General features: G+C 72.3%; 53 protein-coding genes (1 of these 53 cut by a window edge). 21 read left to right on the top strand and 32 right to left on the bottom strand.

All coding sequences use genetic code 11. The features are described 5' to 3' along the window. Positions 1–79: 79 nt before the first annotated feature. A complete protein-coding gene (locus AB0G56_RS15940) occupies positions 80–340 on the bottom strand; it encodes a UBP-type zinc finger domain-containing protein (RefSeq protein WP_360969444.1) in 261 nt (86 codons plus the stop codon). Positions 341–419: 79 nt separating this feature from the next. Here AB0G56_RS15940 and AB0G56_RS15935 point away from each other — a divergent pair, with 79 nt between their 5' ends. Further along, positions 420–2,015 (top strand): Na+/H+ antiporter, encoded by a 1,596-nt coding sequence (locus AB0G56_RS15935; protein WP_360969443.1) that lies wholly within the window; start codon positions 420–422, stop codon positions 2,013–2,015. A gap of 91 nt (positions 2,016–2,106) precedes the next feature. Here the strand turns inward: AB0G56_RS15935 and AB0G56_RS15930 are convergent, their stop codons facing one another. Beyond that, positions 2,107–3,018, bottom strand: coding sequence for a pyridoxal-phosphate dependent enzyme (locus AB0G56_RS15930; RefSeq protein WP_360969441.1), 912 nt, complete (start codon positions 3,016–3,018; stop codon positions 2,107–2,109). 255 nt (positions 3,019–3,273) lie between these two features. Between AB0G56_RS15930 and AB0G56_RS15925 the strand changes: the two genes are divergently transcribed. The 3 genes from AB0G56_RS15925 to AB0G56_RS15915 all read left to right on the top strand — a co-directional run bounded on the left by AB0G56_RS15925 (position 3,274) and on the right by AB0G56_RS15915 (position 6,979). Then, on the top strand, positions 3,274–4,680 hold the full coding sequence (locus tag AB0G56_RS15925) for a family 2B encapsulin nanocompartment shell protein (protein ID WP_360969439.1): 1,407 nt from the start codon (positions 3,274–3,276) through the stop codon (positions 4,678–4,680). A gap of 118 nt (positions 4,681–4,798) precedes the next feature. After that, a complete protein-coding gene (locus AB0G56_RS15920; protein ID WP_360969438.1) occupies positions 4,799–5,989 on the top strand; it encodes a family 2 encapsulin nanocompartment cargo protein polyprenyl transferase in 1,191 nt (396 codons plus the stop codon). A gap of 408 nt (positions 5,990–6,397) precedes the next feature. Beyond that, complete coding sequence (locus AB0G56_RS15915; RefSeq protein ID WP_360969436.1) at positions 6,398–6,979, top strand: dihydrofolate reductase family protein; 582 nt, start codon at positions 6,398–6,400, stop codon at positions 6,977–6,979. Here the strand turns inward: AB0G56_RS15915 and AB0G56_RS15910 are convergent. From AB0G56_RS15910 to AB0G56_RS15895, 4 genes are all read right to left on the bottom strand, one after another. Beyond that, positions 6,939–7,760, bottom strand: coding sequence for a VOC family protein (locus AB0G56_RS15910; RefSeq protein ID WP_360969434.1), 822 nt, complete (start codon positions 7,758–7,760; stop codon positions 6,939–6,941). The genes AB0G56_RS15915 and AB0G56_RS15910 overlap by 41 nt on opposite strands. A gap of 59 nt (positions 7,761–7,819) precedes the next feature. Beyond that, positions 7,820–8,236, bottom strand: a complete 417-nt coding sequence (locus tag AB0G56_RS15905) for a VOC family protein (protein ID WP_360969432.1) — start codon at positions 8,234–8,236, stop codon at positions 7,820–7,822. A gap of 24 nt (positions 8,237–8,260) precedes the next feature. Beyond that, entirely contained in the window at positions 8,261–8,671 is a 411-nt protein-coding gene (locus tag AB0G56_RS15900; RefSeq protein ID WP_360969431.1) for a helix-turn-helix transcriptional regulator, read from the bottom strand. Between the two features lie 62 nt (positions 8,672–8,733). Then, positions 8,734–9,027: a helix-turn-helix transcriptional regulator gene (locus AB0G56_RS15895; RefSeq protein ID WP_360969429.1), complete on the bottom strand. Its 294-nt coding sequence runs from the start codon at positions 9,025–9,027 to the stop codon at positions 8,734–8,736. A gap of 66 nt (positions 9,028–9,093) precedes the next feature. On the opposite strand from AB0G56_RS15895, the gene map reads away from it, so the two are divergent. Next, positions 9,094–9,876: a type I methionyl aminopeptidase gene (gene map, locus AB0G56_RS15890; RefSeq protein WP_360969427.1), complete on the top strand. Its 783-nt coding sequence runs from the start codon at positions 9,094–9,096 to the stop codon at positions 9,874–9,876. 129 nt (positions 9,877–10,005) lie between these two features. Here map and sodN read toward each other — a convergent pair whose 3' ends face one another. Further along, positions 10,006–10,401 (bottom strand): superoxide dismutase, Ni, encoded by a 396-nt coding sequence (gene sodN, locus AB0G56_RS15885; protein WP_055688839.1) that lies wholly within the window; start codon positions 10,399–10,401, stop codon positions 10,006–10,008. Between the two features lie 145 nt (positions 10,402–10,546). Here sodN and sodX point away from each other — a divergent pair, with 145 nt between their 5' ends. After that, positions 10,547–10,981 carry a nickel-type superoxide dismutase maturation protease gene (sodX, locus tag AB0G56_RS15880; RefSeq protein ID WP_360969620.1) on the top strand — a complete coding sequence of 145 codons (435 nt, stop codon included), beginning with the start codon at positions 10,547–10,549 and terminating at the stop codon, positions 10,979–10,981. On the opposite strand, the gene AB0G56_RS15875 is transcribed toward sodX, so the two are convergent. After that, positions 10,885–11,514: a CGNR zinc finger domain-containing protein gene (locus AB0G56_RS15875; RefSeq protein ID WP_360969425.1), complete on the bottom strand. Its 630-nt coding sequence runs from the start codon at positions 11,512–11,514 to the stop codon at positions 10,885–10,887. The genes sodX and AB0G56_RS15875 overlap by 97 nt on opposite strands. Before the next feature lie 101 nt (positions 11,515–11,615). On the opposite strand from AB0G56_RS15875, the gene AB0G56_RS15870 reads away from it, so the two are divergent. Then, the gene (locus AB0G56_RS15870; protein WP_360969423.1) at positions 11,616–12,392 is read left to right on the top strand and encodes a class I SAM-dependent methyltransferase; all 777 of its coding nucleotides are present in this window, start codon (positions 11,616–11,618) and stop codon (positions 12,390–12,392) included. A 104-nt stretch (positions 12,393–12,496) separates the two neighbouring features. On the opposite strand, the gene AB0G56_RS15865 is transcribed toward AB0G56_RS15870, so the two are convergent. The 4 genes from AB0G56_RS15865 to AB0G56_RS15850 all read right to left on the bottom strand — a co-directional run bounded on the left by AB0G56_RS15865 (position 12,497) and on the right by AB0G56_RS15850 (position 16,554). Further along, on the bottom strand, positions 12,497–13,522 hold the full coding sequence (locus AB0G56_RS15865; protein WP_360969618.1) for an IS30 family transposase: 1,026 nt from the start codon (positions 13,520–13,522) through the stop codon (positions 12,497–12,499). A 297-nt stretch (positions 13,523–13,819) separates the two neighbouring features. Further along, complete coding sequence (locus AB0G56_RS15860) at positions 13,820–14,572, bottom strand: amino acid ABC transporter ATP-binding protein (protein ID WP_360969616.1); 753 nt, start codon at positions 14,570–14,572, stop codon at positions 13,820–13,822. Positions 14,573–14,622: 50 nt separating this feature from the next. Next, positions 14,623–15,558 carry an amino acid ABC transporter permease gene (locus tag AB0G56_RS15855; RefSeq protein WP_360969421.1) on the bottom strand — a complete coding sequence of 312 codons (936 nt, stop codon included), beginning with the start codon at positions 15,556–15,558 and terminating at the stop codon, positions 14,623–14,625. A 33-nt stretch (positions 15,559–15,591) separates the two neighbouring features. After that, positions 15,592–16,554 carry an ABC transporter substrate-binding protein gene (locus AB0G56_RS15850; RefSeq protein WP_360969419.1) on the bottom strand — a complete coding sequence of 321 codons (963 nt, stop codon included), beginning with the start codon at positions 16,552–16,554 and terminating at the stop codon, positions 15,592–15,594. A gap of 547 nt (positions 16,555–17,101) precedes the next feature. On the opposite strand from AB0G56_RS15850, the gene AB0G56_RS15845 reads away from it, so the two are divergent. The 4 genes from AB0G56_RS15845 (at position 17,102) to AB0G56_RS15830 (ending at position 20,327) form a co-directional block, all read left to right on the top strand. Next, positions 17,102–18,325 (top strand): NADP-dependent malic enzyme, encoded by a 1,224-nt coding sequence (locus AB0G56_RS15845; protein ID WP_360969418.1) that lies wholly within the window; start codon positions 17,102–17,104, stop codon positions 18,323–18,325. 177 nt (positions 18,326–18,502) lie between these two features. Continuing rightward, positions 18,503–19,468 (top strand): zinc-binding dehydrogenase, encoded by a 966-nt coding sequence (locus AB0G56_RS15840; protein ID WP_360969416.1) that lies wholly within the window; start codon positions 18,503–18,505, stop codon positions 19,466–19,468. A gap of 80 nt (positions 19,469–19,548) precedes the next feature. Beyond that, positions 19,549–19,758 (top strand): HTH domain-containing protein, encoded by a 210-nt coding sequence (locus AB0G56_RS15835; protein WP_018571396.1) that lies wholly within the window; start codon positions 19,549–19,551, stop codon positions 19,756–19,758. Continuing rightward, positions 19,758–20,327, top strand: a complete 570-nt coding sequence (locus AB0G56_RS15830; RefSeq protein WP_360969415.1) for a Clp protease N-terminal domain-containing protein — start codon at positions 19,758–19,760, stop codon at positions 20,325–20,327. The genes AB0G56_RS15835 and AB0G56_RS15830 overlap by 1 nt, the downstream gene beginning before the upstream one ends. A gap of 62 nt (positions 20,328–20,389) precedes the next feature. Here AB0G56_RS15830 and AB0G56_RS15825 read toward each other — a convergent pair whose 3' ends face one another. The 7 genes from AB0G56_RS15825 to AB0G56_RS15795 all read right to left on the bottom strand — a co-directional run bounded on the left by AB0G56_RS15825 (position 20,390) and on the right by AB0G56_RS15795 (position 29,735). Beyond that, positions 20,390–21,472: a helix-turn-helix transcriptional regulator gene (locus AB0G56_RS15825; protein WP_360969413.1), complete on the bottom strand. Its 1,083-nt coding sequence runs from the start codon at positions 21,470–21,472 to the stop codon at positions 20,390–20,392. A gap of 1 nt (position 21,473) precedes the next feature. Then, complete coding sequence (locus AB0G56_RS15820) at positions 21,474–22,391, bottom strand: DUF4097 family beta strand repeat-containing protein (RefSeq protein WP_360969411.1); 918 nt, start codon at positions 22,389–22,391, stop codon at positions 21,474–21,476. A 247-nt stretch (positions 22,392–22,638) separates the two neighbouring features. Beyond that, positions 22,639–22,821: a DUF6104 family protein gene (locus AB0G56_RS15815; protein ID WP_019075209.1), complete on the bottom strand. Its 183-nt coding sequence runs from the start codon at positions 22,819–22,821 to the stop codon at positions 22,639–22,641. A 115-nt stretch (positions 22,822–22,936) separates the two neighbouring features. Next, a complete protein-coding gene (locus AB0G56_RS15810) occupies positions 22,937–26,800 on the bottom strand; it encodes a multifunctional oxoglutarate decarboxylase/oxoglutarate dehydrogenase thiamine pyrophosphate-binding subunit/dihydrolipoyllysine-residue succinyltransferase subunit (RefSeq protein WP_360969409.1) in 3,864 nt (1,287 codons plus the stop codon). Positions 26,801–27,081: 281 nt separating this feature from the next. Beyond that, a complete protein-coding gene (locus tag AB0G56_RS15805; RefSeq protein ID WP_360969408.1) occupies positions 27,082–28,200 on the bottom strand; it encodes a HAMP domain-containing sensor histidine kinase in 1,119 nt (372 codons plus the stop codon). Then, positions 28,197–28,934, bottom strand: coding sequence for a response regulator transcription factor (locus tag AB0G56_RS15800; protein WP_360969406.1), 738 nt, complete (start codon positions 28,932–28,934; stop codon positions 28,197–28,199). The genes AB0G56_RS15805 and AB0G56_RS15800 overlap by 4 nt, the downstream gene beginning before the upstream one ends. A gap of 123 nt (positions 28,935–29,057) precedes the next feature. Then, entirely contained in the window at positions 29,058–29,735 is a 678-nt protein-coding gene (locus tag AB0G56_RS15795; protein ID WP_360969404.1) for a spermidine synthase, read from the bottom strand. A gap of 238 nt (positions 29,736–29,973) precedes the next feature. Between AB0G56_RS15795 and AB0G56_RS15790 the strand changes: the two genes are divergently transcribed. Further along, entirely contained in the window at positions 29,974–30,825 is an 852-nt protein-coding gene (locus AB0G56_RS15790) for a rhomboid-like protein (protein WP_360969403.1), read from the top strand. A 278-nt stretch (positions 30,826–31,103) separates the two neighbouring features. Continuing rightward, positions 31,104–33,527, top strand: a complete 2,424-nt coding sequence (lon, locus tag AB0G56_RS15785) for an endopeptidase La (RefSeq protein ID WP_360969401.1) — start codon at positions 31,104–31,106, stop codon at positions 33,525–33,527. 106 nt (positions 33,528–33,633) lie between these two features. On the opposite strand, the gene AB0G56_RS15780 is transcribed toward lon, so the two are convergent. Next, positions 33,634–34,464: a lysozyme gene (locus AB0G56_RS15780; protein ID WP_360969400.1), complete on the bottom strand. Its 831-nt coding sequence runs from the start codon at positions 34,462–34,464 to the stop codon at positions 33,634–33,636. 280 nt (positions 34,465–34,744) lie between these two features. On the opposite strand from AB0G56_RS15780, the gene AB0G56_RS15775 reads away from it, so the two are divergent. Further along, positions 34,745–35,248 carry a MarR family transcriptional regulator gene (locus AB0G56_RS15775; RefSeq protein WP_360969398.1) on the top strand — a complete coding sequence of 168 codons (504 nt, stop codon included), beginning with the start codon at positions 34,745–34,747 and terminating at the stop codon, positions 35,246–35,248. A 72-nt stretch (positions 35,249–35,320) separates the two neighbouring features. Here AB0G56_RS15775 and AB0G56_RS15770 read toward each other — a convergent pair whose 3' ends face one another. Next, on the bottom strand, positions 35,321–36,106 hold the full coding sequence (locus AB0G56_RS15770; RefSeq protein WP_360969397.1) for a hypothetical protein: 786 nt from the start codon (positions 36,104–36,106) through the stop codon (positions 35,321–35,323). Positions 36,107–36,527: 421 nt separating this feature from the next. Here AB0G56_RS15770 and AB0G56_RS15765 point away from each other — a divergent pair, with 421 nt between their 5' ends. The 5 genes from AB0G56_RS15765 to AB0G56_RS15745 are packed head-to-tail and all read left to right on the top strand — an operon-like array spanning position 36,528 to position 42,575. Beyond that, on the top strand, positions 36,528–39,716 hold the full coding sequence (locus AB0G56_RS15765; RefSeq protein ID WP_360969395.1) for a nitrate- and nitrite sensing domain-containing protein: 3,189 nt from the start codon (positions 36,528–36,530) through the stop codon (positions 39,714–39,716). Further along, the gene (locus AB0G56_RS15760) at positions 39,713–40,216 is read left to right on the top strand and encodes a roadblock/LC7 domain-containing protein (protein WP_360969393.1); all 504 of its coding nucleotides are present in this window, start codon (positions 39,713–39,715) and stop codon (positions 40,214–40,216) included. The genes AB0G56_RS15765 and AB0G56_RS15760 overlap by 4 nt, the downstream gene beginning before the upstream one ends. Next, positions 40,213–40,635, top strand: coding sequence for a DUF742 domain-containing protein (locus AB0G56_RS15755; RefSeq protein WP_360969391.1), 423 nt, complete (start codon positions 40,213–40,215; stop codon positions 40,633–40,635). The genes AB0G56_RS15760 and AB0G56_RS15755 overlap by 4 nt, the downstream gene beginning before the upstream one ends. After that, a complete protein-coding gene (locus AB0G56_RS15750) occupies positions 40,616–41,269 on the top strand; it encodes an ATP/GTP-binding protein (protein ID WP_360969389.1) in 654 nt (217 codons plus the stop codon). The genes AB0G56_RS15755 and AB0G56_RS15750 overlap by 20 nt, the downstream gene beginning before the upstream one ends. Positions 41,270–41,309: 40 nt before the next feature. Beyond that, positions 41,310–42,575 (top strand): styrene monooxygenase/indole monooxygenase family protein, encoded by a 1,266-nt coding sequence (locus AB0G56_RS15745; protein ID WP_360969387.1) that lies wholly within the window; start codon positions 41,310–41,312, stop codon positions 42,573–42,575. An 83-nt stretch (positions 42,576–42,658) separates the two neighbouring features. On the opposite strand, the gene AB0G56_RS15740 is transcribed toward AB0G56_RS15745, so the two are convergent. The 10 genes from AB0G56_RS15740 to AB0G56_RS15695 all read right to left on the bottom strand — a co-directional run bounded on the left by AB0G56_RS15740 (position 42,659) and on the right by AB0G56_RS15695 (position 52,878). Then, entirely contained in the window at positions 42,659–43,951 is a 1,293-nt protein-coding gene (locus AB0G56_RS15740) for an NlpC/P60 family protein (protein ID WP_360969386.1), read from the bottom strand. Positions 43,952–44,053: 102 nt separating this feature from the next. Further along, positions 44,054–44,362 (bottom strand): hypothetical protein, encoded by a 309-nt coding sequence (locus AB0G56_RS15735; protein WP_360969384.1) that lies wholly within the window; start codon positions 44,360–44,362, stop codon positions 44,054–44,056. A 10-nt stretch (positions 44,363–44,372) separates the two neighbouring features. Further along, positions 44,373–45,029 (bottom strand): helix-turn-helix domain-containing protein, encoded by a 657-nt coding sequence (locus tag AB0G56_RS15730; protein ID WP_360969383.1) that lies wholly within the window; start codon positions 45,027–45,029, stop codon positions 44,373–44,375. A gap of 80 nt (positions 45,030–45,109) precedes the next feature. Then, the gene (locus AB0G56_RS15725) at positions 45,110–46,048 is read right to left on the bottom strand and encodes a diiron oxygenase (RefSeq protein ID WP_360969381.1); all 939 of its coding nucleotides are present in this window, start codon (positions 46,046–46,048) and stop codon (positions 45,110–45,112) included. A gap of 131 nt (positions 46,049–46,179) precedes the next feature. After that, on the bottom strand, positions 46,180–47,655 hold the full coding sequence (locus AB0G56_RS15720; RefSeq protein ID WP_360969379.1) for a penicillin-binding transpeptidase domain-containing protein: 1,476 nt from the start codon (positions 47,653–47,655) through the stop codon (positions 46,180–46,182). A gap of 103 nt (positions 47,656–47,758) precedes the next feature. Further along, positions 47,759–49,141, bottom strand: coding sequence for an FtsW/RodA/SpoVE family cell cycle protein (locus AB0G56_RS15715; RefSeq protein ID WP_360969377.1), 1,383 nt, complete (start codon positions 49,139–49,141; stop codon positions 47,759–47,761). A 43-nt stretch (positions 49,142–49,184) separates the two neighbouring features. Next, positions 49,185–49,712: an SH3 domain-containing protein gene (locus tag AB0G56_RS15710; RefSeq protein ID WP_360969376.1), complete on the bottom strand. Its 528-nt coding sequence runs from the start codon at positions 49,710–49,712 to the stop codon at positions 49,185–49,187. Between the two features lie 146 nt (positions 49,713–49,858). Further along, entirely contained in the window at positions 49,859–51,277 is a 1,419-nt protein-coding gene (locus AB0G56_RS15705; RefSeq protein WP_360969375.1) for an ATP-binding protein, read from the bottom strand. Next, positions 51,274–52,119, bottom strand: coding sequence for a hypothetical protein (locus AB0G56_RS15700; RefSeq protein WP_360969373.1), 846 nt, complete (start codon positions 52,117–52,119; stop codon positions 51,274–51,276). Before AB0G56_RS15700 ends, AB0G56_RS15705 begins: the two co-directional genes overlap by 4 nt. 243 nt (positions 52,120–52,362) lie before the next feature. Next, positions 52,363–52,878: a protein phosphatase gene (locus tag AB0G56_RS15695; RefSeq protein ID WP_360969371.1), complete on the bottom strand. Its 516-nt coding sequence runs from the start codon at positions 52,876–52,878 to the stop codon at positions 52,363–52,365. 103 nt (positions 52,879–52,981) lie between these two features. Here AB0G56_RS15695 and AB0G56_RS15690 point away from each other — a divergent pair, with 103 nt between their 5' ends. Then, entirely contained in the window at positions 52,982–53,821 is an 840-nt protein-coding gene (locus AB0G56_RS15690) for a nuclease-related domain-containing protein (RefSeq protein ID WP_360969369.1), read from the top strand. Between the two features lie 187 nt (positions 53,822–54,008). On the opposite strand, the gene ligD is transcribed toward AB0G56_RS15690, so the two are convergent. Further along, a complete protein-coding gene (ligD, locus tag AB0G56_RS15685) occupies positions 54,009–54,896 on the bottom strand; it encodes a non-homologous end-joining DNA ligase (protein WP_360969368.1) in 888 nt (295 codons plus the stop codon). A gap of 84 nt (positions 54,897–54,980) precedes the next feature. Between ligD and AB0G56_RS15680 the strand changes: the two genes are divergently transcribed. Continuing rightward, positions 54,981–55,422: the 5' portion of a Ku protein gene (locus AB0G56_RS15680; protein ID WP_360969367.1), read on the top strand. The gene runs 650 nt beyond the window's last position; only the first 442 of its 1,092 coding nucleotides appear in the window; it begins with the start codon at positions 54,981–54,983; its stop codon lies off the right edge, out of view.

Genomic DNA, 55,422 nt, shown 5'->3' with positions numbered 1-55,422 from the left:
TTGGCGGATCCAAATGGGAGCAACGCGCGCCGGGTTGACGTACCCACACGTCAGACGGTCGAACCGTCCGAAGACCCGGTCACACCAGGACGTGGTCCAGGAAGCACCAACGCCAGTCTTCCCCGGGCTCGAAGGTCCGCATCACCGGGTGCCCGGTCTCCTTGTGGTGGTTCGTGGCGTGCTGCCCCGGCGACGAGTCGCAGCATCCCACGTGCCCACAGGTCAGGCACAGCCGCAGCTGCACCGGGTGAGTGCCGTCCCGCAGGCACTCCGGGCACGTCTCGCTGCGGGGATCGGGCTCCGGACGCGGCAGCGCGTCGGAGTGCGTGCACTGTTTCATGATTGCCAGATTACGACGTCCGCGCGGATGACCGCGCGGGACGAAGCGGGTGGGACGAGACGATGGGTGGGCGAGGACGATGGACGTGATGCCGCTGCTGTTGCTGGTGGCGGGCAGCGCCGTGGTGGCCGGGGCCGCCCGGCGCACCCCGGTGCCCGCACCGCTGCTGCTGGTCGCCGCGGGGCTGGCGGTCTCCTACGTCCCCGGGGTGCCGGCCTACACCCTCGACCCCGAGGTGGTCCTGCCGCTGCTGCTGCCCCCGCTGCTGTACACGTCCGCCGCCGACAGCTCCTACCTCGACCTGCGTGCGCAACTGCGGCCCGTGGCGCTGCTCTCGGTGGGGTACGCGCTCTTCGCGACCTTCGTGGTCGGCTGGGCCGCCTACCTGATCGTGCCGGGTCTGCCGCTGACGGCGGCGCTGGTGCTGGGCGCCGTGGTGGCCCCGCCGGACGCGGTCGCGGCGACGGCGGTGGCCCGCCGCGTCGGCCTGCCCTCGCGCATCACCACGATCCTTCAGGGCGAGTCCCTGCTCAACGACGCCACCGCGATCACCGCCTACAAGGTGGCCCTCGCGGCGGCCGTCGGCGAGGGCGCGACCTGGTCCGGGGGGGTCGAGGAGTTCCTCGTCGCGGCGGTCGGCGGGGTCGGCGTCGGAGTGGTGCTGATGGCGCCGCTGCACTGGCTGCGCACCCATCTGAAGGAAGCGCTGCTGCAGAACACGCTCTCCCTGCTGATCCCGTTCGTCGCCTACGGCATCGCCGAGCAGGTGCACGCCTCCGGCGTCCTCGCGGTCGTCACGGTCGCCCTCTACCTCGGTCACCGCGCGTGGGAGGTCGACTTCGCCACCCGGCTCCAGGAGGAGGCGGTGTGGAAGATGGTCGCCTTCGTCCTGGAGTCGGCGGTGTTCGCCCTCATCGGACTGCAACTGCCGATTGTCCTCAGCGGGCTGGAGGAGTACGCCGGCGCCGCGGCCGCCTGGTACGCCGTCGCCGTCTTCCTCGTGGTCGTGGTCACCCGGTTCGTGTGGGTGTACCCGGCGACGTTCCTGCCCAGGCTGCTGCTGCGGCGGGTGCGCGAACGGGAGGAGAACCCCACCTGGAGAGGCGCGATGGTCACCGGGTGGGCCGGGATGCGGGGCGTGGTGTCCTTGGCCATCGCCTTCTCCATCCCGCTCACGGTGCACGGCGGAGGTCCCTTCCCGCAGCGGAACCTGATCCTCTTCCTCACCTTCACGACGGTCATCGGGACGCTGGTGGTGCAGGGCCTGACCCTGCCGCCGCTGATCCGCCTGCTGAAGCTCCCCGGCCACGACGCGCAGGCCGCCACGCTCGCCGAGGCGAACGCCCAGGCACAGGCCTCCCGGGCCGCCGAACAGTGCCTGGAGGAACTGCTCACCGACGAGCGCAACGCCCTCCCGCCCCCGCTGGCGGACCGGCTCCGCTCGGTCCTGGAACGCCGCCGCAACGCCGTGTGGGAACGCCTCGGCCAGACCAACCCGGTCACCGGCGAATCGGTCGACGACACCTACCGCAGGCTCTCCCGGGACATGATCAGCGCCGAGCGCGCCGTCTTCGTACGCCTGCGGGACGGCCGCTACATCGACGACGAGATGCTGCGCACGCTGCTGCGCAGGCTGGACCTGGAGGAGGCGGCCGCGTACCGGGAAGCCGCGTAGCTTCCCGGTACCCGGCTCGGGGCTCGGGGATCCCGGCGGCTTCCGGTTCCCCGCTTCCGGTTCGAGGCACCTGCCGCCCGAGAGGACGCGGCTACGACGGGAAGGGCCGGCCCGTCACGACGGCGGCGATCGTCGTCCCGCGCGCGAAGGCGCCCTCCTCGGCCAGGGTGAGCAGGCCGTACAGCAGCTTGGCGACGTACAGCCGCTCGACGGGGACGCCGTGCCGGGCGGCGAAGTCCTCGGCGAAAGCGTCGAGTTCGGGGGCGGGACGGGCGTAACCGCCGAAGTGGAAGCGGTCGTCGAGGGACCACGTGCCGCGCCGGGCGCCGAAGGCCTCTTCCTGCAGGGCCTGCACCGCGGTGCCCAGGAAGCCGCCCTTGAGGACCGGTATGCCCAGGGCACGCCTGCCTTCCGGCAGTCCGGCGGCGAGTCCGGCGAGGGTGCCGCCGGTGCCGCAGGCGACGGCGACGACGTCGGCCCGGTCGCCCAGCTCCGCGCCGAGCGCCGTACAGCCGCGCACCGCGAGCGCGTTGCTGCCGCCCTCGGGCACCACGTACGAGCCGGGGACCCCGACCGCGCGCAGGACGGCCGCCGACGTCGCCGGATCGGCCTTGCGTCGGTACGTCGACCGGTCGACGAAGTGCAGACGCATCCCGTCGGCCGCGCACCGGGCCAGAGAGGGGTTGAGGGGACGGTCGGCCAGCTCCTGGCCGCGGACCACGCCGACCGTGGGCACGCCGAGGAGACGGCCCGCCGCCGCGGTCGCCCGCAGATGGTTGGAGTAGGCACCGCCGAAGGTCACGACGGTCCGCCCGGCGGCGGCCCGCAGGTTCGGGGCGAGTTTGCGCCACTTGTTCCCGGTCAGCTCCGGGTGGATCAGATCGTCCCGCTTGAGCAGCAGGCGCAGTCCACGCCGGGCGAACCGGTCGTCGCTCAGTTCCTGCAACGGCGAGGGGAGCCTCGGGGAGAGCGCGGCGGGATCGGGGACGGCGGGGCTGGTCATCCGCCCATTGTCCCCGGCGCCGCCGCGCCCCGCGGGGGCGCGGGCGCAGAGGTCTCGAGTGCGGGGGCGCAGCCCGCCTCCGGCTGAAAACCCATGCCCGAACCGAGCGGGATCCCCATGTGTGCCCGGGCCGCCACCCTTCCATTCCCGCTCTTTCGTGTAATAGCACGGACACGTTACGTGATGGAAGGCTGGTCCTCGCGAATCGATGCCCGGCTCCGATCGGGCCGGGCATGAGCGGGAGGGCAATTCTCTATGTCGGTAGGCGATGAGGTCCGCACGGAACAGGACCGGCCGCAGCAGAGCCTCGGCACCGCGGCCGCGCGGAACCTGGCCACCACCACCAAGTCCGTACCCCAGATGCAGGAGATCAGCTCGCGCTGGCTGCTGCGCATGCTGCCGTGGACCGACGTGCAGGGCGGCACGTACCGGGTCAACCGGCGCCTCACGTACGCGGTCGGCGACGGCCGGGTCACCTTCGTGAAGACCGGTGACCGCGTCGAGGTGATCCCCGCCGAACTCGGTGAACTGCCGGCGCTGCGCGGGTACGAGGACGACGACGTGCTCTCCGAACTGGCCCAGCGCTGCACGCAGCGGGAGATCGAAGCAGGCCAGGTGATCGCCTCCTTCGGCAACCAGTCCGAGGAGGTCTACCTGCTCGCGCACGGCCGGGCGGAGAAGGTCGGCACCGGCCCGTACGGCGACGACCAGGTCCTCGGTGTCCTCGCCGACGGCGCCTACTTCGGCGAGCAGGCGCTGCTGGACCCGGACGCCATCTGGGACCACACGGTCCGCGCCGCCACCACCTGCACCGTGCTCGTCCTGTCCCGCGACGACTTCCAGCAGGTCGCCGAGCGCGCCGACTCGCTGGGCGCCCACCTGAGGCAACTGCGCTCGATCCCCGGGCAGCGCACCAACAAGTACGGCGAGAAGGAGGTCGCCCTCGCGGCCGGGCACAGCGGTGAGCCGGACATCCCGCACACCTTCGTGGACTACGAGGCCAGGCCCCGTGAGTACGAGCTGAGCATCGCCCAGACCGTCCTGCGGATCCACAGCCGCGTGGCCGACCTCTACAACCAGCCGATGAACCAGACGGAGCAGCAGCTCCGGCTCACCGTCGAGGCGTTGAAGGAGCGCCAGGAGCACGAACTGATCAACAACCGCGACTTCGGCCTGCTCCACAACTGCGAGTACGACCAGCGGATCCAGCCGCACGACGGCGTGCCGGGCCCCGACGACATGGACGAGCTGCTCAGCCGGCGCCGCAGCACCAAGCTGTTCCTCGCCCACCCACGCGCCATCGCCGCGTTCGGCCGTGAGCTGAACAAGCGGGGGCTGGTTCCCGAGACCATCGACATGGGCGGCAACCGCATCCCCACCTGGCGCGGGGTGCCGATCTTCCCGTGCAACAAGATCCCGGTCACCGACGCCCGGACCAGCTCGATCATCGCGCTGCGCACCGGCGAGGAGGACCAGGGCGTCATCGGGCTGCGGGCCAAGGGCATCCCGGACGAGATCGAGCCGAGCCTGTCCGTGCGCTTCATGGGCATCAACGAGCAGGCCATCATCAAGTACCTGGTGACGGCCTACTACTCGGCGGCCGTGCTGGTGCCGGACGCGCTGGGCGTGCTGGAGAACGTCGAGGTCGGTCGTTGGCGCTGAGGTCCGTCGCCGGCTCGCGGTGTCCCCGCCCCGGGACCCGGGTAGTACACCCCGGCGGTGCGCGCCCGGAGCCGCGGGCGCGGACGCCACTGATCGCCAACTGTCCGAGGGGGAGCGGATGGCCGAGTTCATGACGGGGACGACACCGCGCCCGCCCGGTGCGCGGCGCACCGCGGCGACGGCGCGGCAGGGAGGGGCGGTACCCGTGGAGTCGCTGCCCCGGCCCGTCGGCACGGACCGCCTCGACGGACCGGAGAGCGCCGTCACGGACGTCGAGGGAGTGTCCGACGGGCAGGACGCGGCGGGGATCCTCGAACAGGCGCGGCGGTCGTTCGACCCGGAACTGCGCTCGGCGGTGGCCTCGTTGCCCGCCTCCATGCGCCGGGTCGCGCGCTACCACTTCGGCTGGGAGGACGCGGACGGCACACCCGCCGCGGGACACGCGGGCAAGGCGATCCGCCCGGCACTGGTCCTCACCGCGGCCGCCGCGCTGGGCGGGCCGCGGGCGAGAGCGGCCGCCGCCCGGGCCGCGGCGGCGGTGGAGCTGGTCCACAACTTCACGCTGCTGCACGACGACGTGATGGACCGGGACGCCACCCGCCGCCACCGGCCCACGGTCTGGTCGGTGTTCGGTGATGCCGACGCCATCCTCGCCGGGGACGCCCTGCAGGCGCTGGCACTGCGGATGCTCGCCGAGGATCCGCATCCGGCGGCCCGGGCGGTCGCCGTCCGGCTCGCGTCCTGTGTCGTCGAGCTGTGCGCGGGCCAGCACGCGGACACCGCCCTGGAGCGCCGACCGCCCGATCAGGTCGCCCTCTCCGAGGTGCTCGCCATGGCCGAGGCCAAGACCGGGGCGCTGATCGGCTGCGCCTGCGCCGCCGGGGCGCTGTACGCGGGGGCGGGCGAGGACGAGGTGGAGGCGCTTGACGCGTTCGGCCGGCAGGCGGGACTGGCGTTCCAGCTCATCGACGACGTGATCGGCATATGGGGCGACCCCCGGCGCACCGGCAAGCCGGCCGGCGCAGATCTCGCCGCACGCAAGAAGTCCCTGCCCGTGGTCGCCGCGCTCACCTCCGGCACCCCGGCCGCCGAGGAACTCGCCGAGCTGTACGCCAGGCCCCACCAGGAAGGAGAGGAGGAGCGCGCCGCACTGGCGGTGGAGCGGGCCGGTGGCCGGGACTGGGCGCAGTCCCAGGCGGCCGACCGGATGGCCCAGGCCGTTCACGAACTCTCCCGCGCCGTCCCGGACCCCGCCGCCGCCGGAGGCCTGCTGGCGCTGGCCGAGTTCGTGACCCGGCGCAGCAGCTGAGGCGTGTACCCAGGTTCCGGCGCCTCCGGGTCCGTACGGCTCCTGACCCCGTACGGACCCGGGGCTCCGGCTCGGCGGGTCCCGCACTGCCCCACGGTGTGCGGGGCCCGCGCCGTGCACCGCCGCGCGCTCGACCTCCCGGACGGGCGCCTGGCTCACCGCAGAACGCGCAACGCAGAACCCAGAAGGCAGAACGGGGAACCCAGAACGGAGAGCCTGAAGCTCTCCGCAGTCCTCCTGGGTTTCCGCAGCCTGCCTCGGTTCTACTCGGCCATGCGGAACCCCTTCTCCCACTTTGTCCGGTGCCCGGGTTCCCGTCGCCGCACCCTTGCGATCACTACGCTTGAAGTACTACAACTGAAGCACTATAAGCAAAGTGGTTCACACGGCCTACGGAAAGGGTGCGGATTGCGAAAGCTCACCTACTTCATCGCCTGCTCCATAGACGGGTTCATCGGGGACCCGAGCGGAGACGCGGCGATGTTCCACCGCTTCGCCGACGAGGAGTTCCTGGCCTACCTGACGGCGGAGTACCCGGAGACCCTGGCGACCCACGGGCGCCGGGCACTCGGCGTCGACCACCTGGAGAACCGGCGCTTCGACACCGTCGTGCAGGGGCGCGCCAGCTACGACCTCGCCTTCAAGGAGGGCATCGCCAGCCCCTACGCCCACCTGCGCCAGTACGTCGCCTCCCGCACCCTGGTGCAGTCGCCCGACCCGCACGTGGAGGTCATCTCCACGGACCTGCTCGCGAGGGTCCGCGCCCTGAAGTCGGAGGGCGGGGAGGCCGGCATCTACCTGTGCGGCGGCTCGCGGCTCGCCGGTGAACTCGCCGACGAGATCGACGAGATCGTCGTGAAGACCTACCCGGTCGTGCTCCACACCGGCATGCCGATGTTCGGCTCGGACTTCCGCATCACGGAGTTCGCCCTCGACGAGCTGCGCGCGTTCAGCAACGGTGTGCTGGTGCGGACGTACCGGAGGAAGTGAGGGGCGGGGCGGAGGGGGTGACGGGGCGGTCGCAGGACGCGGCCCGGGGGAGACCGCCCGTCTCCGGGTCCCGTCCGGTCAGGCAGTACAGGCCGCCGGCCGGGTCGCGCAGCACCGCCCAGTGCGGGTGATCGGCCACCGGGGCCGCGCCCAGATGCTCGTGCCGGGCGCGAGTGGCGCCGATGTCCGCGCAGGCCAGGTCGAGGTGGGCGGAGGCGGGTCGTTCCTCGTCCAGCCGTTGCAGCAGGACGCGGACCGGCAGACCGGCCGGCGGCTCGAGCACGTGGAACTCGGGCCGGGAGCCGGGCCGCGCCCGCCAGCCCTCCAGGAGCCCGCTCCAGAAGGCGACTTCGGCCTCGTGGGCGCAGGGCGGGACGTCGAGGCAGACCTGGTCGAGGCGGCTGCCGTGGACGACGGGCGGGCGCACCGACTCCCCGTGCCAGGGCACCACGCAGAACGGCTGCCCGGCCGGTGACCGCAGTACGGCCCACCCCTCGTGCTCGGCGACCGTCGCGGCGCCGAGCCGCAGGGCAGCCGCCACCAGGCCAGGGACGTCGTCGGCGGCGAGATCCAGATGCGCGCCGCCCTCCCCGCCGGTGACGGCCTGCACCTTGGCACAGGCGTCGGCTCCGGCGCCGGTCGGCAGCAGGGTGGCGAACTCGCCCCGGTCACCGCGGCGTCCGGACGTCCGCGTGTCCGTGACGGCCGCCCAGAACTGCAGGGCGCGCACGAAGTGCTCGGCGGGCCGGTCGACGAAGGCGTACGTCCAGCGGATGCTCATGGCGTGATCGTAGGGCGGGGGCGCGCGGCAGGGGAGCCCTCGGCAGGCCCGTCCGCACGTCAGCCCTGCGCGCGCTCCATGAACCGCAGCATGTTGCCCGCCGGGTCGCGGAACGCGCAGTCCCGTACGCCGTAGGGCTGGTCCATCGGCTCCTGGACGACGTCGGCGCCGTACTCCTGGACTCGGGCGAAGAGGGCGTCGCAGTCGGTGGTGGTGAAGTTGACCCCCCGCAGCACGCCCTTGGCCAGCAGCCGGGCCATGATCTCCTTGTCGGCGGGGGAGATGTCCGGATGGGCCGCGGGCGGCTCCAGGACGATCTCGACATCGGGCTGCGACGGCGACCCCACGGTCACCCACCGCATCCCCTCGAACCCGACATCGTTACGGACTTCCAGTCCCAGCACGTCGCGGTAGAAGGCGAGCGCCTTGTCGTGGTCGTCCACGGCGATGAAACACTGGCGCAGTTTGAGGTCCATGCCTTCACGCTAGCCACTTTCCGGCTACGGCGCGGGCGGTGGACCCGTGCGCCTGGGGCGGGTGAAGGCGCGGGTCACGCAGGTCGGGATCACCGCGCTCGCGTCGTGCGGGCGGGCCCGGTAGGCGCTCGGGGTCTCGCCGACGAGTTCGGTGAAGCGTGAACTGAACGAACCCAGCGAGGTGCACCCGACCGCCAGGCACACCTCCGTCACGCTCATGTCGCCCCGCCTGAGCAGGGCCTTGGCCCGCTCGATACGACGGGTCATGAGGTAGGAGTACGGGGTCTCCCCGTAGGCCTCGCGGAAACTGCGCTGGAAGTGCCCCGGGGACATCAGCGCGGTGCGCGCGAGCGCCGCCACGTCCAGGGGATCGGCGTACTCCCGGTCCATACGGTCGCGGGCCCGCCGCAGCCGGACCAGATCCTCTCGGGACATCACCCGGACAGCATCGCATGACCACCGCCGGGCAGAGCCCGGCCGGCGGAAGGCCTACGAGGTCAGCCGCTCGCGTGCGTGGCGAGCGGAGCCGTCAGGTCCACGCCGTGCTCCGGCCGGTTGATCTCGGCCCACACCGTATCGAGGGAGAGGCCGAGGACATCGGCGATCGCCGCGATGGTCGGGAAGGCGGGGGTGGCCACGCGGCCCGACTCGATCTTGCGGAGGGTCTCCGGCGAGACGCGTGCGTCGAGGGCGACATCGAGCATCGAGCGCCCTCCTCGGGCCCGGCGGAGGAGGGCGCCGAGGCGCTGTCCGCGTGCGACCTCTGCGGGGGTGAGCGGCAACCTGACCATGAATCCGATTCTAGTACCGGTATAGTATGGCCGGTATAGTTATTGGTCCCATGAGAAGGTCGCCGCATGATCGAGATCCTGAACCCCACCCTGCTGACCCGCGCGAAGGACACGGGCGCCCTGGTCGCCGACATCCTCGAGGAGATGAGGAGCCGCAGCACGGTCGGCACGAACCTTCTGGACATCGACCGGTGGACCAAGGAGATGATCGCGGAGGCGGGAGCGCAGTCCTGCTACGTCGACTACGCGCCGTCCTTCGGGCGCGGCCCGTTCGGCCACTACATCTGCACGGCCGTCAACGACGCGGTACTCCACGGACGGCCGTACGACTACACGCTGGCCGACGGTGACCTGCTCACCCTCGACCTCGCCGTCTCCCGGCACGGAGTCGCGGCGGACGCGGCCATCAGCTTCCTCGTCGGCGACGCGCGGCCCGCGCAGAGCGTCGCGATGATCGAGGCGACCGAACGCGCGCTGGCCGCGGGGATCGCCGCCGCCCGTCCCGGGGCGCGCGTCGGCGACATCGCCCATGCCATCGGCACGGTTCTCGGCAAGGCGGGGTATCCGATCAACACCGAGTTCGGAGGTCACGGCATCGGGTCGACCATGCACCAGGACCCGCACGTGCCGAACACCGGACGGCCCGGCCGCGGCTACAAGCTGCGTCCGGGGCTGCTGCTGGCGCTGGAGCCGTGGGTCATGGCGGACACCGCCACCCTCGTCACCGACGCCGACGGATGGACGCTCCGCAGCGCGACCGGTTGCCGTACGGCACACAGCGAGCACACGATCGCCATCACCGACGACGGGGCCGAGATCCTCACCCTGCCGAAGCACGCGCGGCCGTGAGGACGTGACGCCCTCGAAACGGCCGCACCCGGGCCGCCGTGGACGCCGTGTTCGGCGCTCTGCGGTCCGGGTGCGGACAGGAAGACCAGGCGATCAAGGAAATCGCAGGTCAGAAGGTATGACGGAAGGTCAGGCCTTCTTCGTCTCCCAGAAGATCTTGTCGATCTGCGCGATGTGGTCCAGGGCCTTCTGGCCCGTGGCCGGGTCGGTCGACGCCTTGGCGGCGGAGAGCGCCTTCAGGGTGTCGTTGACCAGCTGGTGCAGCTCGGGGTACTTCTCGAAGTGCGGGGGCTTGAAGTAGTCGCTCCACAGCACGGAGACGTGGTGCTTGGCCAGCTCGGCGCGCTGCTCCTTGATGACGGTGGCGCGGGCCTGGAAGTGCGGGTCGTCGTTGCCGGCCATCTTCTCCTGGACGGCCTTCACCGACTCCGCCTCAATGCGGGCCTGGGCGGGGTCGTACACACCGCAGGGCAGGTCGCAGTGTGCGCTGACCTTGACCTTGGGGGCAAACAGGCGGGAAAGCATGGAGCGTTCCTTCCTCGTGATCGTCTTCTCAGGTGGGACATTACTCCCTGCAAAGCCTGTTTTCGCGGGTGCCCCCTGGGGCTTAGGACAAAAGTCCAGGGTCAGACTGAGACTGGTGGAGGAACGGACCGGGGAGGTGCCGGGGATGCCGGAGCTGTTGCAGGAGAGCGAGCGCGGGGGTGCCGTACTGCCCTTCGGGCTGGCCGAGGTGACCGGGCCTTCCATGGTGCCCACGCTGTACCACGGGGACCGGCTCGTGGTGCAGTACGGCGCGCGAGTCCGTCCGGGCGACGTGATCGTGCTGCGTCATCCGTTCCAGCAGGACCTGCTCGTCGTCAAGCGTGCGGTGGAACGGCGCGAGGGCGGCTGGTGGGTGCTCGGCGACAACGCGTACGCCGGAGGGGACAGCACCGACTACGGCACCGTGCCCCAGGAGCTGGTGCTGGGCAAGGCGTGGCTGCGCTACCGGCCGCGCAGGACTGCTCAGCGTTCGCCGCTGGCGGTGGCGCGCTGGGCGCTGTCGGCCGTCAGGCCCGTCTTTCCCGACCGGTCGGCCTCCAGGCGTTTGCGGGCCCGGTAGGCGGCCACGTTGGCGCGCGTGGCGCAGCGGTCGGAGCAGTAGCGGCGCGAGCGGTTCGTCGAGGTGTCCAGGTAGGCGTTGCGGCAGGGCGCCGCCTCGCACAGGCCCAGGCGGTCCACGCCGTACTCGGTCAGGTGGAAGGCGAGTCCCATCGCCGCGATCGCCGCGTAGCCGGCCGTCGCGTTGGACGGGTGGTCGGCCAGGTGCATGTGCCACAGCGGACGGCCGTCGTCGTCGCGGTGGTCGTGCCCGGAGATCTGCGGGCTCACCGGGAACTCCAGCAGCAGGGAGTTGAGCAGGGCCACCGCGAGCGTCTCGTCGCCCTGGTCGGCCGCTTCGAAGACCGCGCGCAGCCGGGCCCGTACCGAACGAAAGCGGGTGACGTCGGCCTCCGTGGCGCGGCGGGCCGCCGAGCCGTTGGCGCCGAACAGGTCCCGGACCGCCTCGACCGTGGTCAGGGCGTCCTTGCCCCGGGCCGGTTCCTCGCTGTTGACGAGACGTACGGCGTAATCCGAGTAATAGGCCAGTTCCACTTGTAGTCCTTACGAGGGCGCTCTATGGTCATGGATGCGGTCGGTAACAGCCGGTCGTGCTTCCAGGGTATTACGCGGGCTACGGGTGAGGGAGGGCGGCGATGACCGGCACGGGCACGGACATCACGGCGGCGGGAACGGACTGGCGGGCCTGGCAGGAGAGCTGGGACCGGCAGCAGGAGTGGTACATGCCCGACCGGGAGGACCGCTTCCGCATCATGCTCGACATGGTCGAGGCCATGGTCGGCGCCGCGCCGCGGGTCCTGGACCTGGCCTGCGGCACCGGCACCATCACGGCCCGCCTGCTCGCCCGCTTCCCCGAGGCCACCAGCACCGGCGTCGACCTCGACCCGGCGCTGCTCGCGATCGCCGAGGGCACCTTCGAGGGCGACGGACGCGTCTCCTTCGTCACCGCCGACCTGAAGGACCCCGACTGGACGGCGAAGCTGCCGTACGACTCCTACGACGCCGTCCTGACCGCCACGGCCCTGCACTGGCTGCACAGCGAACCCCTCGCCGCCCTCTACGGTCAGGTCGCGGAACTCGTCCGCGACGGTGGTGTCTTCATGAACGCGGACCACATGATCGACGATGCGACCCCGCGGATCAACGCGGCCGAACGCGCCCAGCGGCACGCGCGCATGGACGCGGCCAGGGGGCAGGGGGCCCTGGACTGGGCCGAGTGGTGGCAGGTGGCCGCCGAGGACCCGGTCCTGGCCGCGCCGACCGCCCGCCGCTTCGAGATCTACGGGGAGCACGCCGACGGGGACATGCCGTCCGCCGCCTGGCACGCCCGCGTCCTGCGCGAGAAGGGCTTCGCGGAGGCCCGCCCGGTGTGGTGCTCGCCCTCGGACACGCTGCTGCTCGCGCTGAAGTGAGCACGCGCGAGCCTCCGGTCGCACGAAGGTGCGGTACGAAACCGGAAGGGGCGGTACGGAGATTGGCGGTTTCTAGGGGTCGTCGCAACACGTGGTCGTGTTGATCAGGCCGTGAGCAGTTTATGCAGGCGCTCGGCTGGGGTTTCCCAGCCGAGCGTTTTGCTTGGGCGGCCGTTCAGCTCTGCGGCAACGGCGTCGAGGTGCTCGCGGGTGTGGACGGCGAGGTCGGTGCCCTTGGGAAAGTACTGCCGCAGCAGGCCGTTGGTGTTTTCGTTGGAGCCGCGCTGCCAGGGGCTGGCCGGATCGCGGAAGTAGACCGGGACGTCGGTGGTGACGGTGAAGGAGCCGTGGGCGGCCATCTCTGATCCCTGGTCCCAGGTCAGGGACCGTCTGAGGTGGGACGGCAGTGTCTGGACCGTGGTGACCAGTGCGTCCCGGACGCTCTCGGCGCCGTGGTCGCCGGGCAGATGCAGGAGCATGACGTAGCGGGTGGCGCGCTCGACCAGGGTGCCGATGGCCGACTTCCCGTCCTTGCCGGTGATCAGGTCGCCTTCCCAGTGGCCGGGCACGGCCCGGTCCGACGCCTCGGCGGGCCGTTCGCTGATCACGACCACGGGAGTGGCGTATCGCGGCTGGCGCTGCTGGGCCTGGCGGCGGGGCTTGCGCCGGGCCCGTCCGGTGCGCAGCGCTCGGGCCAGCTCGCGGCGCAGTTCACCGCGGCCCTGGATGTAGAGGGCCTGGTAGACCGTTTCGTGGACCACGTGCATCTCCGGCCGCTGGGGGAACTGTGCCCGCAGAGCCTGGCAGATCTGCTCGGGGCTCCACCGTATGTCCAGGTGGTCCTGTATGAAGTCCCGCAGCTGCGGGTTCTGGCCGATCTTCCCGGGCTTCGGACGGGGCCGGCGGGCATCGGCGCGGGCCTGAGCCGCGTGCGGGCGGTACTGGCCGCCCACCGGGTGACGGTTGCGGCGGATCTCCCGGCTGACCGTGGAGGTGCTGCGGCCCAGTTCCGCGGCGATTGCCCGCACGGTCGCCTTCTCCCGCAGCCGGTCGGCGATGTGGATGCGGTCTTCCTCGCGCAGGTACCGGGACGGACCGGAAGGCGCTGCCACCGCGTTGATCGGTGGCAGCGCCTTCCGGTTTCCGTATGCATGACGCCCGTTGCGCCACTTCTGGCCGGTCCGCTCGTCGATCCCGACGATCCGGCACGCTTCCCGGTTGCTCACGCCCTGCTGCATGAGCCGGGAGTATGCCTCCCGCTCCCGGGTGAGCTTCTTCCGCCCTTGAGGCTTCGTCCGGTCCTTACGGATCTCGAAGTCCATCGCACCCCTTGAACTGGGGTGTTGCAACGACTCCTAGAACCCAAGGATTCCGTACCGCCCCTTCGGGTGCGTGCCGCGGCGCTGCTCAGAGCACCTCAGAGCACCTCAGAGCACCTTCGACAGGAACGACTGGGTGCGCTCGTGCCGCGGGTTGGTCAGGACCTCCCGCGGGTGGCCGGACTCGACCACCACACCCTCGTCCATGAAGACCAGGCTGTCGCCCACCTCCCGGGCGAAGCCCATCTCGTGGGTGACGACGACCATCGTCATGCCGGACTCGGCGAGGTCGCGCATGACGTCCAGGACGTCACCGACCAGTTCCGGGTCGAGCGCCGAGGTCGGCTCGTCGAACAGCATCAGTTTCGGGTCCATGGCCAGCGCGCGGGCGATCGCCACGCGCTGCTGCTGGCCGCCGGAGAGCTGCGAGGGGTAGTGCCCCGCCCGGTCGGCCAGGCCCACCCGCTCCAGCAGGCTCATCGCACGCTGCTGGGCTTCGGCCCGCTTGGCGCCCTTGACCTGGACCGGTGCCTCCATGACGTTCTCGACGGCCGTCATGTGCGGGAACAGGTTGAAGCGCTGGAAGACCATGCCGATGTCCCGGCGCTTCATCGCGACCTCGCGGTCGCGCAGTTCGTACAGCCTGTCGCCGTGCTGGCGGTAGCCGACCAGCTCGCCGTCGACGTACAGCCGGCCGGCGTTGATCTTCTCCAGGTGGTTGATGCAGCGCAGGAACGTCGACTTGCCGGAGCCGGAGGGGCCGATGAGGCAGAACACCTCGCCAGGCCTGACCTCCAGGTCGATGCCCTTGAGCACCTCGACCTGGCCGAAGGACTTGTGCACGCCCTCGGCCTTCACCATCGCCACGCCCGTGTCACGCGCGGCGGAGTCCTGCTCGGTGAGCTTGTCGGTCATGCCGTGACCTTCCTGCTGGAGAAGGACGTCAGGTGCGCCCTGACCTTCTGCCACGGCGTCGCCGGAAGGCTGCGGCTGGAGCCGCGGGCGTAGTACCGCTCGATGTAGAACTGGCCCACGCTCAGCACGGAGGTCATGATCAGGTACCAGGCGGCGGCGAGGAAGTACATCTCCACCGGGGCGCCGGAGACCTGGCCGATGTCCTGGGCGTAGCGGAACAGCTCCGGATACTGGACGGCCGCCACCAGGGAGGTCGTCTTCAGCATGTTGATGACCTCGTTGCCGGTCGGCGGCACGATCACCCGCATCGCCTGCGGGATGACGATGCGGCGCAGGGTCCTGCCCTGGCTCATGCCCAGCGCGTGGGCGGCCTCGGTCTGGCCCTCGTCGACGGCGAGCAGGCCGGCGCGGCAGATCTCCGCCATGTACGCCGCCTCGTTCAGACCCAGGCCGAGCAACGCCGTCAGCAGCGGCGTCATGAAGTTCGACCAGTAGTCCTTGTAGAACGGCATCAGGTTGACGTACTCGAAGACCAGGCCCAGGTTGAACCAGAGGAAGAGCTGGACCAGGACCGGGGTGCCGCGGAAGAACCAGATGTAGAACCACGCGATGGCCGAGGTCACCGGGTTCTTCGACAGGCGCATCACCGCGAGGACGATGCCGCCGACGATGCCGATCAGCATCGACAGGACCGTCAGCAGGAGGGTCTTGCCGACGCCGGTCGTGATCCGGTCGTCGAAGAAGTAGTCGGGAACGGCATGCCAGTTGATCTTGCCCTGGCCGAACGCGTAGATGATCGCCACGAGGAGGGCGATCGCGACGAGCGCGGTGATGTAGCGCCCGTAGTGCCGGACGGGGATGGCCCTGATCGGCTGGGGGCCGGTCGCGGGTGCGTCCCCGGGCCCCGCCGTCTTGTCGATGTCAGCAGTCACGGATGTCGCCTCTCAGCGGCCGCTCGGGCGCGGTCACTTGCCGCCGTTGACGACGGACTCCTTGACGGCGCCGTCCTGGGCACCCCACTTCTCAAGGATCTTCTGGTACTCGCCGTTCTTGATGATCGCGTTCACCGCGGCCTGCAGCGCGTCCCGCAGCTGGGTGTTGCTCTTGCCGACGGCGATGCCGTACGGGGCCGCCTCGACCTGCTGGCCGACGACCTGGAAGTCCTTGCCGCCGCCGGAGGTCTTCACCGCGTACGCGGCGACCGGGAAGTCGGAGGAGGCCGCGTCCACGCCGCCCGAGCGCAGGCGGGTCTGGGCCTGCTGGTCGTCGTCGAAGGGCTCGATGGTGAGCGTCTTGCCGCTCGGACACTTCTTCGCCTCGGCCTTGGCAAGGTCCTGCGAGACGGTGCCGCGCTCCAGGGCGATCTTCTTGCCGCACAGGTCGGACCAGGACTTGATGCCACCGGTGTCGCCCTTGCGGGTGTAGATGGAGACGCCGGCCTGCAGGTAGTCGACGAAGTCGACGCCCTCGCCGACCTTCTTGCCGGTGGTCGGGTCGACACCCTGCTGGCGGCTCTTGTTGTCCGTCATCGCCGACATGGCGATGTCGTAGCGGCTGGAGCGGATGCCGGTGAGCAGGGCGTCGAAGGTGCCGTTCTCGAACTCGAAGGTCACCCCGAGCTGCTTGCCCAGGGCGGCGGCCACATCCGGGTCGAGTCCGGCGACCTTGCCGGACTTGTCCTTGAACTCGACCGGCGCGTAGGCGATGTCGGAACCGACCTTGATGACACCCTTGTCACGGATCTGCGCCGGGAGCTTGTCGGCGAGCGGGGCGGAGCCGGTGGCGGACGAACTTCCGGAGGACTTGTCCTTGTCCTTGGTCTGGTCACCGCAGCCGGTGAGAATCAGGGCGCCTGCGACCGCGATCGCACCGACCGCTGCCAGACGGGAGTGCGCGGCGGTCGTACGACGGGTGGAGCGTGCGGTCATGGTGGGTTCCTCCGGCGGATGGGTGGAGATGCCGATGGGTCGACGAGAACACACACCTTCGGGTGTTGCGACCTCGTGTGATTGACGCATCTTGCCATTCGGGCTGCGCCGTTCAGGGCAATCACCATGTCAAAATCGGATAACGGGTGACCCCTGAAGCCCGGGTGACCGGCCCCCGGGACCGGATCATCCACGGGAATGTCTCCTTCCGGCCGGAAGATCTTCGGCCCGTCTCGGGATACGGGCGGCCGGGGAACGGCTTATGGGCGAATTCGAGGCCTTGTCAAGGCTTCGGCGAGGACTTGTCCCCATATTGGGCCACGTGTCGTGTGGTCGTCATGTGACCTTGGCGTTATGGACTCGTCGTCGGCGGCATCCGTCCGGTAAGAAGGTTCTTTACACCCCTCATCCGGGGCTCAGGGCGCGTGTGCGGCGCGCCCGTCGCGTACGGCACGAACGCATCACTCACCGGGCCGTGCGCGGTCCCGCCCACCCCTCACCAGGAGTGGCCACCCTCAAACCATGAACAATTAAGGGGTAAAACCAAGTGGCAGCGGAGATCGTCAATCCTCGCAGCGACAGGAGTACGGATCAGGACAGCGGGGCAGAGCCGCTCGATTCCTTCGATCCGGCTTTCGCGCTGCACCGTGGCGGGAAGATGGCCGTGCAGGCCACCGTTCCCGTCCGTGACAAGGACGACCTGTCCCTGGCGTACACGCCCGGCGTCGCGCGGGTGTGCACCGCCATCGCCGAGCAGCCGGAACTGGTCCACGACTACACGTGGAAATCGTCCGTGGTCGCCGTCGTGACCGACGGAACGGCCGTCCTCGGCCTCGGGGACATCGGCCCTGAAGCCTCCCTTCCCGTGATGGAAGGGAAAGCGATCCTCTTCAAGCAGTTCGGCGGCGTGGACGCCGTGCCGATCGCACTCGACTGCACCGACGCCGACGAGATCGTCGAGACCGTGGTGCGCCTCGCGCCGTCCTTCGGCGGCGTGAACCTGGAGGACATCTCGGCGCCGCGGTGCTTCGAGATCGAGCGCAAGCTCCAGGAGCGCCTGGACATCCCGGTCTTCCACGACGACCAGCACGGCACGGCGGTCGTCACCCTCGCCGCGCTGCGCAACGCGGCGCGGCTGAGCGGCCGGGGCATCGGCGAGCTGCGGGCGGTCATCTCGGGCGCGGGCGCGGCCGGTGTGGCGATCGCCAGGATGCTGGTCGAGGCCGGCATCGGCGACGTCGCGGTGGCCGACCGCAAGGGCGTCGTCTCGGTGGACCGGGCCGACCTCACCCCGGTCAAGCGGGAACTGGCCGAGTTCACCAACAAGGCGGGCCTCACCGGCTCCCTGGAGGACGCGCTGGCCGGCGCCGACGTCTTCATCGGCGTCTCCGGCGGTACGGTGCCGGAGACCGCCGTGGCCTCGATGGCGAAGGGCGCCTTCGTCTTCGCCATGGCCAACCCGGACCCGGAGGTCCACCCCGACGTCGCGCACAAGTACGCGGCGGTCGTGGCGACCGGCCGGTCGGACTTCCCCAACCAGATCAACAACGTCCTGGCGTTCCCCGGCATCTTCGCCGGCGCGCTCCAGGTGCGGGCCTCCCGGATCACCGAGGGCATGAAGATCGCGGCGGCCGAGGCGCTGGCCGGGGTCGTCGGCGACGACCTCGCCGCGGACTACGTGATCCCCTCGCCGTTCGACGAGCGGGTCGCCCCGGCCGTGACGGCGGCCGTCGCGGCGGCGGCGCGCGCGGAGGGCGTGGCCCGGCGCTGACGCGGGCCCCGCACAGGGGACGCACCCGCACCTCGCCCAGGTGACCCGAACGGCCCCGTCCCCCGGACGGGGCCGTTCGGCTGTCCGGCGCCCGCCGGGCGGAGTGCTTGGCAAGAGGGCGTGTGTCACAGCGCCGTGTGGTTCCGCAGGCGTCGGCCCGCCCCTATCGTCAAGGTCATGTTCGCTGTCTACGCCGCCCGAATCGACCGCGACCAGCCGCTGAACGGTCTGGGGACGGGGGAGCGCCCGGCCCCCGAGGCCCGCCCCGGCTGGAGCACCGTCGACGTCAGGGCCGCCTCCCTGAACCACCACGACCTCTGGTCCCTCAAGGGCGTGGGCCTGTCCGAGGACAAGCTGCCCATGATCCTCGGCTGCGACGCCGCCGGGGTCGACGCGGACGGCAACGAGGTCGTCCTGCACTCCGTCATCGGCCAGAGCGGGCACGGGGTCGGACCCCGGGAGCCCCGCTCCATCCTCACCGAGCGCTACCAGGGCACCTTCGCCGAGCAGGTCGCCGTGCCGACCTGGAACCTGCTGCCCAAACCCAAGGGGCTCTCCTTCGAGGAGGCCGCCTGCCTGCCCACGGCCTGGCTCACCGCGTACCGGATGCTCTTCACCAACGCCGGCGTCCGGCCGGGCGACTCCGTGCTGGTGCAGGGCGCCGGCGGCGGGGTGGCCACCGCCGCGATCGTGCTCGGCAAGGCGGCCGGACTCAAGGTCTTCGCCACCAGCCGTGACGAGGCCAAGCGCAAGCGGGCGCTGGAACTCGGCGCGGTGGAGGCGGTGGAGTCGGGTGCGCGGCTGCCGCAGCGGGTGGACGCCGTGATCGAGACCGTCGGCGCGGCCACCTGGTCCCACTCGGTGAAGTCGCTGCGCCCCGGCGGCACGATCGTCATCTCCGGTGCCACCAGCGGCGACCGTCCCTCGCACGCCGAACTGACGCGGATCTTCTTCCTGGAGCTGAAGGTGGTCGGCTCCACCATGGGCACCAAGGACGAGCTGGAGGACCTGCTCTCCTTCTGCGCCGCCACCGGGGTCCGTCCCGTCATCGACGAGGTGCTTCCGCTGGACCGGGCCCGTGAGGGCTTCGAGCGGATGGAGTCCGGCGGCCAGTTCGGCAAGATCGTGCTCACCACTTCCTGACCTTCCCGATCGCTCCCTCCCACCCCCTCGCATGTCAACCATGGTTGACATGCGAGGGGGTGTCAACGTACGTTGACGGCATGACCGAAGCAACGGATCTCGCCGAACGCGCGGGCGACCGCGATCCGCGGGTCGGGCTGCGGGCCGTCGCCGCGCTGCGCCGGCTGCTGGAGCAGCTGGAGGCGGTGCAGGTGCGCAGTGCCCGCAACCAGGGCTGGTCGTGGCAGGAGATCGCCGCCGAACTCGGTGTCAGCAGGCAGGCCGTGCACAAGAAGTACGGGAGGCAGTGATGTTCGAACGGTTCACGAAGGACGCCCGCGCCGTGGTGCGGACGGCGGTGGCGCACGCCGAGAGCCGCGGAGCGCAGACCGTGGATGCTGGGCAGTTGCTGCTGGCCCTCCTCGACCGGGAGGCGAGCCGTGCCTCCTTCGCCCTGGCGGCGCTGGGCCTGGACGCGGCGCGCAAGGACTCCGTACGGCAGGCGCTGGACGAGGCGCGGCGGCGTGCGGGGCTGTCCCGGGCCGACACCGACGCCCTGGCCGGGCTCGGCATCGACGTCCTGGAGATCATCTCCCGGGTGGAGGAGACGCACGGCGTCGGGGCGATGTCCGGTGACCGCAAGGATCGCGCCTGGTGGTCGGGGCGCCGCGCCTTCGGCCGGGATGCCAAGGACACGCTCGAAAAGGCACTGCGCATGGCCGTGGCCCGCCACGACCAGCACATCGGGGACGAGCACCTCCTGCTCGCCCTGACCGCCCGGCCGGGCGTCGCCTCGGAGGTCCTCGCCGACCACGGCGTGACCTACGAGGCGCTGAACCGCGTGCTGTACGGCGACGGAGAGGCACGGGCGACCGGCTGACGCCGCCCCGCCCGCCCCGACCGCCCCGCCCTCCCGCCGCCTCCGGCCCCTGGCCCCCCGCGTCAGACCTTCGGGCCGCGCAGGACCGCCCCGATGTGAGCCGCCGCCGTCGACAGATGGCGGCGGGTGGCACGGAGCTGCTCGGCGCTCACCCCGTGGTCGCGGGCCGCGTCACGGATGTCGTCGCGGAAACGGTCCAGGAGCCGGTCCAGATCGCGGGCAGGGTCGCCCGTGGACTCGTCGTGCGCCCAGGGCGGCTCGTACGCGGCGGGGAAGTCCTTCGGGGTATCGGAGTACTCGGCGTATTCGGCGTACTCCGCCCGCTCCGCCCGCTCGGCGCGCTCCTGCGGGCCGCCGGCCGCCGGGCCGAAGCCGAAGTCCTTGGCCAAGCCCTTGCCGAACTCCTTGCCGAAGTCGCCGAACTCCTTGGTCAGCTCGGTCAGGCCCTCGCGCACCCCGGTCGGCCAGTCGCCCCGGGTGAAGTGGTCCTGCACCTGGTCCTGGATGTGCCGGGCGATGCGCTGGAACTCCTCCTGTGCCTGGGTCCGCGCCCGCTCCTGCGCCTCCTTGGCCTGGCGCCGGGCCCGCTGGGCCTCCTCGCGGGCCCGGCGGCTCTCGTCCTTCGCCCGCCGGGCCTGCTCCTTCCACTCCTGCTTGACCCGGCGCATCTCCTCCTTGGCGGCGCGCCAGGCCTCCTTGTCGTCGGCCCCGGCGGCACCGGCGTACTCCTGGGCGCCGTTGCCGCCAGGGGAGCCCTGCCGGGCCTGGGAGGCCGCCGCGCGCATCTCGCGCCGCAGATCGCCCGCCGCGCCGCGCACATCGGCCCGGATCTCGGCGGCGAGCTCGGCGACCGACTCGCGGATCTCCAGTTCGAGATCGGCCAGTTCACCGCTGCGGTCGGCCAGTTCGGCGCGGCCCGCGTCCGTGATGGCGTACACCTTCCGGCCGCCCTCCGTGGTGTGGGTGACCAGGCCTTCGGCCTCCAGCTTCGCAAGGCGGGGGTAGACGGTGCCCGCCGAGGGGGCGTACAGGCCCTGGAAGCGCTCCTCCAAGAGGCGGATCACCTCGTAGCCGTGGCGCGGGGCCTCGTCGAGCAGCTTGAGCAGGTACAGGCGGAGGCGGCCGTGGGCGAAGACGGGGGGCATGTCAGAGCACCTTCTTGTCGGTCGTGCCGGCGGACGTGCCGTCAGGCGTGCCGCCGGCCGGGGCGTCGGCGGGGCCCTCGCCGCCCGGGCCAGGCTCCCAGGAGCCGTCCTCGGCCGGCGGGCGGCGCAGCAGGGCGATGGAGCCGGAGACGGTCGTCGCCTTCAGCCTGCCCCGGCCCGCGCCCAGCCGGCCCGTGATCCGCTTGGCACCCCACTGGCCGCTGACCCTGAGGTCCTCGAAGGCGTTGGAGACCGCACCGCTCGCCGTGTTCGCCTCCACCTCCGCGTCGGCCGGGTGGGGCAGGCGGATCGCGATCTCACCGGAGACGTTCGTCAGGCTGATGTCGGTCGGGGAGGCCACCCGGTCGAGGTCGACGATCATCGACCCGCTCACCGAGTCGGCCCGGACCGAGGAGCCGGAGCCCTCGACCAGGGTGAGGTCGCCGGAGACCGAGTGGAACCGGAGGTCGCCGGAGAGGGCCTGCGCCTCCACGTTCCCCGAGACGGTGTCCGCGCGGACCGGGCCGGTGACGCCGACCAGCGTGGTGTCGCCGGTGACGCCCTTCACCTCCGTAGGCCCGTCGATGCCCGAGACCATGGCGGCGGCGCCGACGACCCCGACCTCGACCCGGGTGCTCGCCGGGACGGCCAGGGAGATGACGGCGCTGCGCTGCCAGCCCTTGCGGTCGAGCCACTTCAGGAAGCCCTTCCAGGGCAGGTCGTCGTAGGCCACGGTCAGGGTGGAGCCGCGCTGGGTGACGACCAGGGGTGGTCCCTCGATGCGGGAGACCTCCAGTCGTGCGGAACCGTCGTCCGTGCCCACGACGTTGACCGTTCCGTGGACGATGCGGACGTTCAGCTGCGTCGGGGGCTCGTCGAAGGTGAGCTTGGTGGGCTCGCCCACGGACCACTCGGACATGGTGCAGACCTCCTGGGACGGACCGGACCGCACGGGACGGCAGGGCCGGCAGACGGGACCGGGTCGATGAAGCAAGGGGCGCGGCGGACGCGACACGCCATATCGCATCCCCACTAGACACGATATATCGCGGACACGGAAAGTCAAGACACACCGTGAGACGCGATCCGTACGCACCGCCCGCACGCGCCGTGAGAACGCGAAAGGCGCCCCCGAAGGGGCGCCCGTCCCGACCGCTCGCCGGTGCCTACTCGTCGTCGTCCTCGTCGTCCAGCCGTGCCAGCCAGGTCGCCAGCCGCTCCACCGGGACCTCGAAGTCCGGGTTCAGGTCGACGAAGGTCCGCAGCTGCTCGGCGAGCCACTCGAAGGTGACCTCCTCCTCGCCGCGCCTCTTCTCCAGCTCTTCGATGCCACGGTCAGTGAAGTACATGAGGTCAAGGATAGAGGCGCCGAAACGTCGCGGAGACGGCCGGGCCGCACCCCCGGCGAGGGGGTGCGGCCCGGTCAGGTGCGGTCCGCGGGAGCGCTGACGCCCCGCGGCGCGCTCACGCCTCGAACACCTCGCGCACCAGCTGCTCCTGCTCCGCCTGGTGCCGCTTGGCGGAACCCACGGCCGGGGAGGAGGAGTGCGGACGCGAGATGCGGCGCAGCCGCTCGCTGTGCGGCACGTCCGCGCCGACCGCCAGGTCCAGGTGGTCGATCAGGTTGAGCGCGATGAACGGCCAGGCACCCTGGTTCGCCGGCTCCTCCTGCGTCCACAGGTACTTCTCGGCGTTCGGGTACTTCTTGATCTCCGCCTGCAGCTCCGCACCCGGCAGCGGGTACAGGCGCTCGATGCGGATGATCGCGGTGTCCGTCACGCCGCGCTTCTTCCGCTCGGCGTCGAGGTCGTAGTAGACCTTGCCGGCGCAGAAGACGACCTTCTTGACGGCGCTCGCCTCGACCGAGTCGTCGCCGATGACCGGGCGGAACTGGCCCGTCGTGAACTCCTCCGTCTTCGAGGCGGCGGCCTTCAGGCGCAGCATCGACTTCGGGGTGAAGACCACCAGCGGCTTGTGGTGCGGGTTGTGCACCTGCCACCGCAGGAGGTGGAAGTAGTTCGACGGCAGGGTCGGCATCGCGACCGTCATGTTGTTCTGCGCGCACAGCTGGAGGTAGCGCTCGATGCGGGCCGAGGAGTGGTCCGGGCCCTGGCCCTCGTAGCCGTGCGGCAGCAGCAGCGTGACGCCGGAGGTCTGGCCCCACTTCTGCTCGGCGGCCGAGATGTACTCGTCGATGACCGACTGGGCGCCGTTGGCGAAGTCGCCGAACTGGGCCTCCCACATCACCAGCGCGTCCGGGCGGGTCAGCGAGTAGCCGTACTCGAAGCCCATGACCGCGTACTCGGAGAGCAGCGAGTCGTAGACGTTGTAGCGGGCCTGGTCGTCGGAGAGGTACAGCAGCGGCGTGTAGTCCTCGCCGGTCTCGCGGTCGATCAGCACCGCGTGGCGCTGGCCGAAGGTGCCGCGGCGGGAGTCCTGGCCGGAGAGCCGGACCGGGACGCCCTCCAGGAGCAGCGAGCCGATGGCGAGGGTCTCGCCCATGCCCCAGTCGATGGTGCCGTCCTCGACCATGGCCGCCCGGCGCTGCAGCTGCGGCAGCAGACGCGGGTGGACGGTGATGTGGTCGGGGATGTTGACCTGGGACTCGGCGATGCGCTTGACGACCTCGGCGGAGATCGCGGTGCTGACCTCGACCGGGAAGCCCGCCTGCGGGTCCGGGGACTGCGGGGCGGCCGGCTGCGAGGTGGCCTCGCGGACCTCGGTGAAGACCTTCTCCAGCTGGCCCTGGTAGTCCTGGAGCGCCTGCTCGGCCTCTTCCAGGGTGATGTCGCCGCGACCGATCAGGGACTCGGTGTAGAGCTTGCGCACCGAGCGCTTCTTGTCGATCAGGTCGTACATCAGCGGCTGGGTGAAGGCCGGGTTGTCCGACTCGTTGTGACCGCGGCGGCGGTAGCAGATGAGGTCGATCACCACGTCCTTGTTGAACGCCTGGCGGAACTCGAAGGCGAGCCGCGCCACGCGCACGACGGCCTCGGGGTCGTCGCCGTTGACGTGGAAGATCGGGGCCTCGATCATGCGGGCCACGTCGGTGGCGTACATCGAGGAGCGCGAGGACTCCGGGGCGGCGGTGAAGCCGACCTGGTTGTTGATGACGATGTGGACCGTGCCGCCGGTGCGGTAGCCGCGCAGCTGCGACATGTTCAGGGTCTCGGCCACCACGCCCTGGCCCGCGAAGGCCGCGTCGCCGTGGATCGCCACCGGCAGGACGGTGAAGTCCGTGCCGCCCTTGTTGATGACGTCCTGCTTGGCGCGGGAGATGCCCTCGATGACCGGGTCGACCGTCTCCAGGTGGGACGGGTTCGCGGCCAGCGAGACCTTGATCTGCTCGCCGTCCAGGCCGGTGAAGGTGCCCTCGGCGCCCAGGTGGTACTTCACGTCGCCGGAGCCGTGCATCGACTTCGGGTCGAGGTTGCCCTCGAACTCGCGGAAGATCTGCGCGTACGACTTGCCGACGATGTTGGCCAGCACGTTGAGGCGGCCGCGGTGGGCCATGCCGACGACGACCTCGTCCAGGCGCGACTCGGCGGCCGAGTCGAGGACCGCGTCGAGCAGCGGGATGACGGACTCGCCGCCCTCCAGGGAGAAGCGCTTCTGGCCGACGTACTTCGTCTGCAGGAAGGTCTCGAAGGCCTCCGCCGCGTTCAGCCTGCGCAGGATGCGCAGCTGCTCCTCGCGCTCCGGCTTGGAGTGCGGGCGTTCCACGCGGTCCTGGATCCACTTGCGCTGCTTGGGGTCCTGGATGTGCATGAACTCGATGCCGACCGTGCGGCAGTACGAGTCGCGCAGCACGCCGAGGATGTCGCGCAGCTTCATCATCGACTTGCCGGCGAAGCCGCCGACGGCGAACTCGCGCTCCAGGTCCCACAGGGTGAGCCCGTGCTCGGTGATGTCCAGGTCGGGGTGCTTGCGCTGCTGGTACTCCAGCGGGTCGGTGTCGGCCATGACGTGGCCGCGGACCCGGTAGGAGTGGATCAGCTCGAAGACCCGGGCGGCCTTGGTGACGTCGTCGTCGTGGCTGGCGTCGATGTCCTTGAGCCAGCGGACCGGCTCGTAGGGGATGCGCAGGGCCTCGAAGATCTCGTCGTAGAAGCCGTTCTCGCCGAGCAGCAGGTTGGCGACCTGGCGCAGGAACTCGCCGGAGGCGGCGCCCTGGATCACCCGGTGGTCGTAGGTCGACGTGAGCGTCATGACCTTGGAGATGCCGAGCTTGTTCAGGGTGTCCTGGGAGGTGCCCTGGAACTCCGCCGGGTAGTCCATGGAGCCGACGCCCATGATCACCGACTGGCCGGGCATCAGCCGCGGCACGGAGTGGACGGTGCCGAGGCCGCCGGGGTTGGTGAGGGAGACGGTGACGCCGGTGAAGTCGTCCATCGTCAGCTTGCCCTCGCGGGCGCGGCGGACGATGTCCTCGTAGGCCTGCCAGAACTCGAAGAAGTTCAGCGTCTCGGCCTTCTTGATCGCCGCGACGACGAGCTGGCGGTCGCCGTTGGGCTTCACCAGGTCGATCGCGAGGCCGAGGTTGGTGTGCTCCGGCTTGACCAGGGTCGGCTTGCCGTCCTTCTGGGCGAAGGAGTGGTTCATCGCCGGCATGGCCTTGATGGCCTGGACCATCGCGTAGCCGATGAGGTGCGTGAAGGAGATCTTCCCGCCGCGGGCCCGCTTGAGGTGGTTGTTGATGACGATGCGGTTGTCGAACAGCAGCTTCACCGGGACGGCGCGCACGGACGTGGCCGTGGGCAGCTCCAGGGAGGCGTTCATGTTCTTGGCGACCGCGGCGGACGGGCCGCGCAGCGTCACGAACTCGGGGCCGGCGGGGGCCTCGGTGGCGGGCTCGGCCTTCGCCTGCGCCTTGGCGGCGGCGGGCGCGGGCTTGGCGGGGGCCGGGGCCTGCGCGGCGGGCTTCGCCGGGGCCGGGGCCGGGGCCGGGGCCGGGGCCGCGGCGGCGGGGGCCGGGGCGGCCGGTGCCGGAGCGGCGGCGGGCTTCGCGGCGGCCGGCGCGGCCGGGGCCTGCGCGGGCTGGGCCGGGGCCGCCGGGGCGGCGGGCGCCTGGGGAGCCGTGGTGGTGGGCCCTGCGGCCCCCGCGGCCGCAGTACCCGCCGGAGCCGTGGGGGCTGCCGCGGCGGCCCCCGGCTTGTAGTCGGCGAAGAAGTCCCACCAGGCACGGTCTACGGAGTTCGGGTCCTGGAGGTACTGCTGATAGATCTCGTCGACGAGCCACTCGTTGGCACCGAACGCGGCTGCGGGGTTCTTCCCGGCTTGGTCGGTCTCGGTCGAGATGCTCGAGTTACTGGGGGACTGTGGCGACACGGCGGCAACCGCCCTCTTCCGCTTCACAAGGTGATGGACAGCGGGAATAAAGGCTACGCCTCCAAGAGCGCGAAGGTCAGGTCGAGCCCGTTCATCGTCGCGTAAGTCACATCTAAAGCTGTGTTTCGGGGCTTGAAATGGCGGGAAACAAGCGTGGTTCGCCAGTGAATGGGAAGGGGCCACCCGGGCCTGACCCGGGGAGGGTGCAGGCCCCAGCCTGATCACACGTGTCCGGCTGCGCGGATGCTCGTGGATCTTGAGGTTCCGGATCGAACTTTACGTCAACTTGGCACAGAGGGGAGCCCGGGAAGAGTGATGAGGATTCGGCAGCCGCGATCGGATTCGGCCACACCGATCCGGCCGCCGTGCAGATCCACCGCCCAGCGGGCGATCGCCAGCCCCAGGCCCGTACCGCCGTCGCTGCCCGGGCCGTGCGGCCGGCTCACGGCGCCCCGGTTGAAGCGCTCGAAGACGCGGTGCCACTCGGAGCGGGGGATGCCGGGACCCTCGTCGATGACCTCCAGCTCCAGCGACTCCGGCTGGGGCCCGCGCCGCGCCCGCACCGTCACCCGGCCGTGCGGCGGGCTGTGCTTGACCGCGTTGTCGATCAGATTGGCGACCACCTGGTGGATCCGCTCGGGGTCCGCGTGCGCGGTGAGGCTCAGCGGCTCGACGTCGAGCCGCAGATGGACGTCCGTACGGGTGTGGCTGCCGGAGCCGGAGGCCATCCCCGCGCGCGCGGAGGCCACCATGTTGGCCTCCTTCAGCACGCCCGACAGGTACGGCCACACCTCGAAGCGCCGCGTCTTCAGCGGGACGACGCCGTTGTCCAGGCGGGACAGGTCCAGCAGGGTCTCCACCAGGCGGCCCAGCCGCTCGGTCTGCTTCAGGGCCGTGCGCATCGTCTCCGCGTCGGCCTCGGTGACCCCGTCGACGATGTTCTCCAGGACGGCGCGCAGACCCGCGATCGGCGTGCGCAGCTCGTGCGAGACGTTCGCCACCAGCTCCTTGCGCTGACGGTCCTGGGCGGCCAGCTCGTCCGCCATGCGGTTGATCGTCTGGGCCAGGTCGCCCAGCTCGTCCCGGCGGTTCTCGCGCACCCGGCGCGTGTAGTCCCCGTGCGAGATGGAGCGGGCGACCGCGTTCATCTCGTCCAGCGGGGCGGTGAGCGAGTGCGCCACGAACTGGGTGATCAGCAGTGTGGCGATCATCGAGAAGACCATGATGAACCGCAGCTCGGTCTTGGTGTGCACCGCGATCATCGACAGACCGGTGGTGATCAGCACCGCGATGACGACCAGCGCGCCCAGCTTGGTCTTGACCGAGAAGGGGTGGCGGACGCGCCCGCCGCCGTCCCAGGGGTCCGTCTGGTCCCCCCGCGCGGCCGGCCCGTCGCTCATGGGGTGGGCGTCTCCAGCGCGTAGCCCACGCCGTGCACCGTGCGGATCCGCTCGGCGCCGATCTTCCGGCGCAGCGCCTTGATGTGGCTGTCGACGGTCCGGGTGCCGGAGGCGTCCGCCCAGTCCCACACCTCCGCCAGCAGCTGCTCGCGGGAGAGCACCGCGCGCGGGGTGTTCGCCAGGCACACCAGCAGGTCGAACTCGGTCGGCGTCAGGTGGACGTCCTCGCTGCGCACCCGGACCCGGCGCTGGGCGTGGTCGATCTCCAGCTCGCCCAGGCGCAGGATGCCGCTGCGCGGGGTGGCCGCGGCCAGCGCGGCCCGCTCCACGCGGCGCAGCAGCACGTGCACGCGTGCCGCCAGCTCCCGCATCGAGAACGGCTTGGTCATGTAGTCGTCGGCGCCGACCCCGAGCCCGACCAGCATGTCCGTCTCGTCGTCGCGCGCGGTGAGCATCAGTACGGGCACCGGCCGCTGGGCCTGCACCCGGCGGCAGACCTCCAGCCCGTCGAAGCCGGGCAGCATGATGTCGAGGATCAGCAGGTCGGGCTGCCAGGCCTCCGCGGTGTCGACCGCACTGGGTCCGTCGCCCGCGGTCTGCACCAGGAAGCCTTCGGCGCGCAGGCGGGTGGCGATGGCGTCCATGATGGTCGGGTCGTCCTCGACCACCAGGACCCGGCGCTGTGCGCCCGGTCCGGCCGTCGTGCCGTTGTGCGCGGTGTGTGTCTGCTCCATCGCCCGCCCCTGAGGTGTGCTTTCCGGAATCAGTGGGGTGATTCCTTGACTGCGCGTAGTTGCGATTGACGCTTGAATGATCGGCGTCAGGGATGCAGCGTACGGGGAGTCACGGTGCCTTTGCTATCCAGCCCTGACGGCGAGGTGCACGACGTCCGGTACGCCCCGGGCAACCGGGATCTCTTCGGTGCGCACCTGCTGGAACCCGACATTCCACAAGGTTCCTTCAAATTCCGGAGACGGCTGCGCCGACCACACGGCGAGTACTCCACCGGGTCTCAACACCCTTGCGCAGCTTGCCAGTCCGGACGGTTCGTACAGCTCTGCGTTGCCCTCCGTGACGGTCCAGCCGGGGCCGTTGTCGATGTCGAGGCACAGCGCGTCGAACGTGTCGGACGTCTCATTGACGTAGGTGACCAGATCGGTCTGCACGATCTCGGTGCGCGGGTCGGCCAGTGCCGTCGCCGTCAGCGCGGCCAGCGGCCCCTCCCGGTGCCAGTCGACGATCGCCGGCTCCCGTTCGACCACCGTGATCCGGCCCCAGTGCTCCCCGCTCGCGGCGTGCGCGAGTGAGAAGCCGACGCCCAGGCCGCCGATCAGCACGTGCGGTGCCGGGCGGCCGTCCAGGGCGGCGAGCGCGGCGTCGACCAGGAGCCGTTCGGAGCGCCCGTCGGAGGTGTCCATCAGGAAGCAGCCGTTGGCGATGATCTGGAGCAGCTCACCGTGCCGGCGCAGCACGATCTCCCCGTGGGGGCCCTCGCGGCGGTCCAGGACCACGGGCGTCTCGTACGAGGCGTTCATGGAGCCATCCTGCCCGAACGTGCCCTTTCTGCCACATGGATTACGGGTGACGCCCGGTGAGCCCCGTACCGGCGCGGCGCGTTCGCGGCCGCGGCGGACAACGGGCCCGCGCGCGCGGTGAGGTCGGCGTCCACCAGGAAGTTAATAGGTTGCTGTGAATCGGCCGCCGGGTGGCGTCGATCATAGACAGCGGCTTCCGGGACACGAAGGGTGGAGGCCCGACGGAAGGAGCCCCACCGTGGAACGGACTGCGGACCCGGACACCGCGGCCCCGCGCCCGGTGGACGGCGTGCCGCGGCAGCGGCCCGGGCCGGCCCCTCTCGCCGTCGCCGCTCGGCGCGAGCCCGCCCGGGGGCAGGGCACCCCCGGGGACCTCACCGTGAACCCGGCGTCCGCCGCCGCCCCGGCCGTCCCGGCCCCCCGGGCCCGCCCGGCGTCCGCGCTCGCCGTCGCGTGGGGCGTCCGGATCGGCGGGCATCGGGCGTGGCGGCTGCTGCCGAGTCCGGGCGGGACACCGTTCACCTTCTGGTACGCGGCCGTGCTCGTCGGCACCTCGCTGGTCGCGCGGTACGCGACGCCCTCCGTGATGGACGTCCTCTACCGGAGTTCCAGCACGGACGTCGCCCACCTGGTGCGGGCGCCGCTGGCGGTGCTGGTGGCGAGCGCGCTGTGGGTCGCGGGCGGGGTCCTGACGGCGTACTCCCTCTGCTTCCTGCTGGTGCTCACCGCGCTGGAGCGCCGCACCGGGGCGCTGCGCGCGGCGGGTGTCTTCCTCCTCGGGCACGTGTTCGCCACCCTGGCCACCGAGGTCCCCGTGGGCCTGGCCGTGCTGGCCGGCCGGCTGCCGGACGGCGCGCTGCACCGCCTCGACTACGGGATCAGCTTCGGCGTCGCCGCGAGTGTCGGCGCGCTGTGCGGCCTGCTGCGTCCGTGGGTGCGCTGGCCCGTGCTGGCCGTGTTCGCCGGAATGCTGCTGGCGGACCTGGTGGCGTTCACGGACCCGATGACCAGTGCGGGGCACCTCATCTCCCTCGCGGTCGGTGTCGCGTGCTGGCCGGTGCTGCGGCGCGGCCGCCGCGCGCCCCGCTGAACAGCCGCGCGCCCGCGCCGGGGCGGCCTGTCCTCCGCGGACGCCCCGCTGAACGGCCGCGTGCCTGCGCCGGGCCGGCCTGCCCTCCCCGGTCGGCCGCGCGCCCGGCCCGGCCGGCCCCGCAGGCCCTTGCCGACCGGGCCCGTGCCCCCCGCTGATCCCGTCCCCGGAATTTTCCTCCCCCCGTGATCGCTGACGGCGAACAGCCGCCGGGGAACAATCGGCTGGCGCCATGCATTGAGTCGGCATAGCTCAACTTGACTGCCGAAGGGGAGATCATGGCTACTGAGTCCACGGCCTTCACACCGCTCGTTCTGCCTGTGCTGCCGCTCGACGACGAGGTCGTGCTGCCCGGGATGGTGGTCCCGCTGGACCTGAGCGACTCCGAGGTACGGGCCGCGGTGGAGGCCGCCCAGGCCGCCGCCCGCTCCGAACCCGGCAAGCCCAGGGTGCTGCTGGTGCCACGCATCGAGGGGACGTACACGAAGACCGGTGTGCTGGGCACCGTCGAGCAGGTCGGCCGGCTGGCCGACGGCGACCCGGGCGCGCTGATCCGCGGCCGGAGCCGGGTGAGCATCGGGGCCGGGACCACCGGGCCGGGTGCGGCGCTGTGGGTCGAGGGCACCCGGATCGACGAGGGCGTGCCGGACCCCCTTCCGGGCCAGGTCGCCGAACTGGTGAAGGAGTACAAGGCCCTCGCCACCGCCTGGCTGCGCAAGCGCGGCGCCTGGCAGGTCGTCGACCGGGTCCAGGCCATCGACGACGTCTCCGCGCTCGCCGACAACTCCGGCTACTCGCCGTTCCTGACGACCGAACAGAAGATCGAACTGCTGGAGACCGCCGAGCCCGTGGCCCGCCTCCGGCTCGCCACCCGGCAGCTGCGCGACCACCTCGCCGAGCAGGACGTCGCCGAGACCATCGCCAAGGACGTCCAGGAAGGCGTCGACAAGCAGCAGCGCGAGTTCCTGCTCCGCCGTCAGCTGGAGGCCGTCCGCAAGGAACTGCGCGAGCTGAACGGCGAGAGCGAGGGCGAGGAGAGCGACGACTACCGCGCCCGCGTCGAGGCCGCCGACCTGCCCGCGCACGTACGGGAGGCCGCGCTCAAGGAGGTCGACAAGCTGGAGCGCGCCTCCGACGCCTCGCCCGAGGGCTCCTGGATCCGCACCTGGCTGGACACCGTCCTGGAACTGCCGTGGAACGAGCGGACCGAGGACGTCTACGACATCCAGGGCGCCCGGGCGGTGCTGGACGCCGAGCACGCGGGTCTTCAGGACGTGAAGGAGCGGATCACCGAGTACCTGGCGGTGCGCAAGCGCCGCAGCGACCGCGGCCTCGGCGTGATCGGCGGCCGGCGCGGCGGTGCCGTGCTCGCCCTGGTGGGCCCGCCCGGTGTCGGCAAGACCAGCCTGGGCGAGTCCGTGGCCCACGCGATGGGCCGCAAGTTCGTCCGGGTCGCCCTCGGCGGCGTCCGGGACGAGGCCGAGATCCGCGGCCACCGGCGCACCTACGTCGGCGCGCTGCCCGGCCGGATCGTGCGCGCCGTCAAGGAGGCCGGGTCGATGAACCCGGTGGTCCTGCTCGACGAGATCGACAAGGTCGGCTCCGACTATCGCGGCGACCCGGCCGCGGCCCTGCTGGAGGTCCTGGACCCGGCGCAGAACCACACCTTCCGGGACCACTACCTGGAGGTCGAGCTGGACCTGTCGGACGTCGTGTTCCTCGCCACCGCCAACGTCCTGGAGGCCATCCCGGAGGCCCTCGCCGACCGGATGGAGATCGTGCGCCTGGACGGCTACACCGAGGACGAGAAGATCGTCATCGCCCGCGACCACCTGCTCCCGCGCCAGCTGGAGCGGGCCGGGCTGGACAGGGAAGAGGTCACGATCGACGAGGGCGCGCTGCGCAGGCTCGCCGGCGAGTACACCCGCGAGGCCGGTGTGCGCACCCTGGAGCGGTCCGTCGCGCGGCTGCTGCGCAAGGTGGCGGCCCAGCACGAACTGGGCGAGCGGAAGCTGCCGTTCACCGTCACCGAGGGCGACCTGCGCGCACTGATCGGCCGGCCGCACCACGTGCCGGAGTCCGCCCAGGACCCGGCCGAGCGCCGCACGGCGGTGCCGGGCGTGGCCACCGGCCTCGCGGTCACCGGGGCGGGCGGCGACGTGCTGTACGTCGAGGCGTCCCTCGCGGACCCCGAGACCGGCGCGGCGGGCCTGACCCTGACCGGTCAGCTCGGTGACGTGATGAAGGAGTCCGCGCGGATCGCGCTCAGCTTCCTGCGCAGCCACGGCGCCGAACTGGAGCTGCCCGTGGGCGACCTGAAGGACCGGGGCGTGCACATCCACTTCCCGGCGGGTGCGGTCCCCAAGGACGGCCCGAGCGCGGGTGTCACGATGACCACGGCGCTGGCCTCGCTCCTGTCCGGCCGGCTGGTCCGCACGGACGTGGCGATGACCGGCGAGGTGTCGCTGACCGGACGCGTGCTGCCCATCGGCGGGGTGAAGCAGAAGCTGCTCGCCGCGCACCGGGCGGGCGTGACGACCGTGATCATCCCCAAGCGCAACGAGCCCGACCTGGACGACGTACCGGCTCAGGTGCTGGACAAGCTCGACGTCCACGCCGTCACCGATGTCCGCCAGGTCCTGGAACTGGCCCTCGCACCGGCCGTGAACGGCGCGGAGGCGGAGGTTCCGGCAGCGGCGTGACGGACGCTGCCGGATGAGGGGAGGCCCGGGTCCCGTGAGGGAGGCCCGGGCCTTCACCCAACGTGTGGACGCGCGCGGCTGCGCGGCTCCCGCCCGCTGTGTCTGCTCAGCCGTTGGCCAGGGCCTGCACCCGGTCCAGTGCGCCGTTGAACTTGTCGTGGTCGCCCACGGTCGGGCCGGAGGAGGTGTACTGCCACATCGTGTAGTAGCCCCAGCCCGCCGGCAGCGTCCCCACGGTCGAGGCGTACCGGGCGATCCACAGCGGGTTGTTGCCGGCGAAGCCGCCGTAGTTGCCGGTGCACTGGGTCCACCAGCTGGTGGCCGTGTAGATCACGGCGTCGCGGCCGGTGCGCGCCTTGTAGGTGCCCAGGAAGTCGGCGATCCAGCTGACCATCGCGCTCGCGGACTTGCCGTAGCAGGCGGCGCCGTAGGGGTTCCACTCGATGTCGAGGGCGCCCGGCAGGGTCTTGCCGTCCTTGGACCAGCCGCCGCCGTGGTCGACGAAGTAGTTGGCCTGGGTCGCGCCGCTGGTGGTGTCCGGGGTGGCGAAGTGGTACGAGCCGCGGATCATGCCGACGTTGTACGAGCCGTTGTACTGCTGGGTGAAGTAGGGGTTCGTGTAGTACGTCCCCTCGGTCGCCTTGGTGTACGCCCAGCGCACGCCGCTGCTCCACAGGGTGGACCAGGCGACGTTGCCCTGGTAGGCGCTGACGTCGACGCCCTCGGTCTGGGTCGCGTCACCGGTCGTGGGGGTGCCGCTGCGTCCGTCGTGCGCCGCGACGCCCATGCCCATGTAGGCGGAGCCGCGGGCGGGCGTGGTGCCGGCGCCGGTGTCGGCCGAGGAGGGATCGGCGAGGAAGAAGGAGAACGCCGCGAGCAGGACTCCCGCGGCGGTCAGCCGCCGCATGCGGGCCGTTCCGGATCTGTGCACGGGCATGACGTGCCTCCGAAGTTCGGTGGTGCTCGGTGGGGGGAAACGCGGGCATGGCCCACGGTCGCACGAGGGGAGCACGGGCCTGGGGAGACCCGCCGGGGGCGGTGGTGGCGTGGGCATGCCATTCATTGCCTGGGTAAGACGCTACGCACGTAGAACGGCTCTGGGAAGGGGGCCCGGAGTCCGCCGTTGGTCTACGCCTGCGAAATACTGACCAAGCTGCGGCGATGACGGCGGCCGGCCCGAACTTTCAGGACCGGCAACACTCCAGGCAGGGGCTGACGTGCACGAAGACGCAAGGGGCGAGCACCGGGAAGCCGCCTTCGGCACCGCGCGGGCAAGTGGTGCGGACCGGGAGTTCCTGTCCCTGGAACGGGAGCTGACCGTACTGCTGCGGCGCGCCCGGGCCAGCCAGGCCGAGATGGCCCGCGAGGTCCACCCGGGCCTGGAGTCCTCGGCGTACGGACTGCTGGCCCGGCTGGACGAGTACGGCAGCCAGCGTGCCACGGCACTCGCCGCCTACATCGGCGTCGGCAAGGCCACCATGTCCCGCCAGCTGCGCGCCCTGGAGGAGCTGGGCCTCGTCGCCCGCGAGCCGGACCCCGCGGACGGGCGGGCCTGGCTGATCGCGCTCACCGACGACGGCCGCCGCCGGGTCGGCCAGGTGCGCGACGCCCGCCGGGAGCGCTACGTCAGCCAGCTCGCCCACTGGGACCGCCGCGAGGTCTCCGAACTGGCCCGCCTGCTGCACGAGCTGAACGGTGTCATGGAGAAACACGAGAAGTGACGCGCCGCGGGCGGCGCCGGCGGCCCCGCCCCGCACTCCCGCCGCCTCCGCCCGCGTGAGCCGCGCCGGCGCTCACATCCGTACGAACACCGCCGTCGCGTCGTCGTGTGTCTTGCTCCGGCCCAGGTACGCCCGTTCCTCGCGGTCGGACCGCTCCAGGAGCCGTACGCGGTCCACCAGGGCCCCGGCGCCCTCCTTGCGCAGGAGGCCGAGGCACTGCGTCCAGTCGCCCTCGTGGAACTTCTCCACCCAGCGCGCCGCTCCGTCGGTGAGGGCGGCCAGGGCGCGGACCCGGGTGCGCGGCACGGTGCCCGTCACCGCCCGTTCCGCCACCGAGGGATCGGCCGCCGCGGTGAAGAAGCCTCCCTCCTTGTTGCGCAGGGTGGCGTCGACGAGCGCGTCGGTGGCCAGCGAGGCAGGCGGCAGGCGGGCCAGCCGGTCGTCCAGGACCGGGGTGACCAGGCCGTCGTCCGATTCCAGCAGGAGCACCGAGTCGGACAGGACCAGGTACTCGACCGAATCGGCGGACCACCGCACGAGCACCACGGTTGCCTGCGGCGTGCGTGGGTGAGAAAGGTCACAGGTCGCAGCGTGTGCCTCGGCGGTGCCCCGGATCGTGTGCGCGAGCACCTCCCGTAGGGTCAGATCCCGCCGCGAAACGGTCAGTTCGGTCAGTGCGCCGCCCAGCCGGCCCGTGAACCAGGGGACCGAATGCAGGCACCCCGTCTCCGGCACCGGTGTCACCCCGTCCAGGACGACCAGGCACCCGCCCTGCCCGTCGGCGGGCAGGGCGACGGCGGCGAAGTCCTCGTTCGGGTGATCCGGCAAGCCCGGCTCCGAAACAACCTCAGTTCGCATCCAGCCAGTCTGCACCAGGCCTTCACATGGTCCGCCAAAGTTGGCCATTCGCCTTGGAATTGACGCAGGGCCGCAGGTCAGGCGCCTGATTTGGGGTGGAATGGAGGACTCCGGGAAGGCGTGGCGGCGAATACTGCCAAAGCCTGCCGCCGACGTCCAACCGGCCCGCCGTACGGCACCCGCGCACACGCCGGAGGAACTTGCCCGCCAACTCCCCTCCGATGTTCACTCCTTCGGGTGGCCGGTCGGATGATGCGGGACCACTGCCCACCGGCACTGGAAGGGTCGGAAACCGACGCAGGCCCCCTGCTCGCGCCACACGGACGGCGAGAGACCGGGGGAGGGTGGACGCGGCAGTCGCACGAGCTGACGAGGCGCCACCCGGGCCCATGAGTACACGAGTACAGGAATGCGAGCACCGGTGCAGAAGAAGCGGCCTCGGCGCACAGGCAGGCAGACGGCCACCTCGGAGGGACCGGAGCGTACGACCGGCACCCCCTCGGCCGGCCCCGTGGGCGAGGGCCGCCCCAGGCGCGTACGCAACCGCCTCGTCGTCTCCGTCTCCGTCGTCGCCGCCGTCGTGGCCGGAGCCGGCGCGCCCGCCGTGATCGACGCCTCCGGCCGGCTGAGCGACTCGCAGGACCTGGTCACCCTCGCCGGGCAGACCCAGGACGCCCTCGCCCTCGCCCACTCCCTGGCCGACGAACGCGACGAGGTCACCTCCTACGTCGCCGCCGGCCGCCCCCGGTCCAAGGCACCCTCCGAGCAGCGCAGCACCCGCGTGGACCGCCAGGTCGACGAGGTGCGCACCGACCCCGGCACACCGGCCTGGCTGCGCACCGACCTCGACGGCATCGCCGCGCTGCGGCGCTCCGCGCTCACCGGCCAGAGCACCGCGCTCCAGGCCCACCAGGCGTACTCCGCCACCATCGCCGAACTGCACCGGCTCGCCGAACAACTGGCCGAGAAGATGCCCCCGCGTGCCGGGTCCGGGGCGCATTCCCTCGCCGAACTGGACACCGCGGTCCAGCAGGCCGCCGCCACCCGCGGGCTCCTGCTCGCCGCTCTCAACGTGCCGTACACCACGCGGACCGCCTACGACCCGGTCACCGGCCTGCCGACCGAGACGACCAGCTCCAGCAAGGCCGACACCAAGCAGCGCGACGCCCTCAGCGCGGCCGCCCAGCAGGCCCGGGTCCGCTCCGACGCCGCCCTCGCCGCGTTCCGCGAGACCGCGCCCGAGGCGGCCCGCGACTCCTACGACTCCACCGTCACCGGCCCCGAGGCCAACTCCGCCGCGGGCTACCTGGCCAAGCTCACCGACCAGCCCTCGCTCTCCGACGCCGACCTCACCACCAGCACCAAGAAGGCCGACGCCGCCCTCACGGCCCGGATCGACCTGATGCGCGGCGCCGAGTCCTCCCTCTACGACCACCGCACCAAGGACCTGGCGAAACTCCGCGACGACGACGTCACCGCGCTGGAGCTGCGCATCGCCCTGCTCGGCGCCCTCCTGCTCCTCGCCGTCGGCATCGCCACCGCCCTGGCCCGCACCCTCACCCGCCCGCTGGCCGTCCTGCGCCTGGGCTCCGCCCGGCTGGCCGGCGCCGAGGACCCCGCCGCCGAGGAACCGATCCGCTTCAACGGCCGCAACGACGAGTACGCCCAGGTCATCCGCTCCGTCAACACCCTGCACACCCAGGCCGCCGCCCTCGCCGAACGGGTCGCCACCCTGGAGGCCGACCGCAAGCACCTGGTCGGCCAGCGGCAGAAGATGGCCGACGCCCGCGAGGAACTGCGCGCCGAACTCGCCGAGGCGACGGCCCGGCTGGAGCGGACGCGCGCCGGCATCGGCGCCACCTTCGTCAACCTGGCGCTGCGCACCCTCGGCCTGGTCGAGCGGCAGCTCACCGTCATCGAGGGCCTGGAGGAACGCGAGCAGGACCCCGACCGCCTCGCCACCCTCTTCAAGCTCGACCACTTCGCCACGGTCATGCGCCGGCACAGCGAGAACCTCCTCGTGCTGGCCGGTACCGAGCACGTCCAGCAGCACGCCGGGCCGATCCCGCTGGTCGACGTCGTACGTGCCGCGGTCAGCGAGATCGAGCGCTACGAACGGGTCCGCATCGCCGCGCTGCCCCCGCACGCGCACGTGGCCGGCTTCGCCGCCGACGACCTCTCCCACCTGCTGGCCGAACTCCTGGAGAACGCCACCTCCTTCTCCCCGCCGGACCGGCCCGTGGAGGTCTCCGGCTGGCTCCTGGAGAACGGCGAGATCATGCTCTCCGTCCAGGACGAGGGCATCGGCGTGGACGGCGAGCGGCTGACCCGGCTCAACGCCCGCCTCGCCGACCTCGACCCGGACGCCGCCTACGACCAGGACGGCGAGGAGGGGGCCAAGGACCTGGGCCTCGGCCTGTACGTGGTGGCCCGCCTCGGCCACCGGCACGGTGTGCGCGTCCAACTGCGCGAGCAGAAGCAGGGCGGTACGGCGGCCGTCGTCGTCCTGCCCCAGCCCCTGCTCGCCCCCGCCCCGGCCTCCGCCGTCCCGGCGGCGGGCCCCGACGGGACGGGCACCGGCACCTTCTCCCTCCCCGGCGCCGACGCCGAGGCCAACTCCAACGTCCTGCACGCCCGCGCCCAGGACGACGGCACCGACCCGCTGGTCGCCCTGGCGGAACAGGCGGTACGCGCGTCCGAGGCGGTCCACGGCGCAGAGGGAACGACACCGCTGGAGTCCCCGGCCGAGACGACGATGGAGCTGCTGCTCCCGCCTCCCGTGCCGGAAGGGGCCACCGCCCCGCCCGAGGGCAGCGCGGCCCCCGCCGCCGGCGAGTCTCCGGCGGCCACGACGGAGACACAGCCCGGCCGGCCCCAGGCCCCCGCGCCCGGAAGCGGGCCTGAGTCGGGCCCGCTGCCCGGGGCGGACTCCGGCACCGGGGCCACCCCCTGGTCGGGAGCGGCCCCCGCGGCCGGGACGGCTTACACGTCGGGGACGGTTTCCGTGCCCGGGGCGTCCTCCGGGTCCGGGCCGGTTTCCCCGGCCGAGGACGACGCGCCCTGGCCGGGAGCCGCGCCCACGCCCGGGACGGGCCCGGTGCTCCGGACGCCCTCCGCCCCGGAAGAGACCTCCGCCCCCCGGTCGACCTCGGCGTTCGACGACATCCCCTGGCCGGGAGCGGCGCCCGCACGCGAACCGGCCGGCCCCGCACCCGCGGCGCCCTGCGCACCCGACCCGGCCGCCCTCGCCCCCACGCGCCCGGCCGGAGCCGGGGACGGCGACGGGAGCGAGAACGCGTACGGGCACGGCGACGACCACGGCGCCGAGCACGCGCGCGTGCCGGAAGAGGCCCTGACCGCCAAGGGTCTTCCCAAGCGCACCCCCAGAATCACCACACCCGCCCACGCCCCGCGCCAGCGCACCGGCTCGGTGGACGCCGAGGCCCTCCGCCGCCGCCTGGGCGGCTTCCGCCGCGGAGCCCAGGCCGGTTACCGCGACGTGGAGGCCGAGATCGCGGACCGGACGGACGAGAACCGCCGGCCGGCGCCGGTGACCCGTACGCAAGCCGAGGAATCCACGGGGGGCACAGTCGAGGAGGCAAGCAGTTGACAGCGCCCACCACCTTCGGACTGAGCAGTGAGGCCCGCAACCTGCACTGGCTGCTGACCAATCTGGTCGAGGAGGTGCCCGGCATCGAATCGGTCGCCGTGGTCTCCTCCGACGGCCTCCTGCTCCTCTCCTCCGACCCCGGCCGCAACAGCGAGGCCCGCCGGCCCCGCTCGACGGCCCCCGCAGGCCCGCGCGGCTCCGCCGCCGACCTCGCCACCATCGTCTCCGGCATCGGCAGCCTCACCATCGGGGCGGCCAGGCTGATGGACTCCGGCGCGGTCAAGCACACGATGGTCGCGATGGACGAGGGCAGCCTGTTCGTGATGTCGATCAGCGACGGCTCGCTGCTCGGCGTGCACGGCTCCGCGGAGTGCGACATGAGCGTGGTGGCGTACCACATGGCGCTCTTCGTGGGCCGCGCCGGGCATGTCCTGACGCCCGACCTCCGCAGCGAGCTGCGCAGGTCACTGGAGTCCGAGTCGGCGGGGAGTGCCCGATGAGCGATGTGCCGAGGCAACAGCTCCCGGTCCGCGGCGGAGTCCGAAAACCCGCCCGGGTCCGCCCGTACTCGCTCACCGGCGGACGCACCCGCTTCGGGCACGTCCTGCTCGTGGAGACGTTCGTGGCGAGCACCGCCGAACTCGAACCCGCCGAGGAACGCCTGGAACTGACGAGTGCGCCGCTGTCGTCCCGGGTCATGCCGGAGATGCGGGCCATCGTCGAACTGTGCCGCCGGATGCGTACGGTGGCCGAGATCGCCGCGCTGCTGAAGATGCCGCTCGGTGTGGTCCGCGTGCTCCTGAGCGACCTCGCGGACCAGGGAAAGATCCGTGTGTACGGAACCGGGACCGGTCACGGCACCGGCCGTCCGGACCGCGCTCTGCTGGAAAGGGTGCTGAGTGGACTCCGCCGTCTCTGACTCCGCCGTCTCCTCCTTCGCGACCAAGGTCGCCCCGTTCGACGAGCCCGACGAGACGCTGCTGCCCTGGCAGACGGACCGCACCCGGGCGCCGATCGCCACGAAGATCGTGGTGGCCGGCGGCTTCGGCGTGGGCAAGACGACGCTGGTCACCGCCGTCTCGGAGATCACGCCGCTGCAGACCGAGGCGCTGATGACCCAGGCGAGCGCCGAGACCGACGACCTCACCGCCACGCCCGGCAAGGTGAGTACGACGGTCGCCATGGACTTCGGCCGGATCACGCTCGACGACGACCTGGTGCTGTACCTGTTCGGCACGCCGGGCCAGCAGCGGTTCTGGTTCATGTGGGACGACCTGGTGCGGGGCGCGATCGGCGCCGTCGTGCTGGCGGACACCCGCCGGCTGAAGGACTGCTTCCCGGCCCTGGACTACTTCGAGAGCTGCGGGCTGCCGTACGTCGTGGCGGTCAACCACTTCGACGGCAGTGAGCTGTTCGCACCGGAGGACGTCCGGGAGGCGCTCACGATCCCCGCGCACATACCTGTCATGATCATGGACGCGCGACGCCGGATCTCGGCCGTCGAGACCCTGCTGGCCCTCGTGGCCCACGCGCTCGAGGAAACCCCCGAATGATCCTTCGAGCAGTCCAGAAGCCGTAGGAGGCACCACCCGCATGCGCAAGATACTCGTCGTGGGGGCCGGCCAGTCCGGTCTCCAGCTCGCCCTCGGCCTCCAGTCGCACGGGTACGAGGTCACCCTGATGTCCAACCGGACCGCGGACGAGATCCGCTCCGGCCGGGTCATGTCGACGCAGTGCATGTTCCACACCGCGCTCCAGCACGAGCGTGACCTGCAGCTGAACTTCTGGGAGGCCCAGGCCCCGCGGATCGAGGGCCTCGGCGTCTCGGTCGCCGCCCCCGGCTCCTTCGACCCGGGTCCCGCGCAGCGCGCGATCGACTGGGTGGGCCGCCTCGACGGGTACGCGCAGTCGGTCGACCAGCGGGTGAAGATGGCCGGCTGGATGGAGACCTTCGCGCAGCGCGGCGGCCAGCTCGTCATCCACGGCGCGGCCGTCGGCGACCTCGACTACTTCTCGCGCGCCTACGACCTCGTCCTCGTCTCGGCGGGCAAGGGCGAGCTGGTGACGATGTTCGAGCGGGACGCCGACCGGTCCCCGTACACCGAGCCGCAGCGCGCGCTGGCGGTGTCGTACGTGCACGGGCTGGGTCCGCGTCCGGAGCACCCGGAGTTCGACGCGGTCCGCTGCAACGTGGTCCCCGGCGTCGGCGAGCTGTTCGTCATGCCGACGTACACCCTCTCCGGCCGCGCCGACATCCTGTTCTGGGAAGGCATACCCGGCGGCCCCCTCGACGCCTTCCAGGGCATCAAGGACCCGGGCCGGCACCTGGCCCTGACGCTGGACCTCATGCGCCGGTTCACGCCCTGGGAGTACGAGCGGGCCACGCACGTCGAACTCACCGATGCCGGCGGCACCCTCGCCGGCCGCTACCCGCCCACCGTGCGCAAGCCGGTCGGCCGGCTGCCCGGCGGCGGCCTGGTCCTCGGGGTCGCGGACGTCGTCGTCGCCAACGACCCGGTCACCGGACAGGGTTCCAACTCGGCCTCCAAGTGCGCCGCCGCCTACCTCGCCTCGATCCTCGAACACGGTGACAAGCCGTTCGACGAGGAGTGGATGCAGCAGACGTTCGAGCGCTACTGGAGCACCGGTCAGCACGTCACCAAGTGGACGAACGCCATGCTCGCCCCGCCGCCGGAGCACGTCCTGAACCTGCTCGGCGCCGGCGGTCAGCTCCAGCCGGTCGCCGACCGCTTCGCCAACGGCTTCGACGACCCGGCCGACTTCGAGAACTTCTTCTACGAGCCGGCGAAGACGGAGGCCTACCTGGCCGAGGTCACGGGCGCCGGCCCGGCGGCCTAGTCCCGTAGGAGCCGGTCCTGGACCTGCAGGACTCGGACTCGTAGGACCCGGACCCGCAGGACCGGGTCCTGCAGGTCGTGGCCCTACAGGACCGTGGGCTTCGACGGGCCCGTGTCCGTCGACGGGCCCGCGGCCGGTCCACCGGGCGTGTTCCCGGGGAGCGCGGGGAGCCTCGGTGGCGTGTAGCGCGGCAGGGGCCTGCCGGCCGGGTCGGGGCGGACCGCGCCCAGCACCGGGTTGGCGGCCAGCGGCGACACCTTCACCGTCGTGCCCGGCCGCGGCGCCTGCACCACCAGGCCGTCGCCGAGGTAGAGGGCGACATGGGTGGCCTTGGGGAAGTACACCACCAGGTCGCCGGGGCGCAGCTCCTCCAGCGGTACGTGCTTGAGCCGGGCCCACTGCTCCTGGCTGGTGCGCGGGATGGGCATGCCGGCCTGGCCCCAGGCCCGCGAGGTCAGGCCCGAGCAGTCGTACGCCGCCGGGCCGGTCGCGCCCCACTGGTAGGGCTTGCCGAGCTGGCCCACCGCGTAGCGCACGGCCGCCTCGCCCTCCCGCGTGGGCGGCCTGTCGTCGCCGAGCGCCCCGGAGGCCAGGAGCCCGGTCTGCGCGCGGGCGATCCCGTCCGCCTCGAACGCGGCGAGTGCGGTCAGCCGCGCCGGGCTGAGCGCGGCGAGCAGCTTCTCGATCTCGTGCAGTTTCCCGCGGACGTCGTCGCGGGCCCGCTGCTGCCGCCGGGTGAGGGCGAGGCGGGCGTCGAGCGCGGTGCGGGCCGCGCGCGCCAGGTCGTCCGCCTTCCGCTCGGCCGCCGTCAGCCGGGCCACCGTCTCGGCGCGCTCCCGCGCCAGTTGCCCGATGACGTGGCCCTCCTCCAGCGCGTGCTGCGGGTCGCGGGCCAGGATCAGTCGCAGGTAGGGGGAGAAGGAGCTGGTGCCCTGGTACTCCTGCCGGGCCAGCCGCCCGGCGGCCGCCCGGCCGTCGCGCAGGGCGAGCCGGGCCCGGGCGAGGGCGGCGGTCAGCCGGTCGGACTCGGCACGCTGCCGCGCCAGTCGCCGCGCGGCGGCGGCGTAGGTCTCGGTGGCCTGCTCCGCCTGCCGGTACAGCGTCTGAAACCCCGTCAGCAGCGCGGTGACGGACGGCTGTCCGGGCGGCTGAGCGGACGGCCGCGCCGACGGCGGCCCCGGCAGCGGCCCTGACGGCCGCTCCGCCGGCAGGCCCGAGGACCGTTCCGGCAACAGGGCCGGCGGCGGTCCGGGCGGCCGGCCCGACGGCTGCCCGGGGCCGGCCGGCCGTGGCTCGGCGGTGGCGGTCACCGGCACGAGGGCGGCCTGTGCCGCCAACGCCGCCGTACACACCAGGCGCAGCGCCCTTCTTGACACGTCATCACCTCCGGCGCGGGGCGGTCTCTCCGCTCCACACCGTGAGGATTGGACGTATGAGCCGATTTGTGGGCCCGCGTTGCGCCGGTCGGCGCAACGCGGTCACCCGCCGGTGTCACCCGGCTTGCCCTCCGGGCCGTTTAGGGGCTCCGGACGGGACCAGGGCCACTTCAGCCGGCCGCCCCGCTTCCCCTCCGGATCGAACTCGTACTTCCACCCCCGCGGCAGCCCCAGCCTCCTGCTCTGTCCGCGCGGTACCCGCCGGTAGACGAGCACGGTGGGCGGGCCGCCCGCCGCGTCCGGGACCGGGATGCGGTACGTCTTCGGGGGGTGGCCGGTGGGGCCCACCAGTACGGGCAGCACCCGGCCGTCCATGGGGCCGCCCTCGAACGGGGTCTCTTCGCTCTTCACGGCACCAGTGTCAGTCATCCGCCGAGGTCAGGCCCTGGACCAGGGCGGCGGTCTGCGCGTCGCGGGCGGCGGTCACCGTCAGGACGGCCACGAACTGTTCGACGAGCCAGTCCCGCAGCTCCCCGAGCGGTGGCTGCTTGTCCTCGTCGAGCCAGATCAGGGAGGCGGCCTCCACGGCCGTGATCCACATCCGCACGGTCATCCGCAGCCGCGGCCCGGGGTCGGTGACCCGCAGGTGGCTGAGGATGTGCTCGGCGGCGGCCCGGCGCACCCCGTCCACTATGGCGGTCGTCCGGGAGGTCTCCACCACGCTGCCGCCCTGGAGCAGCGCGCTGAACCCGGCGTCGTGCTGGTCGACGAAGGCCAGGTAGCGGTCGAGGGCGCGGGCGAGGCGGGGCAGCAGGGGGCCGGTGCGCGGCTCGTCGAAGCAGTGCCGCAGCTCGTCGGCGGCGGAGCGCAGCGCGGCCTCGTACAGCTGCTGCTTGCCGCCGGGGAAGTACCGGTAGACCAGCGGCCGGGACACCCCGGCCGCCTCCGCCACGTCGTCCAGCGAGACCTCCTCGGGCGCCCGGTGCGCGAAGAGGGACAGTGCCGCCTCCAGCAGCTGAGCACGCCGTTCCTCGACGCTGAGGCGGCGGTAGGCGGGGGTCGGGGCGGCAGGGCTCATGACCAGCAGCGTAATCGGTGCCCGCCCCGCACGGTCGGGACGAGCGGGTCCGGCCCCGCGCCCCCGCGCGTCCACGGCCGTCAGGCCAGCAGGCCCGAGGACCGCCACAGCTGCCGTCCGACACCGCGCAGCACCCCGATGTCGTCGAGGAAGTCCGTGAGCCGCTTGGCGCCCGTCTGCATGATCTCGCGCCGGTGCCCGCTGGCCTTCACCTGGGCCATGGCCTCGCGCCTGTCCAGCCCCACGTTCGAGTACACCTCGGGGTTGACGAAGGCGACGGAGAAGACCCGGGCGAACTCGCCGGAGGTGACCCGGGTGAACTCCTTCGACCACCGCGGCGCCGTCACCATCTGCCGGCGCAGCTCCTCGCGGGCGTAGCGCACGTGCCGCGCCTCCTCCACGACGTGGATGCGGGTGACCCCGCGGACCAGCGGCTGTATTCGCTCGTCGGGGAAGGTCAGGCGCTGCATCCAGTCGAGCACCTCCTCGCCGAGCAGGGTGGCGGTGAAGGAGCCGGGGGTGGTGGAGATGGTCTTGAAGAGCCGGCCGAGGTGCTGGTGGGCGGGGCTCACCGGGTACCAGGGGGTGCCGCCGCGGGTGATCAGGCGGGCGAACATCTTCGAGTGCCGGCACTCGTCCTCGATCTCGGTGAGGGCGTAGCGCACGTGCGCGCTCGTGGCCGACTTGTCGTAGACGTGGCGGACGAGCAGCTGCATCAGGATCAGCTCGAACCAGATGCCGAGGGAGGCGAGCGCGGCGGCCTCGTGCTGGGAGAGCAGGATCCGCTGCTCCTCGCTCATCCGCTTCCACAGCGGGGTGCCGTACAGCGACACCAGCTCCGGCGGCCAGAACCACTTCCCCTCCTCGAAGGGCGCCTCCCAGTCCAGCTCCCTGTCCGGGTCGAAGGAGTGCTTGGCGGAAGAGTCGAGCAGCCGCTCGGCCACCTGCTCCCGGTCCTTGAGCAGGCCGAGCGCGTCGCGCAGTCCGGCGAGCGCGTCGGCTTCCGTCACGGTCGTCATGGCTGTCCCACCTCGTCGTACGGGGATGTGGCTGGATCGGCTGGTTACTCGGGGGTCAGTTCGCCCGCCTCTTATGAGACTGCGTGTCAGCAAGCGCGTCAATCCCCTGGGCGGGACTTGTTGACCCGGCGTCACGCAACCGGCGTCCGCGGCGAGTGCAGCACCGCCTCCATCACGGCCTTCGCGATCGGGGCCGCCGTACCGCCCCCGCTGATGTCCCCGCGCCGGGCCGAGGCGTCCTCCACGACCACCGCGACCGCCACCCGCGGATCCATGTCGGCCACGCCCTGCGCCCACGAGACGAACCACGCGTACGGCGTCCCCGTATTGCCCACGCCGTGCTGGGCCGTGCCCGTCTTGCCGCCCACGACGGCCCCCGGGATCGCCGCGTTGCCGCCGGTGCCGTCGGTCACCACGTCGCACATCAGCTCCCGCAGCCGCGCCGCGGTCGTCGGCCGCATCACCTGCCGCACCGGCCGGGAACCGGCCGCCGACACCGGGCTGCCGCCGCTGCGCGTGGTCCGCTCCACGAGGTACGGCACGCGCACCTCGCCCCCGTTCGCGACCGCGGCCGCGACCATCGCCATCTGCAACGGCGTCGCCCGCGTGTTGTACTGCCCGATCGACGACAGCGCCAGCTGCGCCCGGTCCGCGGGCGCCTCGAACGTGCTCGGCGCCACCGCGAAGGGCACCTTCAGGTCCGGGTCGTCGAAGCCGAAGCCCTCCGCCGCCTGCCGCATGGCCCGCGCGCCGACGTCCACGCCGAGCTTGGCGAACACCGTGTTGCACGACCACTCGAAGGCGAAGCGCAAGGACGCGTTCGCGCAGTCGCCGGCCTCGTTGACCAGCCGCGTGGTGCTGCCGGGCAGCCGGTAGGGGTCCGGCGAGTCGGTCCGCGCGTCCAGGTCCGTGACCAGTCCCGTGTCCAGCGCCGCCGCCGCGGTCACCACCTTGAACGTCGAGCCCGGCGGATACGTCTGCCGCACCGCCCGGTTGAGCATCGGCTTCTCCGGGTCGTCGTTCAGCCGCGCCCAGGCCGCCGTCACCGCGGGCCCGTTCCCGGACAGCTCCGCCGGGTCGTACGACGGGGTGGACACCAGCGCCAGGATCCGCCCCGTCGCCGGTTCGACCGCCGCGACCGCCCCCTTGCGCGCGCCCAGCCCGTCGAACGCGGCACGCTGCGCCGCCGCGTTCAGGGTCGTCTCCACGTTGCCGCCCGCGGGCTGCCCCCGGGTGAAGTCGTGCCACAGCGGGAACCCGGCCAGCAGCGGATCGGTCCCCGACAGCACCCGGTCCTCGGCGTGCTCCAGGAACGTCGTCCCGTAGCGCTGCGAGGCGAACCCGGTGACCGGCGCGTACAACGGACCCTCGGCGTACGTCCGTTCGAAGCGGAGCTGTTCGCCGGTGTCCCGGGAGCCGGTCACCGGCCGCCCTCCGACCAGGATCTCCCCGCGCGGCTGCTCGTACCGGGCGATGGTGGGGCGGCGGTTGGCCGGGTTGCCGCCGTAGGAGGGGCCCTGGAGCACCTGGAGCCAGGCCGTGTTCACCAGCAGCGCCACCAGCAGCAGCACGCAGAAGGCGGCGGCCCGCCGGATGTACCGGGTCACCGCGGACCCCCCGCGCCGGGCCGCCCGCCCCTCACCGCGGCACCGTGTGTTCCGGGCAGCCCGCCCCTCACGGCGCCACCGTGTGTTCCGGGCAGCCCGCCCCTCACGGCGCCACCGTCCCGTCGTACTGCCGCCGTGCCACATGACTGATCCGGATCAGCAGCGCCACGATCGCCCAGTTGGTGACCACCGACGAGCCGCCCTGGGCCAGGAACGGCATCGCCATGCCGGTCAGCGGGATCAGTCCGGTCACCCCGCCCGCGATCACGAAGACCTGGAGCGCCACGATGGAGGCGAGCCCCACCGCGAGGAGCCGGCCGAAGGGGTCGCGCAGGGCGAGGCCCGCCCGGTAGCCGCGCTCGACGAGCAGGGCGTACAGCAGGAAGACCGCGGAAAGGCCCGCCAGGCCCAGCTCCTCCCCGGCGGTGGCCAGGATGAAGTCCGACTTGACCGCGAAGCCGACCAGGATGGAGTGGCCGAGCCCGAGGCCGGTGCCCAGCACCCCGCCCGCCGCGAACGAGAACAGCGACTGGGCGACCTGGCCGGGACCCCGCCCGGCCTCGATGGACGCGAACGGGTGCAGCCACTCCGCCACCCGGCTGTGCACGTGCGGCTCCAGCCAGCCGACGGCGAGGGCGCCCGCCGCGGCGAGCAGCAGCCCGAGGGCGATCCAGCCGGTGCGGCCGGTGGCGATGTACAGCATCACGACGAAGAGCCCGAAGAACAGCAGCGAGGTCCCGAGGTCGCGCTCCAGCACCAGCACGCCGACGCTCAGCAGCCAGACCGCGACGACCGGCCCGAGCACCCGGCCGGTGGGCAGTTGCATCCGCCACACCCGGCGGCCGGTGTACGCCAGCGCGCTGCGGTTCGCGGCGAGGTACGCGGCGAAGAACACCGCGAGGAGCACCTTCGCGAACTCGCCCGGCTGGAACGAGAACCCGCCGAGCCGGATCCAGATGCGGGCGCCGTTGACGGCGGGGAAGAGGATGGGCAGCGTGAGCAGCGCGAGCGCGGCCACGACGCACACGTACGCGTACCGCTGGAGCCAGCGGTGGTCGCGCAGCACGAGGACGACCAGCGTGAACAGCCCCACGCCCAGGGTGGACCACACCAGTTGGACCGGCGCCGCCCGCTCGCCCGGCGTCTCCAGGTCCAGGCGGTAGATCAGCACCAGGCCGAGCCCGTTCAGCAGCACGCCGATGGGCAGCAGCAGCGGGTCGGCGTACGGCGCCCGCAGGCGCACCGCGCCGTGCGCGAGCAGCGCGAGCACGCCGAGCCCGGCGCCGTAACCGGCGGCGCCGGGCGGGACGGTGCCGTGCTTGGCCAGCCCGACGGCGCAGTAGCCGTACACGGAGAGCAGGACGGCGAGGACGATCAGGGTGAGTTCGATGCCGCGGCGCCGGGGCAGGCGTGCGGTGCCCGGCGCGGACGGGTCCGCCGCTGCCACCGGGCTTCCGGTGGTCCCGGTCATTCCGGCCTTCGCCATGCCCGGAACCTCACCAGAACGTGCTTATCGGGCGTTCCGATGGTCAGCACCAGCGCGGCGAGGGCCCGACGTTGTCGATGAAGCGGGCCGAGCCCCACGTCCAGGCGCCGTCCGCGAGCAGGTACCACAGGTGGTTGCCGCTCACGTTCGAACCGTTCGTCTTGCAGTAGATCCAGACGGTCTCGCCCTGCCGGGCGACGCGCAGCACCCGGCTGCCGCGGTCCGCGCGCGAACGCAGCGCGAGGCCGCCGCGGGCGGTGACGCGCCCCCGGTAGAAGGCCCGGTCGGCGGTCGTGCCGCCGACCGGCGGCCGGGACGTGGCGGAGGAGGCGGCCGGTGCGGGTGCGGTGGGGCGGGGCGCGGACTGGCCGGCGGGCCGGGGCGCGGGGGTGGGGCGCGGGGCGGGCGGGTTCGCGTGGCCGCCGGCGGGTCCGGGGCCGGCCGCCGGGGCGCCGGGGGCGCCGGGGGTGTCGGGGCCGGCCAGGGCGACGGCCGGTGCGACGGCGGTGGCCAGGAGGGCGGTGGCGGCGGCCGTCACGGCCAGCCGGGCGAGCGGGGAACGCAGGGGCATGGACAACCTCCACCTGAGGCGGCTAAGACCGCGAAAGCGGACTTGTCTGACTAGCCGCCACATTAGGTGCGCGCGCGGCGACGCCGCCCCGCCACGCTGCGGGGGTGGAGCGGACATCACCTGATATGCCGTCACCTGAGGTGATGTCAGGTCGGCTCCGTCGGCGACCCGGGCGCCTCCGGACGGGGTCTCTTCGGATCGAGTCCCTCCGGACGGGGTCTCTTCGGATCGAGTCCCTCCGGATCGGGCCCCTCCGGATCGGGCCCCTCCGTTCCATCGGGCTCCGGCGCCGCCGGCGGGCTGTGCGGCAGTGTCAGGGTGGCTACCGCCCCGCCGTCCGGCGCGTTGGCGAACTCCAGCCGGGCGCCCAGCACCTCCGCCTGGCCCAGCGCGATCGTCAGCCCGAGCCCGTGCCCGGTCGCACCGCCCTCCGTGCGGAACCGCTGCGGCCCGTGCTCCAGGAGGTACTCCGGATAGCCGTCCCCGTGGTCGCGCACGCTGACGACCGGCCCGTCCACCGTCAGCACCACCGGCGGCCGGCCGTGCCGGTGCGCGTTGGCCACGAGATTGCCCAGCACCCGCTCCAGCCGCCGCCGGTCCGTCTCCACGGACACGTCCCGTACGACCCTGACCCGCACGTCGCTCCCCGGCGCGGCCCCGGTGGCCCGCGCGGTGCGCAGCGCCCGTTCGGCCACCGTGCTCAGGTGCTCGGCGTCGAGGGCAGGCCGCTCGCGCCCGGTGTCCAGCCGGGAGATCTCCAACAGGTCCTCGGTGAGCGTGCGCAGGGCCGCGACCCGGTCGCGCACCAGTTCCGTCGGGCGGCCCGGCGGCAGCAGTTCGGCCGCCGCGTGCAGCCCGGTCAGCGGTGTGCGCAGTTCGTGCGCCACGTCCGCGGTGAACCGCTGCTCGGCCATCAGCTTGCCCTGGAGGGAGGCGGCCATCGAGTCCAGCGCGGCCGCGACCGCGGCCACCTCGTCCTGCGGGCGGGTGCGGTCGCGGGTGAGCGGGTCGTTCACCCGCGCGTCCAGGTCGCCCGTGCTGATCCGCCGGGCCACCAGCGCGGTGGCGTGCAGGCGCCGGGTCACCCGGGTCACCGCGAACGCGCCCACCAGCAGCGTCGCCCCGATCGCCAGCCCCGACGACCACAGGATGGCGTTGTCGAGACCGGCGATGGTGTGGGCCTGCTGCGAGTAGTCGACCTCGACGGCCAGCGCCCGTCCTTGGTCGGCGGGGCCCGCCGCCCACATCGTGGGGCGCCCGTGGTGCCGGCCGACGACCGTGCCGCGCCGGCCGTCCGCCGCCAGCCGCCGCAGGGACGGCGGCAGCCCCGCGGGGTCGACGCCCGCGCCGGGCAGCAGCGTGTCCCCGGACTCGAACGCGCTGGTGGCGTCCTTCAGCCGGGACAGCGCCAGCTCCCGGGCCTGGCCGACGGTCTGGTCGGTCACCGAGACGTGCACGAGGATGCCGAGCAGCGCGGCGAGCGCGCAGCACATCACCGTGATGAAGGCCGCGGACTTCACGGCGAGCGTCCCGGTCCACCGGGGGAGCGCCACCCTCCTCCTCATCGGCCGCTCGCGGGCGCCGTGGCCGCCGCGGACGATGCGGCTGCCGTGCCCGATCCGGCCGCCGCGTCCGACCCGGACGAGGTGGCCGGCGGGGTGAGGCCGGGGGTCGGTGACGGCCGGGGCACGGGCGCCGGCGGGGCGGTGGCCGCCGGAGTGTGCGCCCGGGTCGGCTTGTGCGGGGCCGTGCGCAGGAACTCGTCGCGCGAGAACACCATCGCCCGCTGGTCCGGGTCCCAGGACCACGTCGTGCGGTACTCGTACCCGGCGATCCCGGCGGGCGAGCGGATGATCACGGCCCGTCCGGCCAGCTCCACGCCGATCACCGCGTCGTCGTTGGCGAAGACCTGCACCAGCCGGTGCCCCTCGAAGGTGTAGACGCGCACGGCCGTCTGGTTGGTGGGGTACAGCCGGAAACCCAGGGTCATGTCGTCGCGCCCGTCACCGGTGAGGTCGCGGTAGTACGGCCGCAGGACGGGACAGCCGCCTCGCCCCGGTCCCGCGCCGCAGTCCGCCAGCCGGGCGGCCGCCTGGCGGTAGGGCGCCTTGGCGTTCTTGTAGTCGTCCGGGTGCGCGGCCACCTCAGCCCGTACGACCGCCACCGGATCGACGGCGTGGATATCGTCGCCGGGGGCGGTGATCCCCTTCACCGTCTCGATCTGCACCTCGTCGTACGGCCACGCCGGGCTGGCGGCCGGCCGCAGCGACGGCCAGAGCCGGGCCGGGCTGATCGCGGTCGGTGTGGTGCCCGCCGCCCGCAGCCCGCCCGCGTCGCCGCAGCCCGCCGCCGTGGCCATCAGCAGGGCCACGGCGGCGGTGACGAGGGCGGGGCGTCTGCGGAACACTGCTCTCCGGGGGGAAGTGAGCGGGGAAGTGAGCGGGGAAGTGAGTGGGGAAGTGAGTGGGGAAGGGGACGGGGCGGAGGGGCGGGACGGACGGCGGAGCAACCGGGATCATGGCCGGAAGCAGCCTCGTAACACCTTATTCGTATGGAAGTCCTTTTTGCGTACGGTTCCCGCCCCCGGGCGGACGGCGCGGCCCGGTGGCGTCCGCAGAGCGTACGCAGTGAAGGTGAGAAAACGGATCGACTACTCGGCCGGCTCCCCCAACTCCTCCAGCAGCCGGGCCGTGGCCAGCCCCGCCCGCAGGTACTCGGCGAACAGCTCGTTGTGCAGGGCCCACCGCGAACGCCGGGCGCGGATCAGCCGGATCGCCTCCTCGGCCCGGTACCCGCGCAGCACCAGGGCATGGCCGACGACCAGTCCCGACCGGTTGTACCCGGACCAGCAGCGCACGAGGACCCGCCCGCCGGAGTCCAGCGCGTCGCACGCGGCCTGCGCGAGGCGCATCACACCGGCCAGCTGCGTGCCGTCCAGCGGACCGTCGGGAATCGGCCACACCTGGTGGGCGACTCCCGGGTCGGGGCCGTGCCCCGGGAGCCTCAGCAGCGTCTGCACCAGGTCGAACTCGTCGTGCACGGCGACGGACTCCAGCCGCCCCGAGCCGCCCCTGAACTCGTGGCCGCCCATCCACAGGCCGGGCACGATCTCGCTCCACGGGCTCTCCGGAGCCGGTACGTCGGGCTGACTTCCACGGGTCCGCAACGGCGCGCCTCCCCAACTCCCCACCCCACGGCACCTCAAAGGTAACCGCGTTCTTGCCCAGGGAGCACCCCGCCTGTTCCCATGGGCGTAGGGGTGATGGCGCATGAGCGGACCACGTCGACAGCCCGGACCGGCCGGTCCGGGCCGCCTGCGCGTCGTACCGGGCGGACACCGGGGACGGGACCGGCTGTACGTCAGCGCCCCCGACGGGCGCACCGTCGCCTGGTACGACCGCGAGGCCGCGCGGGTCCACCTGCTCGCCGAGGACGAGCGGGCGGACGTCCTGGAGGCGCTCGGCCCCTTCCTCGCCGGCCCGGTCGCGGTGGGCCCGCCCCCCGTCCCCACGCCCGCCGACCTCGCCCGGCTGAGTCTCCACCCCGACGACGACCTGGCGCCCAACCGCCCCGGCGAGGCGCTGCTAGTCGCCCTCGACCGCGACCCGGTCCCCGCCCACCGGCTCCGCCCGGACCCGCGCCGCCGGGCGCTCACCGCGGAGCGGGCCGCGGGGGAGGCGCTCGACCGCCTGGAGGGCGTCGGCTGGCGCGTCCTGCACTCCGTCCCGCTGCCCGGCGGCGACCGCATCCACCACCTGGTGATCGGCCCCGGCGGACTGTTCGCCGTGCACTGCCTCTACGCCCGCAAACAGCGCGTACGGGTGGCCGACCCGGCGGTCGTCCTGGGCCGCCAGGAGCCGGAGCCCGTGCTGCGCCGCGTCCGCGCCGCCGCCGACCGTGCCTCCCACGCCCTCACGGCCGAGGTCCACCCGCTCCTGGCCCTGACCGGCCCGGCCGACCTGCGGGTCACGGCCCCGCCGCGCGGCGTCCGCATCCTCCAGGACAGCGACCTGGGGGACCTGGCCCGCCTGGGCGGGATCCTGAAACCGGCGGACGTGGAGGCCCTGCACGCGATGGCGCGGGACCGCAGGACATGGACGCGGGTCTGACCCGCTCGTCGGCCGAAGCCCGGGGACGGCGGCTTCCGGCGGCTTCCGGCGCCGCAGCCTTCCGCCGCACCGCAGCCGCCCGTGGCACAGCGGCAGCCCGTGGCACCGCAGCTTCCCGTGGCACCGCAGCTTCCCGTGGCACCGCAGCTTCCCGTGGCACCGCGGCGACCCGTGGCACCGCAGCCGCTCACGGCACCTCCGGTGCCCCGCCCCCCTCCGGGTCCAGGAGGGGGGCCAGCAGGTCGCCGAAGTCCTGGACGCGGGGCGCGATGTCCCCCGCCTTGAAGTCGAGCCGTTTCGGCGTGCGGCAGTCGGCGACCTCCTCCCATGTCACCGGTGCCGACACCGTAGGTTCCGCACGCGCCCGCAGGGTGTAGGGCGCCGCCGTCGTCTTGCGCGCGGCGTTCTGGCTCCAGTCGACGAACACCTTGCCCGGCCGCAGACTCCGCGTCATCCGGTGCACCACGAGCCGGGGCATCGCTTTCTCCGCCTGAACGGCCAGCCCCTTCGCATACGCCGAGGTGCGCTCCGCGGACGCCCCGCGCACCGCGGCCAGCAGGTGCAGCCCCTTGGACCCGGAGGTCTTCGCGTACGCCTCGATCCCGTCCGCCGCCAGCCGTTCCCGCAGCCACAGGGCCACCCGGCAGCAGTCGACCACGGTCGCGGGCGGCCCCGGGTCGAGATCGAAGACGATCCGGTCGGCCTCGCCCGGCGCCCCGATCACCCACTGCGGCGTATGGAACTCGGTCACCAGGTTGGCGGCCCACATCAGGCTCGGCAGGTCCTGCACGAGCACCATCCGGGCCGGGCCCTCCGAGCGCGGCACCTCGGCCGTCGTCACCCACTCGGGCGTACCGGCCGGGACGTTCTTGACGAAGAAGACCTGGCCGGCCGGCCCGTCGGGATACCGCAGGAAGGACAGCGGCCGGTCGCGCAGGTGGGGGAGCAGCACGTCGGCGACGGTCGCGTAGTAGTGCAGCACCTCGCCCTTGGTGAACCCGGTGGCGGGATACAGCACCTTGTCCAGGTTGCTGAGCGCGAGCCGTCGCCCCTCCACCACTGTGATCGGCGCCATACGATAAGAAAAGCACGTACATCACGTGAAACCTGGACAACAGAACGAAAAGCCCCGCCGAACCGACCCCGGAAGGTGCTGCACGTGCGATCCATCTGGAACGGCGCGATCTCGTTCGGCCTGGTCAGCATCCCGATCAAGCTGGTGAACGCCACCGAGAACCACACCATCTCCTTCCGCCAGATCCACACGGAGGACGGCGGCCGGATCCGCTACCGCAAGGTGTGCGAGCTGGAGGACCGCGAGGTCACCCAGGGGGAGATCGGCAAGGGGTACGAGGACGCGGACGGGTCCATCGTCCCCATCACCGACGAGGACCTGGCCCATCTGCCGCTGCCGACCGCGCGGACGATCGACATCGTGGCCTTCGTGCCGGCCGACCGGATCGACCCCCTCCAGATGGAGCACGCCTACTACCTGGCCGCGAGCGGCGCCCCGGCCGCCAAGCCCTACACCCTGCTGCGCGAGGCCCTCAAGCGCAGCAGGCGGGTGGCGATCGCGAAGTTCGCCCTGCGCGGGCGCGAGC

Source organism: Streptomyces sp. NPDC021356 (assembly GCF_040641015.1).
Lineage (GTDB): Bacteria > Actinomycetota > Actinomycetes > Streptomycetales > Streptomycetaceae > Streptomyces.
The sequence above is the reverse complement of the archived record's forward strand: the minus strand, read 5'-3'. Positions and strand labels throughout refer to the sequence as shown.

Coding starts and splice junctions, on each gene's coding strand:
- AB0G56_RS15940 (WP_360969444.1), bottom strand. CDS start 340: ATGAAACAGTGCACGCACTCCGACGCGCTGCCGCGTCCGGAGCCCGAT.
- AB0G56_RS15935 (WP_360969443.1), top strand. CDS start 420: ATGGACGTGATGCCGCTGCTGTTGCTGGTGGCGGGCAGCGCCGTGGTG.
- AB0G56_RS15930 (WP_360969441.1), bottom strand. CDS start 3,018: ATGACCAGCCCCGCCGTCCCCGATCCCGCCGCGCTCTCCCCGAGGCTC.
- AB0G56_RS15925 (WP_360969439.1), top strand. CDS start 3,274: ATGTCGGTAGGCGATGAGGTCCGCACGGAACAGGACCGGCCGCAGCAG.
- AB0G56_RS15920 (WP_360969438.1), top strand. CDS start 4,799: ATGGCCGAGTTCATGACGGGGACGACACCGCGCCCGCCCGGTGCGCGG.
- AB0G56_RS15910 (WP_360969434.1), bottom strand. CDS start 7,760: ATGAGCATCCGCTGGACGTACGCCTTCGTCGACCGGCCCGCCGAGCAC.
- AB0G56_RS15905 (WP_360969432.1), bottom strand. CDS start 8,236: ATGGACCTCAAACTGCGCCAGTGTTTCATCGCCGTGGACGACCACGAC.
- AB0G56_RS15900 (WP_360969431.1), bottom strand. CDS start 8,671: ATGTCCCGAGAGGATCTGGTCCGGCTGCGGCGGGCCCGCGACCGTATG.
- AB0G56_RS15895 (WP_360969429.1), bottom strand. CDS start 9,027: ATGGTCAGGTTGCCGCTCACCCCCGCAGAGGTCGCACGCGGACAGCGC.
- map (WP_360969427.1), top strand. CDS start 9,094: ATGATCGAGATCCTGAACCCCACCCTGCTGACCCGCGCGAAGGACACG.
- sodN (WP_055688839.1), bottom strand. CDS start 10,401: ATGCTTTCCCGCCTGTTTGCCCCCAAGGTCAAGGTCAGCGCACACTGC.
- sodX (WP_360969620.1), top strand. CDS start 10,547: ATGCCGGAGCTGTTGCAGGAGAGCGAGCGCGGGGGTGCCGTACTGCCC.
- AB0G56_RS15870 (WP_360969423.1), top strand. CDS start 11,616: ATGACCGGCACGGGCACGGACATCACGGCGGCGGGAACGGACTGGCGG.
- AB0G56_RS15860 (WP_360969616.1), bottom strand. CDS start 14,572: ATGGTGAAGGCCGAGGGCGTGCACAAGTCCTTCGGCCAGGTCGAGGTG.
- AB0G56_RS15850 (WP_360969419.1), bottom strand. CDS start 16,554: ATGACCGCACGCTCCACCCGTCGTACGACCGCCGCGCACTCCCGTCTG.
- AB0G56_RS15840 (WP_360969416.1), top strand. CDS start 18,503: ATGTTCGCTGTCTACGCCGCCCGAATCGACCGCGACCAGCCGCTGAAC.
- AB0G56_RS15835 (WP_018571396.1), top strand. CDS start 19,549: ATGACCGAAGCAACGGATCTCGCCGAACGCGCGGGCGACCGCGATCCG.
- AB0G56_RS15830 (WP_360969415.1), top strand. CDS start 19,758: ATGTTCGAACGGTTCACGAAGGACGCCCGCGCCGTGGTGCGGACGGCG.
- AB0G56_RS15825 (WP_360969413.1), bottom strand. CDS start 21,472: ATGCCCCCCGTCTTCGCCCACGGCCGCCTCCGCCTGTACCTGCTCAAG.
- AB0G56_RS15820 (WP_360969411.1), bottom strand. CDS start 22,391: ATGTCCGAGTGGTCCGTGGGCGAGCCCACCAAGCTCACCTTCGACGAG.
- AB0G56_RS15815 (WP_019075209.1), bottom strand. CDS start 22,821: ATGTACTTCACTGACCGTGGCATCGAAGAGCTGGAGAAGAGGCGCGGC.
- AB0G56_RS15805 (WP_360969408.1), bottom strand. CDS start 28,200: ATGAGCGACGGGCCGGCCGCGCGGGGGGACCAGACGGACCCCTGGGAC.
- AB0G56_RS15800 (WP_360969406.1), bottom strand. CDS start 28,934: ATGGAGCAGACACACACCGCGCACAACGGCACGACGGCCGGACCGGGC.
- AB0G56_RS15795 (WP_360969404.1), bottom strand. CDS start 29,735: ATGAACGCCTCGTACGAGACGCCCGTGGTCCTGGACCGCCGCGAGGGC.
- lon (WP_360969401.1), top strand. CDS start 31,104: ATGGCTACTGAGTCCACGGCCTTCACACCGCTCGTTCTGCCTGTGCTG.
- AB0G56_RS15780 (WP_360969400.1), bottom strand. CDS start 34,464: ATGCCCGTGCACAGATCCGGAACGGCCCGCATGCGGCGGCTGACCGCC.
- AB0G56_RS15770 (WP_360969397.1), bottom strand. CDS start 36,106: ATGCGAACTGAGGTTGTTTCGGAGCCGGGCTTGCCGGATCACCCGAAC.
- AB0G56_RS15755 (WP_360969391.1), top strand. CDS start 40,213: ATGAGCGATGTGCCGAGGCAACAGCTCCCGGTCCGCGGCGGAGTCCGA.
- AB0G56_RS15745 (WP_360969387.1), top strand. CDS start 41,310: ATGCGCAAGATACTCGTCGTGGGGGCCGGCCAGTCCGGTCTCCAGCTC.
- AB0G56_RS15730 (WP_360969383.1), bottom strand. CDS start 45,029: ATGAGCCCTGCCGCCCCGACCCCCGCCTACCGCCGCCTCAGCGTCGAG.
- AB0G56_RS15725 (WP_360969381.1), bottom strand. CDS start 46,048: ATGACGACCGTGACGGAAGCCGACGCGCTCGCCGGACTGCGCGACGCG.
- AB0G56_RS15715 (WP_360969377.1), bottom strand. CDS start 49,141: ATGGCGAAGGCCGGAATGACCGGGACCACCGGAAGCCCGGTGGCAGCG.
- AB0G56_RS15710 (WP_360969376.1), bottom strand. CDS start 49,712: ATGCCCCTGCGTTCCCCGCTCGCCCGGCTGGCCGTGACGGCCGCCGCC.
- AB0G56_RS15705 (WP_360969375.1), bottom strand. CDS start 51,277: ATGAGGAGGAGGGTGGCGCTCCCCCGGTGGACCGGGACGCTCGCCGTG.
- AB0G56_RS15690 (WP_360969369.1), top strand. CDS start 52,982: ATGAGCGGACCACGTCGACAGCCCGGACCGGCCGGTCCGGGCCGCCTG.
- ligD (WP_360969368.1), bottom strand. CDS start 54,896: ATGGCGCCGATCACAGTGGTGGAGGGGCGACGGCTCGCGCTCAGCAAC.